47 protein-coding genes, 1 tRNA gene, 2 other RNA genes and 1 other annotated feature (1 of these 51 running past the window's edge) are annotated in these 57671 nt (G+C 32.1%); of the genes, 6 read left to right on the top strand and 44 right to left on the bottom strand.

Annotated features, from left to right (window positions below):
* The 19 genes from B5D16_RS11255 to B5D16_RS11165 form a co-directional block, all read right to left on the bottom strand.
* On the bottom strand, window positions 1–64 hold the start of the coding sequence (locus B5D16_RS11255) for a response regulator transcription factor (RefSeq protein ID WP_078767088.1). It extends 623 nt beyond the left edge of the window; the window shows 64 of its 687 coding nt (coding positions 1–64); the start codon lies at window positions 62–64; its stop codon lies beyond the left edge, outside the window.
* Window positions 65–157: 93 nt separating this feature from the next.
* Window positions 158–3514 carry a glycoside hydrolase family 2 TIM barrel-domain containing protein gene (locus B5D16_RS11250; protein ID WP_078767087.1) on the bottom strand — a complete coding sequence of 1119 codons (3357 nt, stop codon included), beginning with the start codon at window positions 3512–3514 and terminating at the stop codon, window positions 158–160.
* Between the two features lie 433 nt (window positions 3515–3947).
* Window positions 3948–4832 (bottom strand): DegV family protein, encoded by an 885-nt coding sequence (locus tag B5D16_RS11245; protein ID WP_078767086.1) that lies wholly within the window; start codon window positions 4830–4832, stop codon window positions 3948–3950.
* Window positions 4833–4843: 11 nt separating this feature from the next.
* Window positions 4844–6256 (bottom strand): pyruvate kinase, encoded by a 1413-nt coding sequence (gene pyk, locus B5D16_RS11240; RefSeq protein WP_078767085.1) that lies wholly within the window; start codon window positions 6254–6256, stop codon window positions 4844–4846.
* Between the two features lie 64 nt (window positions 6257–6320).
* Window positions 6321–6664, bottom strand: a transfer-messenger RNA (tmRNA) gene (ssrA, locus tag B5D16_RS11235).
* Window positions 6665–6790: 126 nt separating this feature from the next.
* Entirely contained in the window at window positions 6791–7264 is a 474-nt protein-coding gene (gene smpB, locus B5D16_RS11230; RefSeq protein WP_078767084.1) for an SsrA-binding protein SmpB, read from the bottom strand.
* Window positions 7265–7329: 65 nt separating this feature from the next.
* Complete coding sequence (rnr, locus tag B5D16_RS11225) at window positions 7330–9552, bottom strand: ribonuclease R (RefSeq protein WP_078767083.1); 2223 nt, start codon at window positions 9550–9552, stop codon at window positions 7330–7332.
* A gap of 301 nt (window positions 9553–9853) precedes the next feature.
* Window positions 9854–10111, bottom strand: a complete 258-nt coding sequence (gene secG / locus B5D16_RS11220; protein WP_242943039.1) for a preprotein translocase subunit SecG — start codon at window positions 10109–10111, stop codon at window positions 9854–9856.
* Between the two features lie 167 nt (window positions 10112–10278).
* Window positions 10279–11820 (bottom strand): 2,3-bisphosphoglycerate-independent phosphoglycerate mutase, encoded by a 1542-nt coding sequence (gene gpmI / locus B5D16_RS11215; protein WP_078767082.1) that lies wholly within the window; start codon window positions 11818–11820, stop codon window positions 10279–10281.
* Window positions 11821–11897: 77 nt separating this feature from the next.
* Window positions 11898–12719, bottom strand: coding sequence for a Cof-type HAD-IIB family hydrolase (locus B5D16_RS11210; protein ID WP_078767081.1), 822 nt, complete (start codon window positions 12717–12719; stop codon window positions 11898–11900).
* Between the two features lie 97 nt (window positions 12720–12816).
* Window positions 12817–13896 (bottom strand): histidinol-phosphate transaminase, encoded by a 1080-nt coding sequence (hisC, locus tag B5D16_RS11205; RefSeq protein ID WP_078767080.1) that lies wholly within the window; start codon window positions 13894–13896, stop codon window positions 12817–12819.
* Between the two features lie 85 nt (window positions 13897–13981).
* Window positions 13982–15166: a pyridoxal phosphate-dependent aminotransferase gene (locus tag B5D16_RS11200; protein ID WP_078767079.1), complete on the bottom strand. Its 1185-nt coding sequence runs from the start codon at window positions 15164–15166 to the stop codon at window positions 13982–13984.
* A gap of 48 nt (window positions 15167–15214) precedes the next feature.
* On the bottom strand, window positions 15215–16561 hold the full coding sequence (glmM, locus tag B5D16_RS11195) for a phosphoglucosamine mutase (RefSeq protein ID WP_078767078.1): 1347 nt from the start codon (window positions 16559–16561) through the stop codon (window positions 15215–15217).
* 65 nt (window positions 16562–16626) lie between these two features.
* Entirely contained in the window at window positions 16627–17655 is a 1029-nt protein-coding gene (locus B5D16_RS11190) for a glycosyltransferase family 2 protein (protein WP_078767077.1), read from the bottom strand.
* 58 nt (window positions 17656–17713) lie between these two features.
* Window positions 17714–18790, bottom strand: a complete 1077-nt coding sequence (prfA, locus tag B5D16_RS11185) for a peptide chain release factor 1 (protein ID WP_078767076.1) — start codon at window positions 18788–18790, stop codon at window positions 17714–17716.
* A gap of 3 nt (window positions 18791–18793) precedes the next feature.
* Window positions 18794–19690, bottom strand: coding sequence for a peptide chain release factor N(5)-glutamine methyltransferase (gene prmC / locus B5D16_RS11180; RefSeq protein WP_143405119.1), 897 nt, complete (start codon window positions 19688–19690; stop codon window positions 18794–18796).
* Window positions 19683–20696 (bottom strand): DUF1385 domain-containing protein, encoded by a 1014-nt coding sequence (locus B5D16_RS11175; protein ID WP_242943038.1) that lies wholly within the window; start codon window positions 20694–20696, stop codon window positions 19683–19685. The genes prmC and B5D16_RS11175 overlap by 8 nt, the downstream gene beginning before the upstream one ends.
* Before the next feature lie 43 nt (window positions 20697–20739).
* Entirely contained in the window at window positions 20740–21957 is a 1218-nt protein-coding gene (locus B5D16_RS11170) for a sensor histidine kinase (RefSeq protein ID WP_159444376.1), read from the bottom strand.
* Window positions 21958–21985: 28 nt separating this feature from the next.
* Window positions 21986–22642, bottom strand: coding sequence for a response regulator transcription factor (locus tag B5D16_RS11165; RefSeq protein WP_078767073.1), 657 nt, complete (start codon window positions 22640–22642; stop codon window positions 21986–21988).
* Window positions 22643–22802: 160 nt separating this feature from the next.
* Between B5D16_RS11165 and B5D16_RS11160 the strand changes: the two genes are divergently transcribed.
* From B5D16_RS11160 to B5D16_RS11150, 3 genes are read left to right on the top strand one after another with little or no spacing between them, the layout of a single operon-like run.
* Window positions 22803–23405 carry a hypothetical protein gene (locus B5D16_RS11160; protein WP_078767072.1) on the top strand — a complete coding sequence of 201 codons (603 nt, stop codon included), beginning with the start codon at window positions 22803–22805 and terminating at the stop codon, window positions 23403–23405.
* A gap of 15 nt (window positions 23406–23420) precedes the next feature.
* Window positions 23421–24524, top strand: coding sequence for an ABC transporter ATP-binding protein (locus B5D16_RS11155; RefSeq protein ID WP_078767071.1), 1104 nt, complete (start codon window positions 23421–23423; stop codon window positions 24522–24524).
* Window positions 24517–26064, top strand: a complete 1548-nt coding sequence (locus B5D16_RS11150; RefSeq protein ID WP_078767070.1) for an ABC transporter permease — start codon at window positions 24517–24519, stop codon at window positions 26062–26064. The genes B5D16_RS11155 and B5D16_RS11150 overlap by 8 nt, the downstream gene beginning before the upstream one ends.
* A gap of 132 nt (window positions 26065–26196) precedes the next feature.
* On the opposite strand, the gene lepB is transcribed toward B5D16_RS11150, so the two are convergent.
* The 5 genes from lepB to B5D16_RS11125 form a co-directional block, all read right to left on the bottom strand.
* A complete protein-coding gene (gene lepB / locus B5D16_RS11145; RefSeq protein ID WP_078767069.1) occupies window positions 26197–26850 on the bottom strand; it encodes a signal peptidase I in 654 nt (217 codons plus the stop codon).
* Between the two features lie 208 nt (window positions 26851–27058).
* Window positions 27059–29482 carry a phenylalanine--tRNA ligase subunit beta gene (gene pheT / locus B5D16_RS11140; protein WP_078767068.1) on the bottom strand — a complete coding sequence of 808 codons (2424 nt, stop codon included), beginning with the start codon at window positions 29480–29482 and terminating at the stop codon, window positions 27059–27061.
* A 110-nt stretch (window positions 29483–29592) separates the two neighbouring features.
* Window positions 29593–30612, bottom strand: coding sequence for a phenylalanine--tRNA ligase subunit alpha (gene pheS / locus B5D16_RS11135; protein WP_078767067.1), 1020 nt, complete (start codon window positions 30610–30612; stop codon window positions 29593–29595).
* A gap of 127 nt (window positions 30613–30739) precedes the next feature.
* Window positions 30740–30971 (bottom strand) — a binding site (T-box leader).
* A 70-nt stretch (window positions 30972–31041) separates the two neighbouring features.
* Window positions 31042–31446, bottom strand: coding sequence for a GNAT family N-acetyltransferase (locus B5D16_RS11130; protein ID WP_078767066.1), 405 nt, complete (start codon window positions 31444–31446; stop codon window positions 31042–31044).
* Between the two features lie 22 nt (window positions 31447–31468).
* The gene (locus B5D16_RS11125) at window positions 31469–32848 is read right to left on the bottom strand and encodes a beta/alpha barrel domain-containing protein (protein ID WP_078767065.1); all 1380 of its coding nucleotides are present in this window, start codon (window positions 32846–32848) and stop codon (window positions 31469–31471) included.
* Between the two features lie 322 nt (window positions 32849–33170).
* Here B5D16_RS11125 and B5D16_RS11120 point away from each other — a divergent pair, with 322 nt between their 5' ends.
* On the top strand, window positions 33171–34019 hold the full coding sequence (locus B5D16_RS11120) for a LysR family transcriptional regulator (protein WP_078767064.1): 849 nt from the start codon (window positions 33171–33173) through the stop codon (window positions 34017–34019).
* Between the two features lie 84 nt (window positions 34020–34103).
* Here the strand turns inward: B5D16_RS11120 and B5D16_RS11115 are convergent, their stop codons facing one another.
* The 3 genes from B5D16_RS11115 to B5D16_RS11105 form a co-directional block, all read right to left on the bottom strand.
* A complete protein-coding gene (locus B5D16_RS11115; protein ID WP_078767063.1) occupies window positions 34104–34727 on the bottom strand; it encodes a DUF4230 domain-containing protein in 624 nt (207 codons plus the stop codon).
* A gap of 2 nt (window positions 34728–34729) precedes the next feature.
* A complete protein-coding gene (locus B5D16_RS11110) occupies window positions 34730–35383 on the bottom strand; it encodes a DUF4230 domain-containing protein (protein WP_078767062.1) in 654 nt (217 codons plus the stop codon).
* 73 nt (window positions 35384–35456) lie between these two features.
* Entirely contained in the window at window positions 35457–35825 is a 369-nt protein-coding gene (locus B5D16_RS11105; protein WP_078767061.1) for a desulfoferrodoxin family protein, read from the bottom strand.
* A gap of 223 nt (window positions 35826–36048) precedes the next feature.
* Here B5D16_RS11105 and B5D16_RS11100 point away from each other — a divergent pair, with 223 nt between their 5' ends.
* Complete coding sequence (locus B5D16_RS11100; RefSeq protein ID WP_078767060.1) at window positions 36049–37230, top strand: YihY/virulence factor BrkB family protein; 1182 nt, start codon at window positions 36049–36051, stop codon at window positions 37228–37230.
* A gap of 59 nt (window positions 37231–37289) precedes the next feature.
* Here the strand turns inward: B5D16_RS11100 and ssrS are convergent.
* From ssrS to B5D16_RS11020, 16 genes are all read right to left on the bottom strand, one after another.
* A non-coding RNA gene (gene ssrS / locus B5D16_RS11095) (6S RNA) lies at window positions 37290–37469 on the bottom strand.
* Between the two features lie 106 nt (window positions 37470–37575).
* A complete protein-coding gene (locus tag B5D16_RS11090) occupies window positions 37576–38238 on the bottom strand; it encodes an acyltransferase (protein ID WP_078767059.1) in 663 nt (220 codons plus the stop codon).
* Window positions 38239–38362: 124 nt separating this feature from the next.
* A complete protein-coding gene (glmS, locus tag B5D16_RS11085) occupies window positions 38363–40207 on the bottom strand; it encodes a glutamine--fructose-6-phosphate transaminase (isomerizing) (protein WP_078767058.1) in 1845 nt (614 codons plus the stop codon).
* 43 nt (window positions 40208–40250) lie between these two features.
* Window positions 40251–42257 (bottom strand): DNA topoisomerase, encoded by a 2007-nt coding sequence (locus B5D16_RS11080; protein ID WP_078767057.1) that lies wholly within the window; start codon window positions 42255–42257, stop codon window positions 40251–40253.
* Window positions 42258–42299: 42 nt separating this feature from the next.
* On the bottom strand, window positions 42300–42923 hold the full coding sequence (yfbR, locus tag B5D16_RS11075; RefSeq protein WP_200803994.1) for a 5'-deoxynucleotidase: 624 nt from the start codon (window positions 42921–42923) through the stop codon (window positions 42300–42302).
* Window positions 42924–43172: 249 nt separating this feature from the next.
* The gene (locus B5D16_RS11070; protein WP_078767055.1) at window positions 43173–44225 is read right to left on the bottom strand and encodes an aldose epimerase family protein; all 1053 of its coding nucleotides are present in this window, start codon (window positions 44223–44225) and stop codon (window positions 43173–43175) included.
* 71 nt (window positions 44226–44296) lie between these two features.
* Complete coding sequence (thrC, locus tag B5D16_RS11065) at window positions 44297–45784, bottom strand: threonine synthase (RefSeq protein WP_078767054.1); 1488 nt, start codon at window positions 45782–45784, stop codon at window positions 44297–44299.
* Window positions 45785–45806: 22 nt separating this feature from the next.
* Window positions 45807–46298 carry a 3-isopropylmalate dehydratase small subunit gene (gene leuD, locus B5D16_RS11060; protein ID WP_078767053.1) on the bottom strand — a complete coding sequence of 164 codons (492 nt, stop codon included), beginning with the start codon at window positions 46296–46298 and terminating at the stop codon, window positions 45807–45809.
* Window positions 46299–46382: 84 nt separating this feature from the next.
* Entirely contained in the window at window positions 46383–47648 is a 1266-nt protein-coding gene (gene leuC, locus B5D16_RS11055; RefSeq protein WP_078767052.1) for a 3-isopropylmalate dehydratase large subunit, read from the bottom strand.
* A gap of 450 nt (window positions 47649–48098) precedes the next feature.
* On the bottom strand, window positions 48099–49262 hold the full coding sequence (locus tag B5D16_RS11050; RefSeq protein ID WP_078767051.1) for a DHHW family protein: 1164 nt from the start codon (window positions 49260–49262) through the stop codon (window positions 48099–48101).
* 11 nt (window positions 49263–49273) lie between these two features.
* Window positions 49274–50659: an MBOAT family O-acyltransferase gene (locus B5D16_RS11045; protein WP_078767050.1), complete on the bottom strand. Its 1386-nt coding sequence runs from the start codon at window positions 50657–50659 to the stop codon at window positions 49274–49276.
* Window positions 50660–50673: 14 nt separating this feature from the next.
* Window positions 50674–51198 carry a DUF4358 domain-containing protein gene (locus B5D16_RS11040; RefSeq protein ID WP_078767049.1) on the bottom strand — a complete coding sequence of 175 codons (525 nt, stop codon included), beginning with the start codon at window positions 51196–51198 and terminating at the stop codon, window positions 50674–50676.
* A 24-nt stretch (window positions 51199–51222) separates the two neighbouring features.
* Window positions 51223–52326, bottom strand: a complete 1104-nt coding sequence (locus B5D16_RS11035; RefSeq protein WP_078767048.1) for a transglutaminase-like domain-containing protein — start codon at window positions 52324–52326, stop codon at window positions 51223–51225.
* Between the two features lie 23 nt (window positions 52327–52349).
* Window positions 52350–53417 carry a hypothetical protein gene (locus B5D16_RS11030; RefSeq protein WP_078767047.1) on the bottom strand — a complete coding sequence of 356 codons (1068 nt, stop codon included), beginning with the start codon at window positions 53415–53417 and terminating at the stop codon, window positions 52350–52352.
* Window positions 53418–53671: 254 nt separating this feature from the next.
* Complete coding sequence (locus tag B5D16_RS11025) at window positions 53672–56401, bottom strand: beta-propeller domain-containing protein (RefSeq protein WP_078767046.1); 2730 nt, start codon at window positions 56399–56401, stop codon at window positions 53672–53674.
* An 18-nt stretch (window positions 56402–56419) separates the two neighbouring features.
* Complete coding sequence (locus B5D16_RS11020) at window positions 56420–56938, bottom strand: RNA polymerase sigma factor (RefSeq protein ID WP_078767045.1); 519 nt, start codon at window positions 56936–56938, stop codon at window positions 56420–56422.
* Between the two features lie 276 nt (window positions 56939–57214).
* Here B5D16_RS11020 and B5D16_RS11015 point away from each other — a divergent pair.
* A tRNA-Ser gene (locus B5D16_RS11015) sits at window positions 57215–57298 on the top strand.
* 179 nt (window positions 57299–57477) lie between these two features.
* On the opposite strand, the gene B5D16_RS11010 is transcribed toward B5D16_RS11015, so the two are convergent.
* Window positions 57478–57671 (bottom strand): transposase (locus B5D16_RS11010; RefSeq protein WP_200803993.1); only part of this gene is annotated, 194 nt, incomplete at its 5' end.

Raw genomic sequence — 57671 nt, 5'->3', positions numbered from 1 at the left:
GAAAGTCCCTAACCAGCATTCTCATTCTACTTTCATCATCAACTACTAACACATTAAGATCCATAAACTTCTCCTTAACTTATAAAAACAGTTATCTCTATGTTCTTTAAATATTATATTAGTAAATTATGTTTTTTCTATGAATTAATGAAACATATTAGTAAATTCTAAAATTAAATTCAAGATTTTCACTTCCATCAATCAAGAATTCATCATGTACCGGTGCACCCCAAGAATCATCGCCACCAACACCCATTTGCTTAGCAAGAATCTTTAATGTATTGCAATCACTCTTTGGTAATTCATGAATATGAATTGCATTATCAATTTCATATGTTGAATTTGGTAAGAAACTAAACTCAAATGGAGTATCAATCATCTCAAATGTTAATGCAACCGACTCATCATTATGAATCTGAAGTTTTCTAACTCCCGTTCTATTTGCACACTCCTGTGGTCTTGCATACTGAGTTAAATTCGAATTTACATCCATATCATATAATCCTAATTTAACTCCATTACATCTATCAATATAGTTTTCCTCTGGACCATATCCATAATACCAAGCGTCCTTAATATCCTTAACAATAGGAATTTCTAATCCAAACTCAGGAAGACTTGGTCCATTTGGAAGGCCAAAATACTTCATATTAACATCTATTGTACCATCTGTGTAAACAGTATACGAAGCTGTACTTACACCATCCATAACTGCCCAGAATTTATATGTATAATTAATTGTTATACGGTCTTCCTTCGCCTCAACATCCATATCAATAGGGATCTGAGTCATAGATGCCAATTTATAAATTCCAGACTTATATTCAAGCCCATTACCCCTGTCATTATCTGTAATGGCTCTCCAATAAGTTGGCATAGGGAAAAGTCTTAAGAATTCTTTATCCTTCTTCTTAATGGAGCAAATGCTACCAGTCTGTTTAGAGAATAAATATGAAAATCCTTCACCCTTAACACCAATATTATAATCTCCATCAATAACCTTAAACTTCTTAGTTTTTATTTCTTTTGACTTATAATTTCCACATACATATTCACCAAAAGCCACTTCATATCCAGCTTCTGCCCACTTAGTATTATTCTTTAAATGAGCACTAACTCTAAATGTATATTCATATTTTTCCTTATCGATATCCACTTTCACTGGTGACTTATCTTCATTATCTGATTCTGGCTTTTCATATTCGTCATTAGAAAAATCAAAACACTCAACAATTTCTTCGTAATCAACTTCATAATCAATTACAGCATCATACTTAAAATACTGTTCTGACTGCGGCTTAACATTAATTCCTTCACCAACAGATTCAAGCATATATAAATTCTGTTCAATTCCATTCTTCAATATTTCAAGTGTAAAATAATAATCCGATAAATCAACAAAAAGATTATCATTCTTAATAAGCACACCATCTTCATCAGGTGTAATCTTTATATTCTGATATAACTTTTTAACCTCTACAACCTTAGGAGAACTACTTCTATCAGCAAATACTATTCCATCTCCACAGAAGTTATAATCGCATGGTCTATCATCAAAATCTCCACCGAATAAAACTTTACCGTCTTTAGAGATAATATTTTGATCTATAAAATCCCAAATAAATCCCCCCTGATATTTATCATACTTTTCAAGATCTGTATATAACTTCATACCACCAAGAGAATTACCCATGGCATGCATATATTCACAACTAATAAATGGTTTTTCAGGATTTTCATTTAAATATTTTTCAACATCCTGTGGCTTTGTATACATCTGACTTTCCATATCTGACGTAGCATTATAAGTTCTATCATGAAAGATTCCTTCATAATGAACTAAACGTTTTTTATCAACCTTTCTGAAATACTCAGACATATTAAAAATAACTTTACCACCATTTGATTCATTTCCACATGACCATATAAGAACACATGGCTGATTTTTATCTCTTTCATACAAACTCTTAGCTCTGTCTAATACCAAAGACATCCATGACATATCATCTCCTGGAATTCTTCGCTCAGTATTTATTGTTTGAGCCTGCATCCATGAACCATGAGTTTCTAAGTTAGCTTCATCAATAACATAAATACCATAATTATTACATAACGAATAAAAATATGGACTATTTGGATAATGTGATGTTCTAACAGCATTAATGTTATTCTTTTTCATAAACTTAACATCCCATTCCATATCTTCCTTAGTTATAGCTCTTCCACTATATCCGCTAAACTCATGCCTATCAACACCCTTAAACATAATACGCTTTCCATTAAGTTTCATAACGCCATCAACCATAGCAAAATCAGTTAGTCCGAATTCGCAACTAACTATATAATCAAATTCACCTTTAACCTTAATTATAAGTGCATAAACAAAAGGAGTCTCTGCACTCCATAACTTAGGATTCTCTATTTTAAAGTTAAATAAATCACCACTAGCTTTACCATATTCTTTTTGAGAACCATCATTTAAAATATATGCATATTCAAACTCATGAAACTTCTTTTCTTTCTTCTTATCAATAACAATCTTAGCTACATCCTTAATTGATTTTTGTAACTTAACTTCTTTGTCATCATCCTCTAATTCTGGCATGGTATAGCTACCTTCACCATCTTCAACCTCAGAAAGATCTGCAATGTCAACACTATCACTGTATACTTCCACATCAGTACCAACATTATACTCATCAAATCTTTCTACTACTACATCTTCATTCCATGTAAGTTTCACTTCGACATCAGCGTTTTTATAATCATCAGAAAGTGTATAATCTACCTTAACATCAAAAATATTAGCCTTAGGTAGCTTAATTAAATTTACATCTCTAAATATACCTGTAAATCTCCAAAAATCCTGATCCTCAAGATATGAAGCAGTTCCTCTCTTATAAATTCTAACTAAGATATTATTTTTAGGTCCAATAAATTTAGTAATATCAAATTTCGCTGGAGAAAATGAATTCTCTGTATACCCAACAAACTGATCATTGATATAGATAAAAGTTTGACCTTCCACACCTTCAAAATCAAGTATATACTGATAATCCTTGTTAAATCCTAATACAGCTCCTGGCTTTTTCATATCAACTTTTTCAGGGCATAAAAATTCTCTTGAAAGTTCATAATATGGATTGGCTGAAAAATTAAATTCACCCATTTTAACATCTTCATGTCCATCCCAAGGATACTGAGAATTTACATATTGCATATCCCCAAAACCTTCAAGTTCAAGATTACAAGGTACATTAACCTTCCCTTCCTTTTGAGGTGTTGTAACACTAACAACTTCTTCTGTAACATCAAGTATCTCTGTAGTATGCTCTTCCTTACCATCATAATACTTAACATTCCACTTTCCATTTAAACTTTTAACAAGTGATGAATCTTTCTTCTTAAATTCATCCATATTTTTATATACATTAAAATAACTGTTATATGGCAACTTATTTATCCCATACACATTCTTATCATAAACAACCTTTAACTCTTCCTGCTTATTCATAGCCTTCCTCCTATAAACTCTCTAATTCTGATAGTGTATGTTATCAGAAGATAATTAAATTACGTTGATGACTTTATAAGTTTATATATACATAAGAAAACAATTTGAGTTTTCCGTTAAAAATTCAAGAGAGGTTTGGTATATTTTTCAAACGCGCAGAACGTGTTTGAGCAGCTTTAGCTGCGAGTTTTCGGAGCGTTTAGAAAAATACCATGGACGAACGCAGAATTTAGGAAACACTCAACCGTTTTCGGTGTATATATAAACTTATAAAGTCATCTACACAATAATACATTCTGATACCATACACTATCACACGTTTATAATTTTACCACATTATGATTGTCAATCCAACAAAATTGAATTATATGAATAAAACAAGTATACAAGTTATATAAAAAATAACGAGATGATCTAATCATCTCGTTATTTTTTAGTCTTCTCTATTTCCAAAGAAGAATACCCCTATAAGGCCTGGGCCTGTATGGCTTCCTATTAAATTTCCAATCCAATTAAGTGTAATTTTATCTTTAACGTTAGGCATTCTTTCATTAAGTGCATCAATTACAGCATTTGCATCTTCAAGATTATCTGCATGGTTAATGAAAATTTCATCAGCGTAGTTTTCATGATCATATGCCTGTTCGATAACCTTATCTACAACTGCCTTAATAACTTTTTTCTTTCCTCGAATTTTATATCTTGTATCAAGTTTTCCTTCTCTGTCAAATGTAAGCATTGGACATATATTTAAAAGATTTCCAATAGTACCAGATGTTTTTGATACTCTACCGCCTCTAATTAAATATGTTAAATCACTTGTAAATATCCAAGCCTGAATATTTAATCTATTATCAAGCGCCCACTGATTACATTCTTCTATACTCTTACCTTCTGCTTTAAGTTTAGATAACTTCTTAACTAATAATCCGTATCCGCCTGTTGCTGTAAGTGAATCTACAATATAGATTTTTCTATCAGGATATTTTTCTTCTAAATCTGTTTTTGCTATCATAGCTGAATTATATGTACCTGAAATACCTGATGAAAGTGTTACATGAAGAATATCTTTACCTGCTTTTAAAAACTCTTCAAAATAACTGTAATATTCCTCCACATTTATCTGAGAAGTTTTAGTCATGGAACCATTCTTCATTGCATCAAAAAAATCTTTATATGGAACTGTTTTTCCTAAATCATCGTAATAATCTTTACCATCTAATTGGAAATGAAAAAATATATAACTAACGCCTAGTTCTTCTAATTGCTCCTTTGTAAGATCCGCCGGTGAAGAACAGCTTAATACGAAATCGCTCATTTAAATCCTCCTTATACGCTTTCAACCCTTATTGTATTTGTATTACCAGACTTACCACTTATCTTTCCGCCTGTTAAAACTACATTATCACCTTTTGATAATTTAAATACTGACTTAGCATTATGTAATGCATAATGAAACATAACATCAATTGATTCAAACTCTTCTGATAATACCGGTGTAACACCCCAACTCATGTTTAACTTTCTCCATGCACGTTTTGAAGTTGTCATTCCAACGATGTCTACTGGACATCTAAAACGACTTACCATTCTTGCTGTTTGTCCTGTAATTGATGCAACAACAATAGCCTTTGCCTTAACATCAATTGCCATGGCACACGTTGCATGACTAACAGCATCTATATTATTCTTTGTCTGATATTTGTTATGATAAAACCACTGTGTATAATCTATGTTTTTCTCAGTAAACTCAGCAATCTGAGCCATGTTAGTTACAGCTTCAACAGGATATTTACCTGCAGCTGATTCACCTGATAACATAATCGCACTTGTACCATCATATACAGCATTAGCAACATCACTAATTTCAGCTCTTGTTGGTCTTGGATTATTAATCATAGACTCAAGCATTTCTGTTGCCGTAATAACTCTCTTACCAAGGAGTCTACACTTTTCAATTAAATACTTCTGAACAGAAGGTACTTCAATAAATGGTATTTCAACACCAAGATCACCTCTGGCAATCATAATACCATCAGCGATTTCACATATTTCATCAATGTTATTAACACCTGATCTATTTTCAATCTTAGCTATAATATCAATGTTCTCTCCACCATTCTTATCGAGGAAAGCTCTAAGATCAGTCATATCTTTTTTATTTGAAACAAATGATGCAGCAACAAAATCTATTTCATTCTCAATACCAAATAAAAGGTCTGACTTATCCTGCTCACTAAGATAATCATTCTTCATAACTTTATTAGGGAAATTCATGCTCTTTCTATCTGATAAAACACCACCTGTTTCACAAATACAATTAACATCATCGCCCTTTACATCAGTAACCTTTAAGATTACCAAACCATTATTAACTAAAATCTTATCACCAACAGATATATCCTTAGGTAAATCCTTATATGTTACAGATACTTTCTCCTGATCACCTTCAATATCCTTTGTAGTGAATGTAAATTTATCACCTTCACTTAATGTGATTTTCTTATCCTTAAAAGTTTTAATTCTATATTCTGGTCCCTTTGTATCAAGCATAATTGGAATTGGTGCATCAATTTCATCTCTAACCTTCTTTATAAGGTCAATTTTCATCTGATGTTCCTCATGTGTGCCATGAGAGAAATTAAGTCTCGCAACATTCATGCCTGCCTTAATCATGGCTTTTAACGTTTTTTCGTTATCACTTGATGGACCTATAGTACAAATAATCTTCGTTTTTCTCATAATATATAATCCTCTCATCTCACAAAAAAATAATGGGGACACAAAAAACAATCCCCACTGTTACAAATGGACTAGATGGGAGTTGAACCCATGTCCGAAAATCAATTCACTGTACTTCTACGAGCGTAGTTTATTCTTTAACATTCCCTCCACTAACAAGGAACAAACAACCAATTAGTTTCAGTAGCTTCATAATACGCCCTGCATCTCAAAGCTTTGATACAGTCGTTTCCTACATAGATGAAGCCTTAATCCCTAAGTGTAGGTGCAAAGGGTAAGACTGCTGCGTTAATTAAGCAGCGTAAGCTAAATTTTCGTTAGCGTTTATATTTAAGTTTTAGAATGTAACGTATTCACTCCGGCTCGCTTCTCCACCTTCATGGTCCCCGTCGAAACCAGTACTAGCCCTCACTGGTATTTACACAACATAATTTTACTATTTTACCCTACTTATGTCAAGTTTATACCAACTATTACTATAAAGCGTTTATATATATTGTTTAAAACTATAAACCACTAGATTTTATCATAATTTTAGTATTTTCCTTTATTAGCAAATGCTCTTTCTATATCTCTCTGCTGATCCTTCTTTGCAAGAGTTTCTCTCTTATCATAAAGCTTCTTACCCTGTGCAAGACCAATCTCGACTTTAGCAAGACCACCTTTAAAATAGACCTTTAAAGGAACAATTGTAAATCCTTTTTGCTCAATTTCAGCCTTAAGCTTATTAATTTCATATTTATGAAGCAATAGTTTTCTTGGACGAAGTGGATCTTTATTAAAAATATTACCTTTTTCATATGGTGAAATATGCATTCCATAAACCATTACTTCACCCTTATTATCTATTCTTATAAAAGATTCCTTTAAAGAACACTTTCCCATTCTTAAGGATTTTACTTCTGTACCAAAAAGCTCAATTCCAGCTTCATAAGTATCTTTTATGAAATAATCATGATACGCTTTTTTATTGTTCGCTATAAGCTTCTCTCCATGTGATTTAGCCATATCCTACCATCCTTTATATTACAATCATTATCACTAATTCTAGTTAATTACTTTTCAATTAATAACTATTCATTATTATTTTCATTTACAAGTTTAAAATCAATAGTCTTCATAATTTTATCAGTATCATAAACCCAAATCTTTACTTTCTGTCCTAGCTTATATCTTTTATTTGTAAGATTACCGACAAGTTCAAAATGCTCCTCATCAAGTTCAAAGAAATCCCCTTCAATATCCGATATTCTAACCATGCCCTCAACAGTATTTGGCAATTCAACGTACATACCAAAACGTGTTACACCACTGACAACACCTTCATACTCCTCACCAATCTTATCTGACATGTAAATAACCTTCTTAAGTTTCTCTACTTCTCTTTCAGCCTCATCAGCTCTTCTTTCAAGTGTCGATGAATTCTTACATACATCTGGTAATATCTTTTTATAATGAGCAATGTATTTACCATCCATTTGCCCATGTAAATACTGTTTTATAATTCTGTGAATCTGTAAATCCGGATATCTTCTAATAGGTGATGTAAAATGACAATAGTACTTCGCTGCAAGGCCAAAATGACCTGTACAATCAGGTGAATACATGGCTCTCTTCATAGAACGAAGCGTAATTCTGCTAATCATGTTTTCTTCATCCGTACCTTCAATATTATCAAGTAATTTTTGAAGTTCCTTTGGATGAACATCATCACCACCAAAATGCATAACATATCCAAAGTTATTAATAAACGTAGATAACTGTTTCATCTTCTCATTATCAGGAGTTTCATGAGTTCTATAAGCAAATGGTACCTCAAGCCAGAAAAAATTCTCAGCCACAGTTTCATTAGCTATAAGCATAAAGTCCTCGATAATTTTAGTTGCTCTATTTCTATCATAAGCCTTAATGTCAACAACTTTGCCTTTTTCATCAAGAATAATCTTGCTTTCTGGAAAATCAAAGTCAATTGCACCACGCTTATATCTTTTTTCTCGAATAATCCTTGATAACTCGAGCATAACCTTAGTCATTTCTATAAGCCATTCAGGTGAATTATTTACAATCTCTAAATATTTTTCATCAACATTAGAACCTTCACCTTCTTCACATAATCCATCTTCATTATCAATAGAACCTTTTATAATCGCATAAATCTCATTATAACTGCATCTCTTACTAACTTTAATGACAGTTTCTGTTATATTATGATTAATAACTTTACCTGTCTTATCAATATCCATAATACAACTAAGAGCAAGTCTGTCAACTCCCTCATTAAGTGAGCATATGCCATTACTTAACTTTCTCGGTAACATAGGAATAACTCTATCTGCAAGATACACACTTGTACCTCGCTTAAGTGCTTCCTTATCAAGTGGATTTCCCTCTGTAACATACTGTGAAACATCTGCAATATGAACGCCTAATGTATAAACATCACCATTCCTACTAATAGTGATGGCATCATCTAAATCCTTTGCATCCTCACCATCAATAGTAATAGTATACTCACCTCTTAAATCAAATCTTCCTTCAATTGCTTTTTCTTCAACAACATCAGGAACATTTACAAGATAATTTTGTACTTCCTCAGGGAATTCTTCCGGTATGTCATACGCTCTAACAATTGATGTAATATCAGCACCAGGTTCTGTGGCATATCCAATAACCTCAATAATCTTTCCCTCTGGTTTTCTCTTAAATGAACCATATTCAGTAATTTCACAAACTACTTTCTGACCACTTTCGGCAACCTCTGATAACTTTGAAGGAATATAAATATCACTTGTTATCTTTCTATTATCAGGAATCACGAAACCAAAGTTCTTGCTCTTCTTATAATATCCAACAATCTTCTTAATTTCATGATCTAATATCTTTACTATCTTAGCTTCTGTTCTTCTAACTTTTCCACTTCTTCCAGCTGAACTTCCACCATCATGAATAACCTGAATCTGAACGGTATCATGATAAAAAGCATCCATAGTATACTTTTCAGGAATAAAGAAATCCTCTTCAAATCCTTCTACAGTAACAAAACCATATCCTCTTTCATTGCTTTCAAAAATACCTGTATAAATCTCATCTTTGGCAAGGGCATACTTTCCTCTTTTTGAAAGAGCAATCTTCCCCTCACTTATTAATTCATTTAATACTTCTTCAAGTTCTTCTCTATCCTCTTTTTTTACATTAAGAAGAATAGCAAGTTCCTTTATCTTCATCGGAACATAATGCTTATCTTCAAATATATCCATTAAAATCTTTTTTCTATTATTTTTCTTTCCTATATCCATACAAATCATCCTTTTTATTATCATATATATCCACTCCGTGCAAGCACAGATTTTTCACGTCGTGCAAACACTTCGAATCCGCTTCGCTTCTTCTCAGTGATTACACGGTCGCCAAATGAAAATCTCCGTGCAAGCACAGATTTTTCACGTCGTGCAAGCACTTCGAATCCGCTTCGCTTCTTCTCAGTGATTACACGGTCGCCAAATGAAAATCTCCGTGCAAGCACAGATTTTCACTTGGCTCGTCGTGGATAACAAAAAAGACTTAGGCCGTAACCTAAGTCTCTACATTGCAATAAAACTAAAATTTAAGGTTAAGAACAATTGCAATTACGAAGAAAAGGAAAATAAAAACCTTAGTTACTCTCTCTAACTTTCCTTCAATTGAACGTCCTCTATTTTTACCCATATATGTATCTGCAGCGCCATTAATTGCTCCAGTAAGACCTGCTGACTTACCTTCTTGCATAAGAACTACAGTTGTAAGTGCAATACAAAGTACTATAAATACAACGGCTAATATTTTTATTGGTAATGGTGAACTAATCATTCCTAGCATATTTACACCTCCTAATCTTTCTAAACAACTTTTACTAGTTTATCATACATCTTTATAATATGCAACTATTTTTTAGCATTTCAATATGTAGTATTAAAGGATATAAAAATATTCTCCTAAAACTAATAAAAACTGAGCAATAAAGCTCAGTTTTTATTATATTTTAATTATTTAATAATAAGTGATTTACCTGTCATTTCTGCTGGCTGTTCAAGACCCATAATATCAATGAGTGTTGGAACGATATCAGCAAGTACGCCATTTTCACGAAGCTTATATGAAGGATCAGCATTTACTAAGATAAATGGTACTGGGTTAGTTGTATGAGCTGTGAATGGATCACCTGATTCAGGATCAATAAGCATTTCAGCATTACCATGGTCAGCACAAATGAATAACTGTCCATCAACTTCCTTAATGAAGTTTACAATTTCACCTACACATTTATCAATAACTTCAATAGCTTCAACAACTGATGGAATAACACCAGTATGACCAACCATGTCTGGATTAGCGAAGTTACAAATAATTACATCATACTCACCACTTGTGATTGCCTTTGATAATTCATCACATACTGTATAAGCGCTCATTCTTGGCTTCTTATCGTATGTTGGAACATACTTAGGTGAATCAACTAAGATTCTTGTTTCACCTTCATTAGGTTCTTCAACACCGCCATTGAAGAAGAATGTTACGTGAGCATACTTCTCTGTTTCAGCGATTCTAGCCTGCTTAAGTCCCTGTTTTGCAAGGAACTCACCAAATGTATTTGTAATCTCAACCTTCTTAAAAGCGATAAGCTTATTAGGAATTGTAACATCATACTCTGTATAACATACAAATACAAGATCAAGTTTCTTTTCTCTATTAAATCCTGTAAAGTCATCACTACAGAATGCTCTTGTCATTTCTCTAGCTCTATCAGGTCTGAAATTACAGAATACAACTGAATCTCCATCCTTAACTGTTGCTACAGGAGCACCATTCTTTGTGATTACTGTAGGAATCATAAATTCATCAGTTACATCATTAGCATAACTTGTCTTAATTGCTTCAACTGGATTCTCTGCCTGTTCGCCCTCACCCTTCGTAATAGCAAGGTAAGCTTTTTCAACTCTATCCCAGTTGTTATCTCTATCCATTGCATAGTAACGACCTGAAACTGAAGCAACTTCACCAACACCAACTTCTGCCATCTTATCAACCATCTGCTGCATGTAATCAGCTGCTGATGATGGAGGTGTATCTCTACCATCTAAAAATGCATGTAAATAAACCTTTTCAATACCATATCTTTTAGCCATTTCAAGAATACCATACATATGTGTAATGTGGCTATGAACACCACCGTCTGATAAAAGGCCAAAGAAATGAACCGCTGAATCATTCTTCTTAGCATTCTCCATAGCTTCTACCAAAGCTTCATTTTCAAAGAATGTACCATCTTCAATTTCTTTTGTAATTCTTGTAAGTTCCTGGTATACAATTCTACCAGCACCCATATTAAGGTGTCCTACTTCTGAATTACCCATCTGTCCATCAGGAAGACCTACAGCCATACCTGAAGCATATCCTTTAACAAATGGATACTCTGCCATAAGTTTATCCATAACAGGTGTATTAGCAAGTGCAACACCGTTACCTTCTTTTGTGTCAGATAATCCATATCCGTCTAAAATCAATAATACTGTTGGTTTTTTACTCATTATTTTTCTCCTTAATTTTTATGTTTCTATTATATGTTCTTTAACTTATCATTAAGTGACATTACTATTAAATAAATCTAGGCAATGTTAAAAACGAACTTATCTATTACCTTTGCAATACCATCATCATTATTAGATAATGTAACATAATCAGCAACAGACTTAGCTTCATCAACGGCATTACCCATGGCAACACCAATTCCAGCTCCTTCAATCATTGAAATATCATTATAGCTATCTCCACAGCATATAACATCTCTATGTTCTACTCCAAGCTTCTTAGCAAGTTCTTCAACTGCACTATATTTATCAACGCCCTTTGCAACAACATCAATAAAGAAATCAGCAGAACGATATACTTCATAACGTCCTCTGCTCATCTTTTGGAATTTATTTTCAAATTCACCTGCAATCTTAGGATCACATGTGATAATGCACTTACTTACATCAAAATTAACATATTCAAAGAAATCATCAGGTTCCTTAACTGCTATGTCTGTAATCTTTGATTCAAGTGACATATACTCATCAACATCTGTTCCTGCTATGATATGATCCTTGTCATAAGTAACAAATCCCAAATCATATTCCTTAACTTTCTCTAAGATTTCAGGAATGAACTTATTTTCAAGAGATTTCTCATATAAAACCTCTTCACTCTTCCAGTCCACTACTCTAGCACCATTAAATGAAACAACATAACCACCTTTATTGTCAAAGTTAAGTTTTTTAGCAATCTTCTTAACTCCCTTAGTAGGTCTGCCCGTAGCGATTACAACATAATGACCTTCATCAATCATCATATGAAGCTTCTCTAAAGTCTTCTTTGTAATCTCTTTTTCATCATTAACTAATGTGCCGTCGATATCGACAACAAGCATTTTCTTTCTTTTACTCATTGCATAAGCACCTTTCTATACAAACAAAGTTAGCAAATGCCCCCAAACATACAATAATTTACAACATAAATACCATTTCTGTCAATGCTGTTATTGACTATTTTTTATCAATGTATTCTTCTAACGCTTTAAATAAAGCATCCATCTGTTCGTCCGTTCCAATTGTAACTCTTAAATAATTAGCAATTGTTGCAGGCTTTCTAAAATATCTAACAAATATATTCTTAGTCTTTAAATACTCAAAAATCTCTACAGCTGGAATACTTTCATGTGTAACGAACAAGAAATTTGTCTTTGAATCAGGACAGTTAAAACCTAACTCCTTAAATTTCTCTTTAGCTCTATCCCTTGTAGATATGATTTTTTCAACACTTTTCTTAAAATAATCTTCATCTCTTAATGAAGCAACACCCATTGCAATCTGAAGATTTGAAAGTGTATAAGAATTAATGGAAAACTTAACATCTTCCATAGCCTTTATAAGTCTATATCCACCTAAGGCATAACCAATTCTTGCACCAGCCATTGATCTTGATTTTGAATAAGTCTGTACTACTACAAGATTTTCATGTTTTTCTAGAAGTTTAATTGCAGATTCACCACCGAAATCAACATAAGCTTCATCAACAATTACAACAACTTCACTATTATCATCTAAAATCTTTTCAATTGCATCAAGACCTAATGCAACAGTAGTTGGTGCGTTAGGATTAGCAATTACAACACCACCACAATCCCTGTTATAATCCTCTGGATCAATTAAAAATCCTTCACGCAAAGGCACAACATCATAATCTATTTTATAAAGATCTGCCCACACATCATAGAATGAATAAGTTACATCAGGAAAAAGTATCGCCTTACCACTATTAAAGAATGTCTGAAATGCAACTGATAAAACATCATCAGATCCAACACCAACAAATACATTCTCTTTAGTAAGATTAGTATTATATTTTCCATTAAAATATATTGCAAGTTCATCAGATAACTTTTTAATATCTGGATCTGGATATAATTTTAAATTATCTGTATTATATCTTTCCTTTACATCTAATACTGCACTAGATGGCGGATAAGGATTTTCATTAGTATTAAGTTTAATTACGTCCTTATTCTGTGGCTGTTCTCCAGGAACATAAGGATCTATCTTTCTTAAATTATCGTATAAACCCATCGTCGCCTCCTATAAAACATATCAGCAAATATCATAAGTAATTATTTTTACAATTAATCAATTTACCAAACTACTAGTTACCCAATCAAATCAAATTATAAGCTTTAGCTAGTTTTTCAAATGCAGGCATTGAATTTTTAACTGTATCAAATGATACACAGTATGCAAGTCTAACATAACCACTCTTACCAAATGAACTACCTGGTACAAGTAATAAGTTAAACTCTTTTGCCTTGCTTACAAATTCTTTTTCATCTTCAACAGGTGATTTTAAGAATAAGTAAAATGCACCTTGTGGCTTAACAGCAGAAAAACCGAATTTAACAAGATTATCATAAAGATACTCACCATTCTTACGATACTTTTCTACTTCACACTTTTCATCAACACACTTAGCAATAACTTTCTGCATAAGTGATGGTGCATTAACATATCCAAGAATTCTATTTGCTGTATTAGCAGCAGATAAAACATCTTCGAAAGAATCAATTTCACTTGGAATTACAAGATAACCAATTCTCTCACCTGGAAGTGATAATGACTTACTATATGAATAACCTACAATTGTATTCTTATAATACTTTGTAAGATATGGAACATCTACGCCATAAGCTAGTTCTCTATATGGTTCATCTGAAATTAAATAAATTGATGTACCATATTCTTTTTCCTTAGCTACTAAAACTTCAGCCATAGCCTTAATAACTTCTTCGCTATATATAACACCTGTTGGATTGTTAGGGTTATTAACGATAACAGCCTTTGTCTTAGGTGTAACTGCTGCTTCAAGTTTCTTTGCATCAATCATAAACTGATCATCTGTTTCAACTTCTACAATCTTACCATCGAAATTTGCAACGTATGATCTGTATTCACCAAAATATGGTACAAATACAATAACTTCATCACCTGGATTTAAAAATGTCTTAAGAATAACATTAAGTCCACCAGCTGCACCAACTGTCATAATAATATTCTTCATTGAGAAATTAGTACCCTGTTTTTTATTAATAGACTCTGCTATTGTTTCTCTAACATCTTCATAACCTGAATTATTCATATATCCATGAACTACTAATGAGTTCTCTTCATTAAGTACTTCAATAATAGCTTCTTTTACTCTTTCTGGAGCAGGGATTGATGGATTACCAAGTGAATAATCATATACATTCTCAGCACCATATTTCTCTGCCATTTTCTTTCCTTCTTCAAACATTGCTCTAATTGCTGAACTTCCAGCAACATAAGCTTTCATCTTTTCTGAAATCATCTTTATATCTCCTTATACTTAGTAGCATATTACTACTAACTTTTATTATTACTCTACTGCATGACCTTTTTTCTTAATTACATCAATTACATAATCAACGTATTCTTCACAAATTTCATTAGTCTTAGCTTCAACCATAACTCTGATTAATGGTTCTGTACCACTTTCACGAACAAGAATTCTTCCATCATCTCCAAGTTTTTCAGCGATTTCCTTAACTGCCTTCTTAACATCAGCATCATCTCTTGCTTCTTCCTTATCAGCAACTCTGATATTTTTAAGAACCTGTGGATAAATTGTAACAGGACTAGCAAGTTCTGAAAGTGTCTTCTTCTTAGCAAGCATAACTTCCATCATCTTTATAGAAGTTAAAATACCATCACCAGTTGTTGCATACTTTTGGAATATGATATGACCACTCTGCTCACCACCGATTCTATGTCCATTAGTTCTCATGTTTTCATAAACATATTTATCACCAACAGCTGTCTTCTCATATTCAATACCTGCTTTATCAAATGCTTTGTATAAACCAAAGTTTGACATAATAGTTGTAACAACTGTATTATTAGCAAGTTTTCCTCTTTCCTTCATATATGTACCATAAATATAAAGAATCAAGTCTCCATCTATGATATTGCCCTTTTCATCAACACATAAACATCTATCAGCATCACCATCATATGCAAATCCAACATCTAAATTATTATCCTTAACAAACTGCTGTAATTTTTCCATATGTGTAGATCCACACTCTGTATTAATGTTAGTACCATCCGGTGTATTGTTAATAACATATGTTGATGCTCCAAGTGCATCAAATACACCCTTTGCAATATTTGAAGCCGAACCATTTGCACAATCAAGACCAACCTTAACGCCTTTATATGATCTAGTTGCAAGAGAAATAAGATAACCCATATATCTATTTCTACCAGCTACATAGTCAATTGTTCTACCTATGTTTTCACCAGTAGCAAATGGTATCTCTTCCATATTTCCATCAAGGTAATTTTCAATTTTTTCTATGACAGATTCCTGCATCTTTTCACCCTGGCCATTAATAACCTTAATACCATTATCATAAAATGGATTATGGCTGGCTGAGATCATAATACCACAATCAAAATCCTCTGTTCTAACAACATATGATACAGACGGAGTTGTTGTAACATGTAAAAGATGTACATCTGCGCCTGAAGCAGTGAATCCTGCTGCAAGTGAATACTCAAACATATAACTACTTCTTCTTGTGTCCTTACCAATTACAACATTACATTTATGATCCTGGCCATAATACCAACCTAAGAATCTACCAACCTTATATGCATGTTCTACGTTAAGAACAACATTAGCTTCACCTCTGAATCCATCAGTTCCAAAATACTTACCCATAGTTAATCTCCTATCTTAAAATATGGACTACCCTTATAGATAGTCCATTAATTATCTTAAAAAATCTACTTTTTGCCTAACATTGAAAGGCCTCTTATATATGTACTAAGCTGCATTTCACTATGTGACTTGGCAATTCTAATTTCCATCTTCTGTCTTGGATTTACTTCTCCAAAATCAAAATCCTTAAACTTCTCATGGAATTTATAATTTTCTATTAAGTTTTTAACTGCCTTATGCTTATCCTTTGTAGAAGCTTCATTTCTCTTATCCCAGATATTAGCGGCATACTTAATTATGATTTCAACATATTTAAGTTTTAATCCTTTTTCATAAAGCTTTGGATCAACACTGTAAAGTTCCATGTTATTTTCAAAAGAACCTAATAAATACTCAGCATCCATTGCTCTGCTTTCAGTATAAACTCTGTATTTATGCTTAATTGAAGCTGGAGCCTGATTGAAATGATAAAGCGGATGATTAATAACAGCCACTTCCTCAACCTGTGGAATATATAATGAATAGAATATCCATTCTTCATATCTCTTTAAATTCTGATCGAATTTAATCATATTATCAACAATAATCTGTCTATCAAAAAGTCCCTGTGATATACCAGCACCTTTTCCGTTATAGCTAAAGAAAATATTATCAAATACTTCTTCAACTTTATGCTTACCAGTCTTTAATGGTAAAATTGAAATCTGTCCTCTTCCACCAGTTTCAAGTGACAAACTACAATATGCAAATTTAGTATCATGGATTTCAGCCGCGTCAACTAATCTGTCAATATAATCTCTTTCAACCCAGTCATCACTATCAACAAATGCGACCCATTTACCAGTAGCATTTTCAAGGCCTTTATTTCTTGCTGCAGATACCCCCATATTCTCCTGGTGAATAACTTTGGCCCTACTTTCATTTTTAGCGAAATCATCAAGAATTACACCACTTCCATCAGTTGAACCATCATCAACCAAAATGATTTCAATATTATTGTACATCTGTCTCTTAAGACTATTTAAACACTGCGATAAATAATTCTCCACGTTATAAACCGGAACAATAATACTAACTAAATCCTGATTTCTCATAAAATATACCCTCCGTTATTATTACTCTTCTTTATTACTCTTAAATACCTAATAATTTTTATTCATCATCAGACATCTTAGCAAGTTTAGCTGCCTGATCTGCAGCAATACAACTGTCAATTATCTCAAATAAATCTCCATCTAAAATGTTTTCAAGTCTATGAGATGTAAGTTTAATTCTATGATCTGTAACACGTCCCTGTGGGAAGTTATAAGTTCTAATCTTTTCAGATCTATCACCTGTACCAATCTGATTTCTTCTATATTCAGCCTCAGCATCCTGCTTCTTCTGCATTTCAAGTTCGAAAAGTCTTGCTCTTAATACTTTAAGGGCTTTATCCTTATTCTTAAGCTGACTCTTTTCATCCTGACATGAAATAACAATACCTGTTGGAATATGTGTAAGTCTAACAGCTGAGTCAGTTGTATTTACACACTGTCCACCGTTACCTGATGCTCTAAACACATCAAATTTACAATCATTCATATCAATTTCAACATCAACATCTTCAGCTTCTGGCATAATAGCAACAGTTGCCGTTGAAGTATGAATACGTCCACCAGATTCAGTTACTGGAATTCTCTGTACTCTATGAACACCACTTTCGTATTTAAGTTTTGAATATGCACCCTGACCATAAATCATGAATACAACTTCCTTAAATCCACCAAGTCCATTTTCATTAAGAGAAATAATTTCTGTCTTCCATCTATTTCTTTCAGCAAATCTACAATACATTCTATAAAGTTCTGCAGCAAATAATGCGGCTTCATCACCACCTGCACCGCCTCTTATTTCTACAACAACGTTCTTTTCATCAAGTTCATCTTTAGGAAGAAGTAATACTTTAAGTTCCTGCTCTAAAGTTTCGATATTTGCCTTAGCTTCGTTAAGCTCTTCTTTTGCAAGTTCTCTCATCTCTTCATCGCTTTCTTCTTCTAAGATAGCAAGACTATCTTCAACTGTCTGCTTAGCTTCCTTATATTTCTTATAACTTTCAACAATAGGTGCAAGGTCGCTCTGTTCCTTCATGAGCTTCCTAAAATTGTCCTGATCATTTACGACACTAGGATCATTAATCTGTTCCATAATCTCATCGTATCTTTTCAGAATATCATCTAACTTGTCAAACATGTTTTAACTCCTTCCAACCACGACTCTGTCAAGTCCTGCTAAATCCTTAATAATCTCTATTTCCTTAAAATCACTCTTTAACATGATTTCTTTAACATCTCTACCCTGATCAAAGCCTATCTCATATAATAGGAATCCATCATCTATCATATGTTCTTTAGCTTTATCAGTAATATTTTCATAAAACTTAAGTCCATCTTCACTACCATCTAAGGCTAAAAGTGGATCATGTTTTTTCACTTCTATTTCTAAATCTTTTATATCACTTGTTCTAATATAAGGTGGATTCGATACAATTATATCATATTTATTATGATTTACATATTCGAATAAATCACTCAAAATAAAGTTGATTTTTGCATTATTCTTGTTAGCATTGCTAGTAGCAACCTCTAAAGCATCCTTCGATATGTCTACTGCATCAACTTCTGCCTTACATCCCATCTTTTCTAATTCCTTATATAAGGATATTGCTATACAGCCACTTCCTGTACACATATCAAGAATTTTAATCGATTCATTTTTATGTAAACCATCATTCTTCTTATGCATTTTTGAAACCACTTCCAATGTTTTTTCAACCAAAACCTCTGTATCCATTCTTGGAATTAAAACATTTTCGTTAACCTCAAACTCATACCCGTAAAAATCACAAGTTCCAAATATATGCTGAAGTGGAATTCTCTGTTTTCGCTTATCAATAATCTGAAGATATTCATCAATCTCTTTTTCCTTATCAATAAGTTTATCATTCATATGTAAAAACAGGTAGGCTCTATCAATATTAAAAACACGCAAAATACTAAGCAATGCATCATTTTCAAATTCAGAAACTCCCGCATCCCTTAGTATGTTTTCCCCGTATTTCTTCAAATCGGAATATGAAGATAAGTTATTCATAGTAACCATCTTCCTCATCTAATACATATTTATCATTAACAGGTTCTGGAACGTAAATACCATTACCTCTAAGATACTCTCTCCAGTCAAAAACAGCTTCAACTGCAGCAATACCTACTTCAATCATGTCATCTGTAGGTTCTTTAGTTGTAATCTTCTGTATAAACTTACCAGGTGCTGAAATAATAGTAACGATGATATTATCTCTTACACCAGCAAATCTAATACATTCATATGAAATTCCAGCAATAACTGGAATAAGTGCTATTCTAATAAGATAACGCATTGCAACATTATCCGTTCTAATAAATATAAAGAATATTATACTTATAAAAATAACAAAGAAAAGAAATGATGTACCACATCTCTTATGATATCTTGATGCGGCTCTTACATTATCAACTGTAAGCTCATTACCCGTTTCAAGACAATTAATACATTTATGTTCAGCTCCATGATACATAAATGTTCTTTTAATATCCTTCATCTGTGATATTAAAAGTAAATATACTAAAAATATAAATATCTTAGCTAATCCTTCAATTGCAGGAACCATGGTTTCAGTAACTCCACCAACATGTTTCTTTAATAAATCTGCAATTGCAAGTGGTAACATCATAAATAATGCTACTGAAATAACAACAGATATGGCAACAACCACACCCATTATAAAGTTTTCAGCTTTTTCACCGAATTTCTTCTCTAGAAATTCATCAAACTTACTAGGTTGTTCTTCATAATCTTCATCCTCAAAAAAGGATGCAGAATATGTCAAACTTTTTATTCCTAATACCATCGAATCAACAAATGCTATCACACCTCGAATTAAAGGTAAACTAGTAATACCCTTTCTTTTAGAAGTATTAAAACAATCATTGACCGCTACTTCTATTTTACCATCAGGCTTTCTAACTCCAACAGAATACTTATCAGCATTTTTCATCATAATGCCTTCTATTACTGCCTGACCGCCTATACCTGAATATGTCATATGTTTTCTTGACATGTATATAACCTCCAAAGTCAATGCCTATATTATAACATATTTTCTAGATTTTAAAATACTTAATGCTAAACTTTGTTCCCACGTCCATTCGATCAACAGAAATATTACCTTTGTCACTTTCAATTATTTTCTTTGCAAGCGCTAAGCCAATACCAAAACTATCACTCTTTGACGCTGATGATTTAAAAAATCTCTCAAATATGTGTGGAAGATCCTTTTCACTTATGCCTTCCCCATAATCCCTTATAATAATTTCTGCATATACATTGGATTCTTCATAACTTATATCTATCTTTGAATCATCAAATGAATGTTCAACACAATTCTTTACAATATTTGTAATTGCTTCAATCTGCCATTTTTTATCACATGTAATACTAACTTCTTCATCGCCTGTTATACAAAGTGAAATATTCTTTAAATCACAAAGCGATTCAACATTTCTAACTGCTTCATCAACAATGTTTTTAATCTTATATTCACCTTTAATAAACTTAATTGTATTACTATCAAATTTTGAAAGTTTTAGTAATACCTGTATAAGAAAATTAATATTATTGATATTTCTCTTAATATCCATAACAAAATCAAGTCTTACTTCAGGATCCATATCAGGATCATCAATGAGATTATCAAGCATTACTAATATCGATGTTAAAGGAGTTTTAATCTGATGCGAAATATCTTCTAATGATTTCTTTAGTTCAATTTTATCAGATATTGAATTCTCTGCATTCTCCTTAAGCATAATGGTTGTTTTATATATTTCATTTTTTAAAACAGATAATTCATCCTCTGATAAATCATCTATTTCTAACTTATAATTCTTTCTGTTAATCTCTTCAATGTAATTAATAATCTGTTTTATTTCCTTATCTCTGGATTTATTTCTAAGGAAAATCATCAACAATACTATTAATGCAAAAATAATTACAACTCCAAGATTAATAACTAAACATTTTATATAAAATGATCTATTAGAATCAACTATACTATCACTTTCTTTTAATATGCCATACTTTTCAAACAAATTTGTTTCAGGACTTGAATTATCATCTATTATATTTAATATTTCTTTATCCGTAACATCTGGATATTTATCTTTTACGCAATCTACAATCCTTACTATTGCATCATTATTATTATTAACATATTTATTATATTCATACCTTGTAATTGCAGCCATTATAAGTAATAAACATAAGCATGTAAATAAATATATCCTTAATAGTCTTTTATCTTTTACATTCTTCTTTTCCATCTTATCCCTAAGCATGTTTATTTATGCCTTATTCCTTATCTATTCTATAGCCCACGCCTTTAACCGTCTTTATAATATCTGTATCAAGCTTTTGTCTAATTCTTTTAAAATAAACCGTTACTGTATGATCATCAACATAGTTACCAGTCCATTCCCATATTTTATCCAAAATTATGTTTCTATTAACAACTTTATCGATATTAAAAAACATAAGTCCAACTATTTTTAATTCAAGACTTGTAAGTTCTACTTCTTTACCATTTTTAAGTACAACCATCTTATCAAAATCATAACTTATATCTCCAACCGTTATAATCTCTGTTTTCTTAGTCCTTCTTATAATTCGATTAATTCTTGCTATAAGTTCCTTGGTAGAAAATGGTTTTGTAATATAATCCCACGCTCCATAATCAAGTGCTCTTACTATGCTTTCTTCATCATCATTTGCTGTTAAAAATATAGTTGGAATATCCAAATCACAAATATACTCTTTAAATAAAGTTATGCCATCACCATCTGGAAGGCCTACATCTAATATAACAAACTCAAAATCTCTTTTTTCACCAATATAATCAATTGCACTATCAACTGTACTTTTATGAATAATTTCCATTCCATTTTTATTAAACATGTACACAAGACCTTTTACAATTGATTCATTATCTTCAACCATTAAAATATTCATTTTTGTTCCTCTAAACTTTTCAATCAATCATCTTTATATCAATTCAAAAAAATAATTTAGTTTATCAATTTTCCCATATATTCTACCAAAAATTGAATTATGTTTCAATGTATTGTATAATTACATGGTTAATAAAACAACATAAAAAAGGAGGGTAAACATGGAATTATTTATAAAAAAACATAATCTGGGTTTACTATTTGGATTAATTGTTTTTATCATTTGTTTACTATTTAGTTTCCAACAGACATTTTCAAACAAAAAGCTAACCAAAGAAGCTAAAAAAATTATGAATGATTACACTAAAGAACTTAACGATGCATGTCTATCTATTAATGGAAGTAATATCGACTCAAAGAAAAAAGAAATACTTTCTATAATTGATAAGTATTGGGAAGATGTTGACGATGACAGTTCATTTGCTAAAAAGGATGCAAATCATAAGACAAAGGATGATATAAAAAAAGAAATAGAATCTGTTTTTAATAAAGGTATGGTTGCAAATGTATCTTTCGCGCAAACAAATGTAACATGCGACATAGCATATAAATATAAATCTAACTGTTTTGATATTGATTGTTTTGATGAATCAACTTATCAATCTGGTAGTAATAATGATTCTAACGAATCTTCCTTCATTACCATATGGGGAACGATTCCCGAAGGTGATATTCATGATTCCATAACTAATGTCTCATTTAAAAAGATAAAAGGTTCTTGGAAGATTATAGGAATTCAGACAGATGATCGAAATAATTATTAAAGAAAGAGGAATAACATGGCTATAATTGAAATAAAGAATTTATATAAAAGTTATGGTAGACGACTAATATTAGATAATCTTTCTCTCGAGGCTAACACTGGCGAAGTTCTTGGACTTTTAGGTCCTAACGGTGCTGGTAAAACTACTTTAATAAAATCAATCGTAGGTCTTATATCCTATGATCAGGGTACTATTAAAATTAATGGTCACGATAGAGAAAAAGAATTTACACAGGCTATGCAAAATGTTAGTGCTATTGTTGAAAATCCTGAAATGTATACATATATGTCAGGTATGTCAAATCTTATGCAGTATGCCAGAATGCATGGGTTAAAAGATAAAGACAAGATTAATAATATTGTTGCATTAGTTGGATTAACAGATAGAATCAATGATAAGGTTAAACGATATTCTCTTGGTATGAAACAGAGACTTGGTATTGCTCTTGCTCTCTTAAACGAGCCTAAAGTTATGATTTTAGATGAGCCTACTAACGGTCTTGATCCAGCTGGTATCAGACAGCTTCGTAACATACTTAGAAATATCGCAAAACAAAATGATGTATGCATTATTGTTTCATCTCACCTTATGAGCGAAATGGAACTTATGTGTGATAAAGTTGCAATTGTAAATAATAAAACCATTCAAACTGTAGCTACTATTAATGAATTAAAAGCTCAGGTTTCAGGCAACTACTCATCATACATTTACAATGTTGAAAGAACTGATTCAATTGAAAGCATTGCTAAGGAAGTATTTGCTGAAGAATTAAGTAAGTTTAATGAAGGCTTGAAACCAAAGGTTGCTGATAATATTGTTGAATCAAATACAGGAGAATCTGTTGATTCAAATTCAACAAATGCAATTGATTCAAATACTGAAAATGTTTCTGAACCAAAGGTTGTTCCTAACAGTTACATACCTTATAAATTAATGATACTTGATCAGACTCATTTCCAGATTGATGTACTTAATGATATTGCTCTATTTAAAATTTCTGATTTAAATAAAGCTATTATTCTAAAGGATATCAGACTATTCTCTGCTTCCTATAAAGAAGACATTCGTCTTGAGGATGCATTCTTACAAATGACTTCAGGAGGTGGAAATAATGCTTAGACTTATAAAAAACGAATATATAAAATTATTAAGAAAAGGTGGTTTTATTGCATTAAGTTTAATCTTTTTAGCAGCCACCATACTTTTACCTATTTTAGGATATGTTCTTTCTGAAAATGAAGAAAAAATCAATAACAAGCTTAGTGGTTTTGTTAATGATTCTCTTATTCAATCTGAACAACAAAGTGGCAATATAGAATACGTAAAGATGTTAGAGTTTTTCAACGAAGAAAGAATCTCTCTTTATGATGAAAAAGATTGGAGATTATTTGCTGGTAATGTTGCTTTTTCTTCTACTAGAAAAGTTACTCTTACCGAGGAAAAATCTACTGATAATGAAACTAATTATGATATAGAAGGTATGGAAGATGACGAAATTGAAGATGAAAGATTTACTCCTGACTTCTTTGGAAGATTTGATATTGCTAGTTTATATACAGAGGTTGATTCTAAAGCCCTCTGCAAAGAAATAATAAATGAAATCAAAAATAAGGATTTAGTTGCATTTAAGAAAACATTTAATGATACTATTTATCCTGCTTATAAAAAATTAAAAAAACAATATGGTGAAGATATCTTAATCGATCCAATAGTTGATAAATATGAAACATATCACTATGCATTTGATATTTTGGATAAAAATAATATCGAACCTGTTTCAAAGGATTGGTCATTTGATCTTGCTATTGAATACGGCGATGCCAAAGTAGAAACTGAACATTTAAAAGCAAACTATTCAAAGCAAACCGGCATGACTGACGCTGAACTTGATAAAGTACTTATGGATACAGAAGCTGGTAAAAAAATCCAAATCAATGAGTATAGATTAGAGAATAATATTTCAGAAGCAATTTCTGAAACCCCAATGGGTGGTTATCATTCAGAAAGTGATTTCTTTATGAACTTTATGGAATATGACATGCTTATTACATTTGCTGGATTAATTCTTTTCATGGTTGGTATCGGAATTATCGCTAAAGAATTCAATCAAGGCACAATTAAATTCTTACTTGTTAATCCAGTTAAGCGTTCATCTATTTTTTATTCAAAAGTACTTACACTTATAAGTATGTTAACAATTGCATCTTTATGGATTGTTGTTACACAACTTTTATTTAATACAGCATTCTATGGATCATATCCTGGTGGAATAGCTCACATATATATGAAAAATGGAAGTCTTGTACACGAAAGTGGCGTGCTCCTTATAGCTAAATCATATTTAAATTCATATGTTGGAGCATTAATGCTTTGCCTTACAGCCATCTTTCTTTCATCATTAATTAGAAATAGTGCATTCGCTGCAGGTATTACTCTCTTTGCTTATTTAGGTGAGCAAATATTAAGATCATTCTTCACTTCAAAGGGATTTTACTTATTTCAGTTTTCACTATTTCCAAATGTTGATTTACTTAAAATATCAAAAGGAAGAACGGCTTATAGAATTCAAAATTTCACATTCTCTTCAATAGTGCTTATAGTCCATGCTATTATTTTCATATGGGCTGCAAGAGATGCATTTGTTAAAAAGGATGTTTAAATAAAAGGGGAACCGCAAGCGGTTCCCCTTTATTTTTATTTTATTTCACAATGTAGCACTCGCATTATAAATCGTCTTCGACGATAGGCTCGTGCAGATCCAAGGTTCCACCGCAAGCGGTTCCCCTTAGATCTATTTATAAATAACCTTAGCAAATACATCTTCAACATCTATTGGTCCTAAGACTCTTGAATCTGTTGAATCATCCCTGTTATCACCTAATACATAAATACATCCCTCTGGAATTTTCATAGGTTTTATGTATTGTTCATCGGTATGATTCTCCGTATATGAATCATCTATTTTTTTAGAATTAACATAAACATCTGTACCTTTAATTTCAACTACATCATTTTCAACTGCAATAACTCTTTTAACGATATCCTCTTCTAATTTATCACTATGCAGAAAAACAATGTCATTTCTCTTTATGTGTTTATTGGATTTAAAAATAATAACATTTTGACCATCCTTAAGTGTAGGCGACATAGAGCTTCCTTTTACGACACCTCTTCCAAAAAAATGAATCAAAAGAAACGAAATAACTAAGCCTACTACAATTGGTAATGCATAATCAAATATAAGAATTTCACCCTTACTTCTGCGTCTTCTCCGTCTTTTCTTAGGTTTAGGTTTCTCTTCTTCCTCTATGGGTTCAATATAATCATTAACTTCATCAAATCTTGAATTATAATCACCCACACCATAATCAACATTCTGACTATTAACTTTTTCATCTTCAGAATCTGAGTTTTCACCAAAAAACTCTTTATTATAATCCACCATTATAATTAAACCCTTCCACACTTCCTAAACCGCTACGCTTGTTTCTAAAGTGTATGCAGTCGTCAAACACATTCAAGCAAGCTTGATGTACTTGACTCGTTGCTAAACAAATCATAGTGACCACCAAAACTAGTGGTCACTATAATTATAAATCATATTTTATTATGTGTAAATCACATTAATGTCAATTTTTTAAGTTCCTAAATTATTATGATCTTAACTCAATGCCAAGGCCTTTAAGCTTAGCTAAAATGTTATCCATAATCTCTGAAACTTCTTTATCCTCTAAAGTTCTATCAGCTGCTCTAAATGAAATTGAGTATGCAACAGACTTCTTACCTTCTTCAATCTGTGAACCTTCATAAATATCGAATAATTCATAATTTTCAAGTAATGCGCCACCACACTCTTCAATAATCTTTTCAACTTCTCTAACAAGGATTTCTTTTGGCATAACCATTGAAATATCTCTTGTCATAGCTGGGAACTTAGCAAGACCAACATACTTCTTATCGAATGTTGTTTTTTCCATAATAGCTGGCATATCAATAACAGCAATAACTGTTCTTTCACCAATACCATAATTATCTAATACCTGTGGATGAACTTCACCAATATAACCGATAAGTTCTCCATCATAGTAAATATCTGCTTTTCTACCCTGATGTAAGAATGGTCTTTCTGCTTCTGGATTATATTCGGGTCTTTCATTAAGACCAATTGTCTCTAAGAATTCCTCAACAACGCCCTTCATTGTGAAGAAATCACCCTCACCATATGAACCTAAGATGAACTGCATTCTTTCATCTGGAAGTTCTGTAACAGGAACCTGTTTTGGTAAATAAACATTTGCTAATTCATATAATTTAACATTCTTATTTCTACGATTATAATTTGTAGCAAGTGATGTTAACATACCGTTAAGTGGTAGTGTTCTCATGATACTGAAGTCTTCACCAAGTGGGTTTGAAATAACAACTGTATCTCTAATTTCATCATTACTATCAAATAATAATTTATCAAATACCTTAGGACTTTCAAATGAATAAGTCATAGCCTGTGAGAATCCAGCGAATTTTGCAACTTCTCTTGCAATCTGCTCAATTCTTAACTTGTATGATAACTTACCTGCAGTTGCCTCACCACTTGGAAGAGTTGTAGGAATGTTATCATAACCATAGAATCTAGCAACTTCTTCAGCGATGTCTGCCATGCATTCAAGATCCTGTCTAAATGTAGGAACAGTAATCTTGTTTGTAAGTGGATTATATTCAAGTTCAATAGCCTTGAAGTATTCAAGCATTTCTTCCTTAGGAATGTCTGTACCTAAAAGTTTATTAACTGCTTCTTCATCGAACGAAATTGTAACTGGCTGCTTAGGCTGTGGATATACATCAACAATACCTGAAACAACTGTACCAGCGCCAAGTTCTTCAATAAGCTGACAAGCTCTGTTAATAGCTTCTTCTGCATTATTTGGATCAAGACCTTTTTCAAACTTACCTGATGCATCTGTACGTAGGCCAAGTCTTTTAGCTGAAAGTCTGATATTAGTTCCATCAAATGTAGCTGCTTCAAATAAAATATCTTTAACATTATCAGTAATCATTGAGTTTTCACCACCCATGATACCTGCGATTGCAATCTGTTCCTCATCATCACAAATCATTAAAATATCTTTATCTAAAGTTCTTTCCTGACCATCTAATGTTACGAATTTATCTCCATCATTTGCTCGTTTAACAACAATCTTTTGTCCTTTAATTGTTGATAAATCAAATGCATGCATAGGCTGACCATATTCTTCCATAACATAATTTGTAATATCAACTAAATTATTAATTGGTCTAATACCACAAGCTGCAAGTCTTCTCTGCATCCATTCAGGTGAAGGACCAATCTTAACATCCTTAACGACCTTAGCGCAATATCTCTTACAAAGTTCATCATCCTTAACTTCAACTGCAATGTAATCATTTACATTATCTACTGAACCAACCTCTTCAACAACAGGTGGAACAAATGGCTTTCTAAATGTTGCTGCTGCTTCTCTAGCAATACCTAAAACGCCAAAACAATCTACTCTGTTAGATGTAATTTCATATTCAAATACTGAATCATGAAGCCCTAATGCTTCAATTGCATCATCACCAGGTTTTACTCCACTGTTTTCATTGAAAATATATACTCCATATTCAGGAGCTTCTGGATAAAAATCTCTTGTTGAACCAAGTTCTTCAATTGAGCACATCATACCATATGATTCAACACCACGTAATTTACCATTTTTTATTTCAATTCCACCTGGAACCATCTTCCCATCATGTCCTCCAGCTACACGACCGCCATCAAGACAAATCGGAATCATGTCTCCTTCTGAAACGTTAGGTGCACCTGTTACAATCTGAAGTGTTTCACTTCCAACATTTACCTGACAAACAATAAGCTTATCAGCATCCAGGTGCTTTTCAATACTTTCAATTTTACCTACAACAATTTTATCTATATCAGCATCAAGTGCCTTAAATCCTTCTACTTTTGTACCGGATAATGTCATAGCATCTGTGTATTCCTGATCTGTACATTCAAGTTCAGGTACATATGCTTTTATCCACGATAATGGTGTATTCATAATTTACATCCTTTCTTCAATACGCAATTAATTGGTAGATTCACTTCCAGTGAATCTCTGACTCCGCTCAAAGCCGCGGAGGGCTCTTCTGATTAAAATCAGAAGTAGTACTAGAACTGTTTTAAGAATCTAATGTCATTGTCATATAAAAGTCTCATGTCATCGATTTCATACTTAAGAAGTGCGATACGTTCAAGACCTAAACCGAACGCAAACCCTGAGTATTCATCAGGATTAATTCCACTCATCTTAAGTACCTTAGGATGTACCATACCACAACCTAAAATTTCAATCCAACCAGAACCTTTACACATTCTACAGCCCTTACCGCCGCACTTGAAACATGTAACGTCTACTTCGGCACTTGGTTCTGTAAATGGGAAATGATGAGGTCTGAATTTAACCTTTGTCTCTGGACCAAACATTTCAACAGCCCACTGAGCAAGAGTTCCCTTAAGATCAGCAAATGTTACTCCCTTATCAATTACGAGACCTTCGATCTGATGGAAAGAAGGTGAATGTGTAGCATCTACTTCATCTGATCTAAATACACGTCCTGGAGCAATTACTCTAATTGGAAGTTTGCCCTGTTCCATAATTCTTACCTGTACAGGAGATGTCTGTGTTCTAAGAACGATTTTATCATTTACATAGAATGTATCCTGTTCATCTTTCGCTGGATGATTAGCAGGGATGTTTAAAGCTTCAAAGTTATAATAATCATACTCTACCTCTGGGCCTTCAACTACTTCATATCCCATACCAACGAATATTCTCTCGATTTCTTCAAGAGCAACTGTATTAGGATGGCTATGACCCATGTTGTTCTTCTTAGCTGGAAGAGTAACATCAATAACCTCTGCTTTCATCTTAGCTTCTCTTACCTTTAATGTAAGTTTAGCTCTAACGCTTTCAAGTTTGCTTTCAAGAGCATTTCTTGTATCATTAACTAATGCTCCAACCTTAGGACGATCTTCTTTAGAAACATCCTTCATACCTTTTAATACTTCCGTAAGTTCACCCTTCTTACCAAGATAAGCAACTCTGATCTCATTAAGTTTATCAAGAGTATCAGCCTGTTCCATCTTTTGAATCGCTTCCTTACGAATTGCATCCAACTTTTCTTTCATCGCTATCTCCTTTAAATAATTATTTTCAAAAAATCTTATTCCTTAATCAATGATATACGCAAAGTTTCGTGCTTCGCACTTTCACTTTGCTACAAAAATTCAGAATCATAAAAAAAACTCCGTCCCCAAAAGGGACGAAGTATAAATCGCGGTACCACCCAAATTCCCATATATACATATGGACACTCTATCATGTAACGTATGACCTACGTCATATCCTACTAACAACCACTATGCTTTAAGATATGCTGCTATAAGCGGGAATCTCAACATAAGACAGTGCTTAAAAGATCTTTCAGCCTTTGAATCTTTCTCTCTAAAAGTTAACTTATATCTACTAACGCCTTCATCGCATTTATCTCTATTAAATTAAATACAATAGAAATAATAGCACAAAGGAATTTAATTGTCAATTATACTTATTAATCTTTACGTCCAAAGTGATGTTACAAACATAGGTGATGCATCACCACCTTTTTCAAAACCACAATTTTCATAGAAATGTGCTTCGTTGTCATATGCGATTAGAGCTATACGCATATAATCCTTATAATGTTCTTTTACCATTTCAACAAGGGTTCTTCCAATTTTCTTATACTGATATTCTGGATTTACAAGGAGGTAGTGAACATATGCATTAATTACTCCATCATCCATTACACATATCATTCCAACTAATTTATCTTTATCCCAAGCTGAATAAACTGTCTTATAATTTTTCATTGCCACAACAAGTTTTTCAGGGTAATGACCTGATGACCAATCAACTGATAAGAATAAATTTTCAAGTGCATTTGCTGAAAAATCATGTGTATCTTTATAAATTATTTCCATGTAAAAATCCCCCTAAAAATTACTATCCTACTTTCTCTATTGCTTCCTTTGTTTTTGCCTTTAGTTCTTCCTCACTAATAACAGTAATTCTTCCTTCTTCATATTCCTTTGATACCCAATCAAATACATATTTAACAACTTTAGAATCTTTCTTATATTTATCCTTACCTGTAAGTCCAAGGTATGCATTAATCCAATATGCAACGCCTGCAACACCTGATGTATTGCTAACTGATACTCTAGGAGCTCTACCTAGGATTCTCTCTGTATCAAAGATGTTATAAATCTCAGGATCTTTCATAAGACCATCTGCATGAATTCCAGCCCTAGTTAAGTTAAAGCTATCACCAACATATGGAGTCATAGGAGGAATATCATAACCTGTTTCCTTACTAATATACTGAGCCATTTCAGTAATTGCCTTTGTATCCATACCATTAAGTGTTCCACGAAGTGAAGCATATTCAAATACCATGGCTTCCAGAGGAACATTACCTGTTCTTTCACCTATACCAAGTAGTGAGCAGTTAACTGCACTTGCACCATACATCCAAGCTGTTGTTGCATTAACAACGCCCTTGTAAAAGTCGTTATGGCCATGCCATTCAAGCATTTCTGATGGAACACCTGAATAATGCTGAAGACCATATATAATACCTGATACGCTTCTTGGTAGTGATGCTCCTGGATAAGGCACGCCATAACCCATTGTATCACAAGCACGAATCTTAACAGGTACGCCACTTTCTTCTGAAAGTTTCATAAGTTCATTAGCAAATGGTACAACAAATCCATAAAAGTCAGCTCTTGTTATATCTTCAAAATGACATCTTGGTCTTAAACCTGATTCAATACACTCTTTTACAATGCCAAGATACTTATCCATAGCCTGCGCTCTTGTAAGTCCCATCTTATGGAATATATGATAATCAGAACAACTTACCAAAACACCTGTTTCTTTAACACCAATTGACTTAACTAGATCAAAATCTTTTTTACTTGCACGAATCCATGTTGTAATCTCTGGAAATTCATATCCAAGTTCCATACACTTTTCAAGTGCTTCTCTATCCTTCTTTGAATATACAAAGAATTCTGTCTGACGAATCATGCCATTCTTTCCGCCAAGTTTATGTAATAGTTCATATATATGAACCATTTGCTCCGTAGTATATGGAGCACGTGACTGCTGACCATCTCTGAATGTTGTATCAGTAATAAAAATATCCTTTGGCATGTTTTCAGGTACTCTTCTGTAGTTAAAAGCAATCTTAGGTGTCTTCGTATAAGGAAACATTTCTCTAAAAAGTTCTGGTTCTTCTACATCCTGCAATTTGTAATTATACAAATCCTGCTCTAACTTATTTGTTTTCTTACTTAATCTAATTTCCTGTAACTGCATAATTATAACCCTCTATGTATGTTCTACTACTTACGACATTTCTCTATGACTAATACATACATTCCTTTCTTTTCGTTTATCTTGATTATATTTTTATCATATGTTACATTATATGTAAAATGAATAATTCGAATAATAATAATCGAATAATTCGATTATTAAGTAATCATTATACAAATAAAATATCAATTATGTAAAAACAATAACTTTCGAACTTAGTGTGGCTAGGGGTAGCCCGCACTGTGCGAGAGCAGTGTCTCAGATAGATAATATATATGTGTATATAATTTTTGTTTATATGACAATAAGAAAGGATTAAAATATGGATATAGAAAGTATTAAGACTTTTATAACACTTGCAGATAATAAAAATTTTACAAGAACTGCATCACAGTTGTTTATAGCACAATCGACTGTTACTAATAGAATTAATGAATTAGAAAAAGAACTTGGAAATCCACTATTTGTTAGAACTAACAGAAGTGTTGAACTTACAACAACTGGAGAACAATTCTATGAATACGCCGATAAGGTTTTACACCTTACTGATACATATTTATCCGAGATTAATTCACAAGTTAAATACGAGAACCACTTAAGAATTGCAAGTTCGGACTCAATATACGAAGGTCATCTTGCGCCTATCATTTTAAAGCATAAAAAAAAGAATCCTAATGATTCCCTTAAAATCACCATAGGTTTATCAAGTCATCTTATTGAGCAAATGCTTGATAACATCTATGATGTATTATTTACTTATATTCCAATTAACAAGCAGGCTTTTCACTGCGAAATATTTAGACAGGATAAGATGATTCTAGTTACAGACTATAATAATAAGAATTTCAAAAATGGAATTAAACTTGATGAACTAATTGAAGTAAATTATCTTATGTGTAATTTCGCACTTCAAAATGTAGGACAGTTCATAAGAAACCTATTCCCAAAGTATCACCAATTCTCTCTTGAAATTGATGACTGTTCAAAGATTATTCCGTTTATTCTTCTTGGTGAATGTTATACATTCCTACCACATGACATGGCAAAACCATACATAAAGGATAAAACTCTAAGGCAAGTTAAACTAATAGACCTTGAGCCACCTGTTATTAATAGTTATATCATTTGTAAAAAAAATAAATGGGATGTTTGTCAAAAGATATTTATGTAGTTTATATTAAAACATATTAAAAGAGATATTAGTAAAATGAGTTATTCTCAATACTAATATCTCTATAATTAATATTTGTAAAAATTATTTTGATTCTTCTTTATCAGGTTTTAGTTCTAAAAATGTAACCTCGTAGTTTTTACCAGAAATCTTATTCATCTGCTCAATGTAACTTTCTATAATGTCTTTAGCTCTTTTTCTTGCACTATTAATAAGAGTTTCATTATTTCTAACTTCCTTATCCATATTTTCCTGAGCTGCATCAATTGCTTTCTTTACATCTTCTGTTTTAATTCTATTCTTTTTAAATCCATTATCCTTATCGCTAACATAAGAATCATCTGTCCATGATTTTGGATCAATACTTGTATTAATCTGACATTCAGGAAGTGTAATCTTTACATTATTTTTTTCAATTTCCATCTTAACGTCATTTAAATTATAGGAAATTTCAACCACACCTACGTAATCAACCCAGAATTCTCTATTCTCTTTTAATAAAGAATTAATACCTGAGCCATCAGTCTTTTTAGCTTTTGCAACATTATTAAATTTACATTTAAGAGTTGCTAATTCGCATAGATTTCTAATACTTTCAATTGTAGGCTCCTTATCTCCAATGGAAATCTCTTTCTTCTTTTTACCACATCCTGATAACATACTAACTGTAAGAAGTGACACCATCATAAATACTAATACTCTCTTCATGATTATTTCACCTCCCCATAGCCATTTACGGTAAGCTTAATATCACTACCATCTGCATCAATCCAAGCCTGAACCATAGCTCTGACTATATCCTTAGCCGATTCTGTTGCTGTAGATTCAATGTCACCTTTTTCTTCTATTTTCTTCTTTAAATCATTAACTGCAGCCTCATGGCCAACAGTATATGCAAAATGATTATTATATGAATCATCATAGAATAAAAATTCAAGTGTGGATTCATTCACTGTAGGTTCTTCAATATCTACTTTAGGAAGGTTTACTATTACTTCCTTACCATCCTTTGTAACCTTTACATCTATTTTATTTACGTCTATTCCAGCCTTTACTTTTCCCTCATAACATACGTAATAAACTATGTCCCCGCCTGCATCTCTATCAACCACAGGACAATATCCATTATATGGATACTCCACAGTATATAACTGACTTCTCTTTATCACATCAGTAAGTGTCGCAGTTGTTTCTTCAACATTAACAACTCCATCTTTTCCAACAATATTATCGAGAAATCCAAATAGATGTTTTCCGTGGATTTTTTTATTAATAAAACTTCCACCCACGCATATTACAGCTATTAAAAATATTGTTATTATACTCTTAGCTGAAAAAAATACTATTCTCGTTTTCTTTTCCATATCTTCCTCCTTTTTTCTTTTTTATTATTCCATACCTTTATATAATTCCTTATAAACCAAATTCTAATTTTTATTATTTTTTCCAAAAACCATGTAAGTTACAATATTCATACGCTGCAATAACCTCATCATCTTTTGCAATATAAAATGTTGCAACTGGTTCTTCTCCAGGTTTAAATGTCTTTCTCTGTCTTCCATTTTTAGTTTCTATAGCTATCCATTCTATAAAGTGTTCTTCCATCATAGGATGTGCAACTTCTCCAACCTTTACTGTCACTTTACATCCATCAACTTCAACAACAGGTACATGCTTTTCTCCTGCACCATCAGAAGTATTAGGTTCTATTTCAACCATAGTCTCTCCACAACACACAACATCACAAGCTGCCTTTTCTAAATATGTAATCATATTCTTACACTTTGTACATTTAAAAATCTTCATGTTAAAACCTCCATACCTATTATTTTTCTTTATAAACGTATGTATTCACTATAAAAAACTCACAAATACACATTAATACGTTTCCAATTTAAATATACCATAAAAAGTATTATTTTCATATAAAAACATCTACAAATTTTTATACTAAATAGTACATTTTTAACCCTAAAAATGATATAATGTTATGTGAACCTAAACGTTTTTATTTGTTGGAGAATATTGTATGAATAATATGATAAAAAGGATATTACGAATCCCTGGTAATATAAGCAATCGATTCACCAAGGATCACGTGGGCACATATGCATCGCAGGCTTCACTTTTTATGCTACTATCTTTATTTCCGCTTGCCATGCTTGTACTTACCCTTGTAAAATATACATCTGTAACTCAAGCAGAATTACAAGATCTTCTTTTACAAATAGTACCTAATTACTTTAAACCCACATTAATTCATCTTATAAAAGAAGTATATAAAACCGCTAATAGTGCCGTTATTTCTATAACAGCCATAGGTACAGTTTGGGCTGCATCTAAAGGTATTATGGCCATATTAGTTGGACTTAACGAAATATACCATCATAATCAAAATAAGAATTGGTTCTTTCTAAGATTTATGTCCATAATATATACTGTACTCTTTGTTTTTATATTTGTGCTAGTACTTGTTGTTTTGGTATTTGGAACAACCATCGCAACAACTGTGATTGATAATTTCCCAAAGTTTGGTTATTTTGTTGTTAATGTATTATCAACAACATCAATTATAAGTTTTTTCATTCTTACTATATTTTTCATATTAGTATATGCCATTGTAAGAAGTAAGGTGTTCGGTTTTTTGGATAATGTACCTGGAGCTCTATTTGCAAGCGCTGGTTGGATATTCTTCTCATATTTCTTTTCAATTTATATTGAAAAATTTGCTGGTTTTTCAGCTATATATGGAAGTATGACTACAATCATTCTTGTAATGCTTTGGGTATACGCACTTATGTATATATTATTTATAGGTGCTGAAATAAATGTTTATTGTAAAAAGATTTTACTTCTTTCTAGCATCAAACGTGCCAGAAAGAAAAAACAAAAAGCAAAAGAAAAACAAATTGTCGATCACTTATCTACAATGAAGGATGAACAGAGAGTTGATGAAATTGAAGAAGCTAACAGGCGATTAAAATCAATTCTAAAAGACGGCACTGAAGTTGTTGATATAAGTTCATTAACTAACGAAGATAATATATTTAAAGAAATAGAATCTAATACTAATATTGATTTTAATACTGATTCTAATAGTATTACTGAAACTAATACTAATACTGATATAAATACTGATAAAAATACTAATATTAATACCAATATTAATACCAATATCAATACCGATATTAATACAAAAATAAATAGTTAGTATCAAAATAATACTAACTATCTACACAAAAAACAAGCAACTACCGTTGCTTGTTTTTTATATGCCCCGAAATGCCGTTCCTGCTTTTGAGTCCTAGCAAGGCTAGGTGGGTTTCCGCAAATAACATCTCTGCCTACCAGAAACACTCTATAAGGCTTGACATCAAAGTATCAATATAGGAATCCCTTATGTAAAAATGTAGGTTCAAATTAACAGGTTCGCGTACATCCCAGGATTTCTGTTAACATAATTATAATACAAAAGAGCATTTTTTTCAAGTCAAAAAATGCTCTTTAATCATAAGCGTTCTTACCCAAAACGCGTTTCTTAAACTATGTTGTTTTCTTAATTTTCTTTTCTAACAATGTCATCTGCTTTCTTGTAAATGCTATCAGAAGGAACAACTCCTCTAACCATTGAAAGCGGATAAATATTACTATTAGAACCTACAACTGTTCCTGGATTAAGTACACTATTACATCCTACTTCAACGTGATCACCTAACATAGCACCGAACTTTTTAAGTCCAGTTTCTATCTTTTCGTCACCACATTTTACTGTTACAAGTGTTTTATCACTTTTAACATTAGATGTAATTGAACCAGCACCCATATGTGATTTGAAACCAAGGACTGAATCTCCAACATAATTATAATGTGGAACCTGAACGTTATTAAATAAAACAACATTCTTAAGTTCAGTTGAGTTTCCAACCACACAATTCTTTCCTACTATTGCATTGCCTCTAATAAATGCACACTGTCTAACTTCTGCCTCATGATCAATAATACATGGACCATTAATATAAGCTGAATCAAACACTTTAGCATCTTTTGCAATCCAAACATTATCACCTCTTTTATCATATTCATCTGGTGATAACTTTTCGCCTAAACTAACAATAAACTCTCCAATACTTTTAAGCACTTCCCACGGATAATCCTTATCCTTAAAAAGATCTGCTGCGATTGTCTCATCTAGTGAGTACATGTCTTTAATTTTAATCATACTATTCTCCCATTCTTTTTTACCTTATTAAAATTTATACCACATGTTACAAATTTCTCTTCCCCATAATAAAATTTTTCAATGTGCAAAAAAGTTTCGATAAATTATCGAAAGTAATTATATTTTACTCCACAGTTACAGATTTTGCAAGGTTTCTTGGCTTATCAACATCAAATCCCTTGCTAACTGTTGTATAATATGCCAAAAGCTGTAATGGTACAATAGTAACCATTGGCATAATAATATCTTCAAGATTAGGAACAGTAATCAAATCATCGATAAGTTTTGTATTCTTATCCTTATCTTCCTTATCTTCGATTCCTGAACCTTCTTTTCCAACTACTATTGTATATGCTCCTCTAGCCTTAACTTCAGATACATTACTAATTGTTTTTTCTAATAATTCACTCTGTGTAGCAACACAAATTACTGGTACGCCTTCCTCAATAAGAGAAATTGTACCATGCTTAAGTTCGCCTGCTGCATAACTTTCTGAATGAATATATGATATTTCCTTAAGTTTAAGTGAACCTTCCATACTAAGCGCATAATCAAGGCCTCTACCAATATATAAGAGACTTGGTGAAATAACAAGTTTTGAACCAATGAATTTACACTTTTCATCACATGCCATAGCTTTTTCAATTTCATTAGGAATTGATGCTAAAACTCCTGTTAATCTCTTACATTCAGTTTCATCAATTGTTCCTCTAACATAAGCAAGCTTAAATGCTAAAAGATACATTACTGACATCTGCACAGCAAATGCCTTAGTTGAAGCAACTGAAATTTCAGGACCTGCATGTGTATATAAAACCATGTCAGATTCTCTTGCAATTGATGACCCCTTAACATTAACAATTCCTAAAACCTTAGCGCCTCTATCTTTCGCTAAATGAAGTGCTGCCTTTGTATCAGCTGTTTCACCAGACTGTGAAATAACAATTACAAGGTCATCTTTTCCAATAATGGGATCTCTATATCTAAATTCTGATGCAATATCAACTGTAACTTCAATTCTTGCAAGTTTTTCAATAACATACTTACCAACTAAACCTGCATGCATCGCTGTACCACATGCTACAATAAAAATCTTTCTGAATGATTTTAACATATCATCAGTAAGACCACACTCTGATAAATCAGGCATACCATTAACAATTCTAGGTGTAATTGTAGTCTTAACTGCTTCTGGCTGTTCATGAATTTCTTTAAGCATGAAGTGCTCATATCCACCCTTTTCAGCAGCCTCTAAATCAAATTCAGATGTTAATACTTCTTTTACAATACTTTGTTTATGAGTATCGCAAAATTCTACTCTGTCTGATTTAATTGTAGCAATTTCATTCTCCTCTAATAAATAATACTTATTTGTATATTTTAAAATTGCTGGAACATCAGATGCAATGAAGTTTTCACCATCACCTGTACCAATAATTAATGGGCTATCTTTTCTTACTGCATAAATAGTTTCTGGATAATCCTTAAAAATAATACCAAGTGCATATGCACCTCTAACATCAGCTAATGTTTTAATAATAGCATCAACAGGATCGCCATTATAATGATAATCAATTAACTTTGCTACTGTTTCAGTATCTGTTTCACTAACAAATGTATAACCCTTGCTAATTAAAAACTTCTTAATCTCCTTATAATTTTCAATAATACCATTATGTACAATTGAAACTCTCTTACTTCCATGTGGATGTGAATTAATATCTGATGGTTCTCCATGAGTAGCCCATCTTGTATGTCCAATACCACAATGTCCATCTATTTTTTCTCTTTCATTGAGTTTATCCCTTAAATTACTTAACTTACCTTGTGTTTTTTCAACAACAATTTTACCTTTTTCAAATACAGCAATACCTGCAGAATCATATCCTCTATATTCTAACTTTGAAAGTGAATCAAGTAAAACTTCTACACACTCTCTATCACCTGCATATCCTACTATACCGCACATATTATGTCCTCCTTATTCTTGGTAAATTTTCACTCAAAAGCGACTATTTATAATTAGCCGCTGCTCTCTGATAATATGCTCTAAGCTTTGACTGATTGTTAACTCCCTTAACATAATTAGTTCTTCTCTCAACAAATCCTTCTAACTTTTGCATATACTCTTCCGCACTTATCTCTCCTTGTGCAACCATTGTAAGGCCTTTTTCCCAACTGGCTGTAAGTTCTGGATTAAGTAACTGATTAATCGATGCTGATACTACATCATAAATCATCTCACCCATTAATTTGGGTGAAATAATCTGAGTCTTTTTATTAAGTGAGATATACTTATTTCTAATAAGCTTATCTATTATTTCAGCCCTTGTCGCGCTTGTTCCAATACCACTACCCTTAATCTGCTCACGAAGTTCTTCATCTTCAATAAGTTGACCTGCATTCTCCATGGCAAGTATAAGCGAACCTGAATTATATCTTTTAGGTGGAGAAGTTTCTCCCATCTTTTCATATATATCAGCAATATTTATTTTATCATTTTTTCGTATACCATTCAATAAGGAAAACATATCCTGTCCACCTTCTTTATCATCATTTGGCATACCAGCTATTTCCAAATATCCAGGCGATTCTAAAACCTTTACAGAAGTGCTAAATACTTCACTACTCATATTGTCTGGTGTTTCACCATCCTTTAATAAACTTCTATCGCACTCCATGCACCCAGTTATATTAATTTTCTTATATACTGCTGCAGGATAAAAAATACTAAGAAATCTTTTAACAATTAGGTTATACACACCTTCTTGTAAACTACCAGGTGTAAGACTATTTGAATTAACACCTGTTGGAATAATAGCATAATGATCTGTTATCTGTTTATCATTAACATACTTAGTCTTTTCAAGACCTTTATATGCGCCACTCCCTAGTATTTTACTCGCATATCCTCCATATGCCTTGTTATTCTTAAGACCATTTAAATTTTTAGTAATTTCCTTAGCAACTGCCGTAGATAAAACTCTGGCATCAGTTCTTGGATAGGTTACTAATTTTTTCTCATATAATTCCTGAATAACCTTAAGAGTATCATTTGGTGCAATTTTAAATATCTTAGAACAGTCATTCTGCGCTTCTGCTAAGTTATATAAGAGCGGTGGATTCTTCTTTTCAGTCTTTTTTGAAATTTCACTAACTGTCATTTCAAGCGGATCATTTTTCTTTAAAGCTTCAATAAATCGTTTAGCCTCCGCTTCTTCTAAGAATCCATTATCCTTATATAAAACTGGAAGTCCTGCATAGAAAGATTTTTCATTAACTTTCCATTCCATCTCAAAACCATCTTCACTTCCACACTTAGCAATTATTCGATAAAATGGAGTCTTAACAAATTCTCTTATTTCTCGTTCTCTTTTAACAATCATTCCAAGAACACAGGTCATAACTCTTCCCACAGAAACAACTGCATACTTTTCATTAAGGAAGTTTGCAATACTATTACCATACTTAAGTGATAATACTCTTGAAAAATTTATGCCCATAAGATAATCTTCTTTGGCACGTAAATATGCACTATCTGAAAGTTTATCATACTCTTTCCAATCCTTAGCTTCCTTAATTCCTCTAATGATTTCTTCCTCTGTCTGTGAATCAATCCAAACTCTTTTTCTTTGTTTATCAGCACCAACTTTAGCTTCCTGATCAACAAGTCTATAAATATATTCTCCTTCACGTCCTGAGTCAGTACAAATATATATAGTATCGACATCATCCCTAGTAAGAAGTCCCTTAACAATGTTAAACTGCTTCTTAACCCCATCTATAACCTCATACTTATATTCCTTAGGCATAAATGGAATAGTATCAAGTGACCACCTCTTTAGGCTTTCATTATAAACTTCAGGATAACTAAGTCTTACAAGATGACCAACACACCAGGTTACTATCGCTTCATCCGATTCTAAATATCCATCATGTTTTTTTGTATTTAATTTTAATGCCTTAGCAAATTCATTCGCCACACTAGGCTTTTCTGCTATAAATACTTTCTTTCCCATGCTAGAATAATTCCTTTTTCTAATCTCTACATGTAAACAATCCTATAATTTTGATTGTTCATCAAGTGTTTTATTATAAGCTGGAAGAAAATGCTCCATAAAGAAATCAACTTCTTCCATCTCCATCTTTTTAATAGTATTTTCAAGTGTTTCCTTAGCACTATCAAAGTCATGGTTACCCATGCTTATCTCTTCCATACACTTAACCAAAGCTGAAATCTTATCAGCAGCCTTAACTATTCTACGTTCCTCATAACTATTATTTTCAACATGCAAAATGTTTTTATAATAATCTCTCATCTCCTCTGGAAGCTCAGATAAGAGTTTTTCAATTGCAACATTTTCTACATCTTTATATGCCTTCTTTATATCAGGCGCATAATACTTAATTGGTGTAGGTAAATCTCCCGTAATAATCTCTGATGTATCATGATACATTGCAAGCATTGTTACATGTTCAATATCTATATTACCATTAAAATACACATTACTAATTACACTAAGTGCATGCGCAATAAATGCAACATCCAAACTATGTTCAGCGATATTCTCATTAATGGTATTTCTCATAAGTCCCCATCTATTTATATATCTCATTCTAGATAACATACCTAAAAAATCGAAGTTATCAGCATCACTATATTTAATCTCTGTCATATTTTTCATAATTCCATGCATTTAAGTGGATATATACATAGTCTATCCCGGACTCTGCTCTCGCACATCAAGGGTGCCCCTAGCCACACTAAGTTCGCATTCGATAAATATCGATGCTCACTAAGTGTAGAGACCCTTTATGGTCCGTGCTAGAATATGTATATACTCACTTTATGCATGGAATTTTTACCTTTCTCACATAGTTTAAAATACACGCAGGGATTAACCTGCGTGTATTTATATATTTATTATAAGAATTTACTTTGCGCTAAACTTATAAATTGTAGTTGAATTATATTCCTCACCAGCTTTATAAAATGGCTGTGGGAACTGTGGAAGGTTAACTGCATTAGGTGCATACTGACTTTCAAATGCAAGTCCATCATTGCCCTTGTAAATATAACCATCCTTTGATACTTCGTTAAGTCCAATGAAGTTTCCAGCATAGAACTGAAGTCCTGGAAGTGTAGTGAAAATTTCCATTACCCTACCTGACTTATCACCTTCAATTCTAGCGATAGGCTTATCAAGTGTTGGATTATTAAGTACGAAGTTTCTATCATAACCGCTAGCAGATGCAATCTGCATATCTGTTGACTTATTGCCTTCTCTAGCACTCTTTGGAGTTCTAAAATCAAATACTGTTCCTGTTACATCTCTTTCTTCACCATGTGGAATAGCATGTTCATCAGCAACAGTAAATTTATCAGCATCAACCCAAATGATGTGATCAAGTGCACATCCACTGTTATGACCATTTAAGTTAAAGTATGAATGATTTGTTGGATTAATGATTGTATCCTTATCAGATACAGCCTTATAGTTAATAACTACTTCATTATCCTCTGTAAACTTATATGTTACATCAAATGTAAGATTACCTGGAAGATTCTGGTCTCCATCTGGGCTTAAAAGTCTAAATGTAACGAAACCTTCAGCTTCATTTACAGCAACTTCATCATATAATCTATAGAAGTATGAGTTTGATCCACTATGTAAGTTGTTATCATTGTCATTAACTTCCATTTTTATAACTTCACCATTAAGTACAAACTGTGCTTTTTCAATACGGTTAGCATTTCTACCTACTACTGCACCATGTGCACTTGGATTTTCAAAATAATCCTCAAGCTTATCATAGCCAAGTAATACATCTGCAAAATTACCATCCTTATCAGGTACAATAATGTTAACCATAATTGCGCCATAGTTTGTAACTGTTAATTTAGCGTTTTTGCTATTTGTAATTTCATATAGGTAAGCTACTTTTCCATCCTTAGTCTTACCGAATTCTGATTTAGTAATTTTCATCTTGCTCCTCCAATTTCCACGGTTTCCCGTTATATAGTTTTATATTATCCTGACTAAGCAGGAATCCCCTCTTAAATACCTAAAAACTTTTTAACGATATCCTTCATGCCATCAACATCACAGTTGTTATTATGACGAACATCTGCATTTCTGATTTCCTCAATTGCATTAGGAACTGCTACGTTACCAATACGACTAAGTTCATCAACTAATTCAAAATCACCCTTTTCATCATACTTTGGATCAATTGCGTTCATAACTGATCTTGTAAACTTAAATGGGCTTGCTGTTGATGCAATAACTGTTGTCTTGTTATCACCTGTAGCCTTCTTATATTTATCATATACTGTAGCAGCAACTGCAGTATGTGTATCCATAATATAACCACAGCTTTCATATGTATCCTTAATTGTCTTTGAAAGTTCTGCTTCTGAAGCATAGTTACCATAGAAGTCCTTAAGTTCAGCCTTCATCTCAGGTGTGATTTCATATTTACCCTTTGTCTTTAAATCTTCCATTAATGCAGCATTCTTTTCATAACTATTACCAGCGATTCTATAGATAAGTCTTTCTAAGTTACTTGAAATAAGAATGTCCATTGATGGAGAAATTGTAAGCATGAATTCTCTATTCTTATCATAAACACCTGTTTCAAAGAAATCATATAATACTTTATTATCGTTAGATGCACAGATTAATTTATCAATTGGAAGTCCCATGTTCTTAGCATAGAATGCTGCTAAGATATTACCAAAGTTACCAGTTGGAACTACAACATTAATCTTTTCATCTTTAGCTACTTTTCCTTCTGCGAAAAGCTTAGCATATGCATATACATAGTATGCAATCTGAGGAACTAATCTACCAATGTTGATTGAATTAGCTGATGAGAACTGGAATCCCTTATCAGCCATTTCCTTAGCAAGTTCCTTATCACCAAATATAGCTTTTACACCACTTTGTGCTTCATCGAAGTTACCATTAATTGAAACAACATATGTGTTATCACCCTTCTGTGTAACCATCTGTTTTTCCTGAATTGAACTAACACCACCAGCTGGGTAAAATACAATAATTCTTGTACCAGGAACATCAGCAAATCCTGCCATTGCAGCCTTACCAGTATCACCTGATGTAGCTGTTAAAATAACAATTTCATTATTGATGTTGTTCTTTTTAGCTGATGTTGTAAGAAGATGTGGAAGTATTGATAAAGCCATATCCTTAAAAGCAATTGTGCTTCCATGGAATAACTCAAGGTAGTATGCGCCTTCAACTTCTACCAAAGGTGCAATCTCCTCTGTATCAAACTTACTATCATATGCTTTATTGATACAATCCTTTAATTCTTCTTCTGTAAAATCTGAAAGGAAGTTCTTCATAACATTATATGCTACTTCCTTGTAATCCATCTTTGATAATTCTTCAATACTAACATCTAATGCAGGTATTGATGTAGGCACAAATAAGCCACCATCATCTGCAAGACCTTTTAAAATTGCTTCACTAGCTGTGAAAGTTTTACTATCACTTCTTGTACTTTTATAAAGTGTACTCATAAACGACTCCTTAACTTATAAATTAATTTTTCTTGTTATTAATGTAATTTACCAAACCACCTGCTGAAATGATATTCTGCATAAATGGTGGGAATGGCTGTCCCTTAAATGATGTGCCCTTTGTCTTATTAGTTATTACTCCGCTATCAAAATCAACTTCTACTTCATCGCCAGCTTCAATACCCTTTGAAGCTTCTGCACATTCAATAATTGGAAGTCCAATGTTAATAGCATTTCTATAGAAAATTCTAGCAAATGTTTCAGCAATAACACAACTTACACCAGCTGCCTTAATAGCGATTGGCGCATGCTCTCTTGATGAACCACAACCAAAATTCTTATCGGCAACAATAATGTCGCCTTTATTAACTTTATTTACAAAATCCTTATCGATATCTTCCATACAATGTTTTGCAAGTTCTTCTGCATCAGGAACATTAAGATATCTTGCAGGAATGATAACGTCTGTATCTACATTATCGCCATATTTAAATACTTTGCCTTCTGCTTTCATATCTATCCTTTCTAAATGAATAATAAACAAATCAATGCATTTGCTAATATTCATCATAAACAATTTTATGTTAACTGGTTCGTTTTATAAACCTAGTTCCTCTGGGCTAGAAATCTTACCTGTAACTGCTGATGCTGCTGCAACTGCTGGAGATGCAAGATAGATTTCTGATGTAACATGTCCCATACGACCAACGAAGTTTCTGTTAGTTGTTGAAACAGCTTTTTCACCATCTGCTAAAATACCCATGTGTCCACCTAAACATGGTCCACAAGTTGGAACTGAGAATACTGCTCCAGCCTTAATGAATGTTGAAGTTAATCCTTCTTCAACGCACTTAAGGTAAATATCCTGAGTTGCTGGAATAACAATAACTCTTACTCCCTTTGCAACCTTTCTTCCTTCTAAGATTTTAGCTGCAATTCTCATATCCTCAATACGACCATTTGTACAAGAACCGATTACAACCTGATCAATCTTGATTTCTGGAACCTCATCGATAGTCTTTGTATTCTCTGGGAGATGTGGGAATGCAACTGTTGGCTTTAATGTGGATAAGTCAATTGTATATGTTTCATCATATACTGCATCCTCATCAGGTTCATAAACCTTAAACTCTCTAACTGAATGTTCCTTCATGTATTCAATAGTTTTTTCATCAACTGGGAAAATACCGTTCTTTCCACCTGCTTCAATAGCCATGTTAGCCATTGAAAATCTGTCATCCATTGAAAGGTATTTAATACCATCACCAACGAATTCCATTGATTTATATAAAGCTCCGTCTACACCAATCATGCCGATGATATGTAGAATAATATCTTTACCGCTAACCCACTTAGCTGGCTTTCCAGTAAGTTCGAACTTAATTGCTGATGGAACCTTAAACCAAGCCTGGCCTGTTGCCATGCCTGCTGCCATATCTGTACTACCTACGCCTGTTGAAAAAGCACCAAGTGCACCGTAAGTACATGTATGTGAGTCTGCCCCAATTACAACATCACCTGCAACAACAATACCTTTTTCAGGCAAAAGTGCATGTTCAATACCTACTTCACCAATTTCAAAATAATTAGTGATATCATTCTCATTAGCAAATTCTCTCACGCATTTACAAAGCTGTGCTGACTTAATGTCCTTATTAGGTGTGAAATGGTCAGGAACAAGTGCGATTTTGTCTTTATCAAACACTCCATCCACATTCATACCTTCAAGTACACCAATTGCAACAGGAGCTGTAACGTCGTTACCTAATACAAGGTCTAAATTAGCTTCAATTAATTGTCCTGCTTCAACACTAGGAAGTCCTGCATGCGCTGCAAGAATCTTCTGAGTCATCGTCATTCCCATAGACTTTTCCTCCATTCTTCTACTTAACTTCTTTTAAGTACTATTTAAAAATTCTGAAAATCGTACTCGAATATCATACCACAAAATAGGTGAATTGTAAATTTATAATATAACTTATTTAAACACCCCACCCCCCGAAGGTATATCGTCTATCTTGGACACTGCTCTCGCACATCAAGGGTGCCCTAGCCACACTAAGTTCGTAAAAGATGCTTGTATTGTTATATCTACAATTAAGCCGCAGAATACAAGTATTCTAATATAAAACAGAGGAGATGATTATAAGCATAAATGCTCAATCATCTCCTCTGTTTTATATTATAACGCTTCGCGTTATTGCGTCTTAATCGTATTTATAAACAAACATCTCTTACTTACTAAGTGTAGAGACCCCTTATGGTCCCAGCTAGAAGATATAACCTCCTTGGGAGATGGGGTGTTTAAATAACTTTAATAAATTCCACTAACACCTGTGTCTGTGTCAACTGTATTCATGTTATATAATACTAAAATGTCTGTTACTCCGTAGTCTTCTACTAGTTCTTCGCCACCGTTCATATAATATCTTGTATCTAATACAATGATTGTTTCATATTCATCTACTAAAAATGGAATAAAGCAGTTAGCGTAACTATCCTTATATACTAATAAGCTTTTTCCCTTTCTATCTTCCTTAATCTTTTTATTTTTAATTACAATCTTATCATTAATGTTGTTAAGGAAAAATGAATACTTATCTCTTCTTTTTAAATAACCTTCATTGTATAAAACATGTCCAGTTGCATTTTGATAATTAATGTCTAAAGTATTCTTCTTTGTAAAACTTACCATTTTATCTGGTTTTAAGTCTTTATCATTAACTTTAGAACTAATTGTTCCATAAAAGTCCTTACTAACCTCTGTTAATGTATATTCATCAATTGGATGTTCAGCAAGTCCTAAATCTGAACAATACTTTTTAAATGCATCGTATGCACCAAGTGTAGTCCAGTGATGATCTGTCTTATAAAATACCGTGCCTTCTTCTGCTCCCTTTTTTAGAGTTTCACTTACATCAATAAAATTGACTTTAGAATCTAACTTCTCTTTTACTTTCTCTATCTCTTCTAACTGACAGCCACCATCTGCATTCTTTGGCAACTTATCTTTATATATCGTTATTGCCGTTGGTACAAGCATTAAATTTACATTGCAATTTTCGTACGTACTTGCTAAGCCATTTACATGTCTTACAAATTTATCCATGTTTTCATAAGGCTTTGGTTTCTCGATATAATAGTTATCCTTACAAACGTATACACCATTTATCTCTTCTTTGCCTTCTAACTTTTGCACCTTGGCATACAACTTCATAAAATCATCTCTTAACGGAAAATGATCACATAAATAATCTTCAAGTCCTTTAGTAAACTTTCCATTCTTAAGAGTTTCAAAACTAAATTCAGGGAATTGCGCTAAGTATCTGTTTTCGCTTTCCGAATATTTTTCTTTACTAAGTCCCATTTCAAGAGCAGATGCCAAAACAATAAGTATGACTACAATATAAACTGTAAATCTCTTAGCAAATTCAGACACATATTTAATTGCTTGTAATATCCTCTTCTTTTTTGTCATCTTTAACCTCTTTAAAATCTAAAATATAAAAATGGATTATATGTATTTCTTACCATAAAACTTATTGTTACGATGAATAATGTTATAAAAACTAATCCTTTTACAATTCTAAGTCCTTTAACTTTATCTCTAAATAATCTGTACATTGGTGTTGATAAAATCATTCCAATTATAATTACTGTCATATAATTTCTTATGTTATATTTAAAGAAATTATCTGTTAATCCATATGCCGGATTAAACATATGCTTAAAGTATGTAATCATCTTATCAAAATCTTCTACAGCAAATAATACCCATGAGATTAAAATTAAGATTATTGTAATAAAGTGCATAAATATCTTTGGAATCTTTTTGATAACATTTGCTAATACATACTTTTCTAAAACAAGAAGCACCGCAAAATAGAATCCCCAAAGCATAAAGTTCCAAGATGCACCATGCCAAAATCCAGTTAGTGTCCATACAACCATAAGGTTAAATATGGCTCTTGCCTTGCCGCATCTATTACCACCGAGTGGGATGTAAACATAAAGCTTAAACCACTCTGATAAAGTCATGTGCCATCTTCTCCAGAAATCCGTAATTGAAGATGCAATGTATGGATAATTAAAGTTTTCTGGATACTTAAATCCAATCATAAGTCCCATACCAATTGCCATATCACTATATCCTGAAAAATCAAAATAAATCTGAAGAGCAAATGCTACAATACCAAGCCATGCACCAAGCATACTTAAATCTGATACTCTTGCAAGACTATCATCCCAAAGCATACCAATTTGATTTGCTATTAATACTTTTTTAAACAACCCCATTCCAAATCTGATAAAACCTGAAACGAATTTATCTCTTGTAACCTTTCTACTCTTTAATTCAATTGAAACCTGTGCATATCTAACTATTGGACCTGCTATAAGTTGTGGAAACATAGATACATAAGTCATGTAATTTAAGAAATTATGTTCTGTATTAATATTTCCAAGATAAACATCAATACTATAACTCATAGTTTGGAATGTAAAGAAACTAATTCCAATTGGAAGTGCTAAATTAGTTAATGCAACTTCACTTCCTGTTATATTATTAAATGTTCCAATAAATAAATCTGCATATTTAAATATTGCTAGTAGCGATACATTCATCACTACTGACACAACCAAAAATATCCTCTGTTTACTTCTTTTTCCCTTAAACTTCTCAATCATCAAGCCATTAATAAAGTCAATGACTGATGATATGATTAATAATGATATATAAACAGGTTCTCCCCATCCATAGAATATCAAACTAAAGATGAGAAGAACCGCATTCTTACATTTTTTAGGAACTATGAAATATATCATAAGGAATAATGGTAAAAAATAAAATAAAAACGGAATACTACTGAATACCATTATTAACTCCTTTATTATTCACCTAAGAATTTATTAAATTCGTATTTGCCATTTGAAGCCTGGTCGCTAACTATTAACATAATGTAATTTCCTTTCACATCAATAACAGCCTTATCTAACTTTGGAACCTGTTCTGGATCATAAGTGTTAAACACACCCTTTCTCTGATCAATTCTATCTTCTAATGACTTCTTAGCTATAGCCATATCACTTTTAGATTTCATTCTTAAGATACATATTTCATCCGCAATTTTAGTATTTTCTTTTGCATTAGTAAATGCAAAGTCTTCAACCTTATCTAATTCTAAATCGCAAATCTGTTCAAACTTGTTTTCAGCATTAGTATCACCTGATTTAATAGTTACCATTTCTGGTAAATCCGCAATTCCACCAAGAACCTGTTCTAAAACCTCAGTAGAAGTATACTTACCCTTATCTTCTGACACTTCTTCTTTTTTCTTACCACATGAACATACTGACAAAACAGTAGTTAATGCTAATGCTATAACTAAACCTTTTTTTACAATACTCTTTTTCATTATCTTTCCTTTCAACAATCAAAATCAACCAACTGCTCCATCATAAGAATCTGTATCATCGTAAGACTCTACCTTACCAAAATTCTTATCTAAGATTTTATCATATTTTTCTGCATCAAAAGTAGTATCCGTTTGATTTCCATCCATTCCTTCATCATATGGCTTTTTCTTTGCGAAAATAAAATAAGTACTATCTCCAAATTTAAATGATGATATTTCTGCACTTTCATATCCCATACGACTTTGAATACCTGTTAATATATAATTTGTTTTATATGTATTTTTTTTATCGTTCTGCTTTACTACATAAGAGAGATAAAAAATATTATCCTCTTTATTGTTTTCCTTAGCTATTTTTTTTGATATCTTTAACGCATCATCTACATTTTTCGCATTCATAATAGCATATGAATACTTTGTACCCTCTGCTTTTGGAAATAATCTTGAATCCCAATCATGTCCTTCTCTTGCCTGTCTATCTGTCATATTAAAAGATGCATATGGTGCACCTTCTGCATCCATATAACAATCTGTAATATACCAATCGTCTTCTAATTTACACAAATCCCAAGAATGTCCAAGCCCTGTATCATGCATAACCTTACATTCAATTCCAACCATGTTTGCTAGTAATCTAAATGTTGTTGCATATCCTACACAAACTGCTTTTTTCCCTTTCATTACACCAAGTGGTGTCGCAACTTCTTCTGCTGTTCCTGAACCATGTGGAACATTATTAATAATCCATTTATAAATTTCTTTTTCTTTATCAAAATCTGACATATCATCCTTGATAATATCTTTTAAAATATCAGATGCTAATTTAAGTGTTTCTTTCTCATTATCATCTAAACCTTCGTCATTTCCATTTTTATATGCATCTGAGATTTTTGTAGTATCCTTAATTTGATACTCATTAGCAATTAGTACATTCTCTTGATCTTCATTGTCATCTTTTTTCTTATCATTTTCTAGAGACTTCTCTATTTCTGCAATCTTCTTTTCATATTTATCAACACTATCTGTAACCTTCTTTGCATAATTACTATTAACAATGCCTGTTTCTATAATAATGCCGCATACAGCAATGGCAAATATTGCAGCACCAATTTTCAAAATTTTATTCATGCCTTTCCTCCTAATGATTATTCCTAATACTGTTCACTTAAACCAAATCTATCATCTAGATCTTTATCAATCTTATCTAAATCAATCTTTAACTTACTAACATCAAATTCTTGATTCTGATAAAATGCTATTCTAAAGTATATATAATCATCTTTAGAAAACTCTTTTGTTGGTGTATATAAATCCATGCTATCATTTGTAATTCTATAAGATACACCTTCATTAATATATCTAGCTAGATCAACATTCTTTTGATTATCACTTTTTACAGCAAATGTATAATCAAAATTTTTCTTTGAATCAACTGATTCTTTTAATTTCTTGATCATATCATCCGGATTATCTATTTTAATAGAATTAATGATTGAATAAACATATTTTGAACCGTTTATTTCTGGAAAATCTTTAGTTGCAATCATTCCATAATCATTCTCTTCCTTACCAGTATTGAAATTCCAATATTTACTAGATTCTAAATCTGAAAAGATGTTAACACTATACCAACATTTATCATCCAACTTACAAATATTCCATACTGAAGTATTATCATCATCATGTGCAACCATACACTCTAAATCTGCCATGTTAGCTAAAAGTCTAAACATCATTGCAGAATTTTTTTCATTAAGAATTTTACTCTTAAATGCACCTAGAAGAGTATCCGTATCTTCTTCTGTTTCTGGTACATTACTACCATCAATCTTAAATGTATTATCATACATCCAATCATATATTGCTTTTTCTCTATCATAATCTGACATATCCGATTTAATAATTGCATCATAAATCTTTTTAGCTTCTTCTAATATTTGTTTTTCATCATCTTTTAAATCTTTATCATCATTAGATTTATATGCATCCACAATATTCTTTGTTGAAACAATTACTAAAGCATCATTCACTTCAACGTTTTCAAAGTCCTGTTCTTTTTCTAATTCCTTTTGAGCTTTGTCTTCTTCATTGGCAACAAATGCTTTTACTCTATCATATGACTTAATTGTTTTTTTGTTACCATAAACGCCTGCTCCAACAGCAACTACTCCTAAAGCTGTAATGACCACTATTCCTGTCACCTTTAGAAACTTTTTCATGTCTCCATTCCTCCATATATCAATCTTTCCAATAAACTAAGACTTTCCAAAAGTCCATATTGATTATAGCAATTCTTTTTTTAAAGTCAATAAAAAACAATTTAATTTTTTCTGTATTTACTGTATTATTACTTAATTATGACACTTTTGTTACAATAAACCTTATTAAATTAATTTTTGTTTAAAATTTAACAAAAAAATACTATTTATATCAAAAAAACACCGACCCAAAAAACTTGGGTCGATGTTTATAATTATTCACTAATTTCCACTGTTGGTCCTATTAAATCTTCTAATGAAGTTTCACTTTGACGTCTTGATCTTTTTCTCTTTGATTTCTTCTTTTTAGTTTCTGTCTCAGTCTCTGATTCTGTCTCAGTTTCTGTTTCAGTTTCAGCTTCCTTAATCGATTCTAACTCTTCATCAGTCAAATACTCAGTTGATATCTGTGCTAGTTTTTCAAATGAATTTAAACTATATACCTCTACCTTACTATTTGGAACAATAACATAAGCATTACTTCCTATATACATTCCTCTAACATTATTAAAATCATTAATACGCTCATTATCAATAACATCACCTACATATGTTTCATAAGTCGAATTATTAGTTTCTAAACTTCTATCAACATTAGGATCATATGTAAAATCATTATCCATTAAAAGTGTAAATCCATCTACATCATCATATTTATAAAAACTATAAACATGTGAATAAGTATATCTAGTATTATAATTTTGTCTTCTTGAAGCAACACCAATAATGTTCTTTTCTTTATCTAATAATAATGATTTATAAGCTGTATTATATTGTGACCAATCACAATTTGGAATAACATACTTATGCACTTCTTCCATATGAAGTGGATCTGAAACATCAAACATAGAGATTTTTCCTCTGGAGTAACCGAACTCATCAATATCTACACCTATACCAATAAGATGTTTTTTATCCCAGGAATATAAATAATCTGAGTAACCTGGTACTTCTAATGCTCCTAATAATTTAGGATGTTTCTTATCTGATAAATCAAAAGCAAATAATGGATCAGTATTTCTAAATGTTACAACATAAGCTATCTTACCTAAAAATCTAACTGACTTAACTTGTTCATCTGGTGCAATACCTGCATACTTTCCTAGCTGATTTAATTTTTCATCAAGAATAATTAATACATTATCTCTTTCACGCTTAGTAAAATTATATGTATCGCTACCAATTCTCTTATGACTAATAATATCATCATATGAAAGAACAACTCTTAAACTTCCATCATATTCATCAATACTATCTGAATTTTTAACGCTACCCTTATATGCTTTTTCAGCAACTACTTTAATCTTACCTTTGTTATAATTTACTTTAGTAATATGTGTATTCTTAAATCCAACTGTTTTATTAGCTGCATCATCTTCTTCATATGAATCTTCTAAAATATAAATATTATTTTTACTTACATAAAAGTCTGCATAATCAGCTAAAAGTGCAATTGATTTTTTAATCTTTTCAGGCTTATTTGTATCAATAGATGATACAACAACATAAGATGTACTATCAACATATTCTGAAATGTATACATTCTGTGGCTGAACATAATTATCATTTACTCTAGGAACACATCTTTCCTCTGTGAAATCATAAAGTGTTTTATAAGTAAATGAATAAATATATCCACCAACTAATCTTGAAGTCATGTATGAACCTTCCTGATTAACTTCACTATCAAGTTCTACATCTTCAACATCACTTATATCAAATGTATAAATATATGTTTTATTATAAAAATGTAAGAAATCATAAAATTCATCATTTGAGCTAACCTTAGTATCTTCAAAAGTAACATCACATACTAAATATAACTTATCATCATCAACATACATTTCTTTAAATACATAATTATAAGCTTTATCTGGTACAACCTTTGAAACATTAACTTCTGAAATAACCTTTGTGTTTTCACCATCAGCTTTAATGATTTTTATATAATCTGCACTATCATCATGAACCTCTTTTTCCTTAGGTTCTTCTGGCTCTGTTTCTGACTCAGTTTCAGTCTGAGATTCCGTTTCTGTCTGGCTTTCTGTTTCAGTCTGGCTTTCTGTTTCAGTCTGACTTTCTGTCTCAGTCTGAGACTCAGTTTCTGTCTGAGATTCTGTTTCTGTCTGAGATTCTGTTTCTGTCTGACTTTCTGTTTCTGTCTGACTTTCTGTTTCTGTCTGACTCTCCGTTTCTGTAACTGGTCTAACAGTTCCTTTCTTAAGTTCTGCTTCAGCTTCAGCTTCAACTTCAGGTCTTGACGTTAAGTCATCTGAAATAGCCCCATTCATTCTATATTTATATTTAGAAGTATTTTTTAAAACATGATTAACTTCCAAACAGTAAATATAATTTCCGTCAGTTTTTACCAAATCTCCTTCATCAACATCTTCTGTTCTAACATTTGTCTTAGAATAATCTTCTGCTGCTCCAGTATTCTCTGACTCACTATAAGCAACATCTAAGTCCCCCTCTGTTGGAGATTTAGCAGCCGCACTTGCACTATTTGATTGTGCAACCGATCTATATTTATAAGAACCACCTATGTTAAAGAAATCTGACCAAAATCCTCCTTCAACATAGTTTCTATCATAATATGTCTCTTTGATATCACAAAGTTTATTATAAATTTGACGATAATTATCCGCTCTTTCACCTTCAACCGGCTCTGAAACCTGTTTAACCTGATTTTGATTAATTGCAACCGCACAGAACATAAAGCAGGCTGCCAAAGAAACTGCCTTAAATACATTCTTATGAAATCTCTTAATCTGCTTCTTTCCAATATCAATGTATCTATCAGCGATGGCTCCTTCATCAATACTAGCATCTGTTTTCTTGGCTTTTTCAATTCTAGCCATCATATTTTCTTTATTTAATTCTTCAGGTATTTGTATTTTTTCACTATCTTGTAATATATCTTTTTCAAATTTCGATTTACTCATTTTAAACACCCTTTCTGCTTAACTATTGCCTTCAAGTATTTTTGAAAGTTTCTTAGTTGCTCGTCTATATCTAGATCTTACTGTGGAACCACCAAGTCCAAATATATGACCAATTTCCGAACTTTTATATCCAGAAAAAACAGTTAGAAGAACTATCATCTTTGTTTCGTAATCAAGTGTAGCTAATGCACTCAAAAGGTCAACACTTAACTCTAAATCTCTAGAAATCGCTTCAACCTCTGGAATGTTTTCAAGAGTAACTGTATTATTATATGCATATTCTCTTATTTTCGATTTACACTTATTAGAAAGAATCTTCATAATCCAAGTTCCAAATCTCTCTGGATCTCTTAGACTTTTAATTCCAAGAAAAGCAGCTATGGCTGTTTCACTAACAGCATCCTTTGCATCTTCTACATTAGCAAGTGTATAACATGCTATTCTGTATAAATCCTTATTAACTTCCTCATATAAATTAGCAAATGCTTCCTTATTCCCTTGCTTTGCTAAAATAACATTATCTACGCTAAACTTCATTATATACTCCTTGTTACGTAACTTTTTATGTCCTTCTATATATAAGTGTGTTTTTTTCGTTAAACTGTTGCAACAAAAATAATTTTTTTACGTTTACTATTTTTCATGTCTTATATTATATAAACTCTTAACCTTTATTTTCGTTACAAAACAAATCAAATAGATTATATCATATTAAATAAAAATATTATAGTAGTTGTCAGTTTTAAGAAAACTTGGTATAATTGTTTTTCGAAGGTGGCAAAAACCTTGTAATCGCCCCCTTTTCATTCATTCGGAGATGTATCGAAGTGGTCATAACGAGCGCGACTCGAAATCGTGTTGCCGTCAGGCACGTGGGTTCGAATCCCACCGTCTCCGCTTATTATTTAACATCAAAAAGGGACTGTAAAAAAAGTTTCTAAATAGCAGAACTGCATTGGCAATGGCCAATGCAGTTCTGTTTCTCTATGTATAATTATTATAATTGTTGATTTTAGAGGCACTTTAATAAGCCCTATGTTAATAAGAGCTTTTTTAATCTATTCAGTTACCTGATATCATGCAATCATCTTCAATCTATTTCGTTTATTGTGATATTTATAAAGGTTAAAAGCACAAGCAATCAGGGTTAACTCTAAATTTACGTTTTCTAAGCCTCTTCTGAACAGCCTTTTATAAGATCTGTCCCACTTGATAACACCAAATGTTCCCTCAGATTGTATGCTTCTGTTCATGCGAAGCAAAGCTCCAT

It is taken from the genome of Eubacterium uniforme (assembly GCF_900167115.1).
Classification (GTDB): Bacteria; Bacillota; Clostridia; order Lachnospirales; family Lachnospiraceae; genus Eubacterium_S; species Eubacterium_S uniforme.
This window is presented reverse-complemented; position numbering and strand designations above follow the sequence as displayed.

What these genes read in the sequence shown, in the direction of transcription:
- B5D16_RS11245 (WP_078767086.1), bottom strand. Translation starts at nt 4,832, where the DNA reads ATGAGCGATTTCGTATTAAGCTGTTCTTCACCGGCGGATCTTACAAAG.
- B5D16_RS11150 (WP_078767070.1), top strand. Translation starts at nt 24,517, where the DNA reads ATGCTTAGACTTATAAAAAACGAATATATAAAATTATTAAGAAAAGGT.
- B5D16_RS11045 (WP_078767050.1), bottom strand. Translation starts at nt 50,659, where the DNA reads ATGGTATTCAGTAGTATTCCGTTTTTATTTTATTTTTTACCATTATTC.
- smpB (WP_078767084.1), bottom strand. Translation starts at nt 7,264, where the DNA reads ATGGCTAAATCACATGGAGAGAAGCTTATAGCGAACAATAAAAAAGCG.
- B5D16_RS11125 (WP_078767065.1), bottom strand. Translation starts at nt 32,848, where the DNA reads ATGCAGTTACAGGAAATTAGATTAAGTAAGAAAACAAATAAGTTAGAG.
- B5D16_RS11115 (WP_078767063.1), bottom strand. Translation starts at nt 34,727, where the DNA reads ATGAAGAGAGTATTAGTATTTATGATGGTGTCACTTCTTACAGTTAGT.
- B5D16_RS11050 (WP_078767051.1), bottom strand. Translation starts at nt 49,262, where the DNA reads ATGACAAAAAAGAAGAGGATATTACAAGCAATTAAATATGTGTCTGAA.
- B5D16_RS11160 (WP_078767072.1), top strand. Translation starts at nt 22,803, where the DNA reads ATGGAATTATTTATAAAAAAACATAATCTGGGTTTACTATTTGGATTA.
- B5D16_RS11105 (WP_078767061.1), bottom strand. Translation starts at nt 35,825, where the DNA reads ATGAAGATTTTTAAATGTACAAAGTGTAAGAATATGATTACATATTTA.
- prfA (WP_078767076.1), bottom strand. Translation starts at nt 18,790, where the DNA reads ATGTTTGACAAGTTAGATGATATTCTGAAAAGATACGATGAGATTATG.
- B5D16_RS11175 (WP_242943038.1), bottom strand. Translation starts at nt 20,696, where the DNA reads ATGTCAAGAAAACATATGACATATTCAGGTATAGGCGGTCAGGCAGTA.
- B5D16_RS11040 (WP_078767049.1), bottom strand. Translation starts at nt 51,198, where the DNA reads ATGAAAAAGAGTATTGTAAAAAAAGGTTTAGTTATAGCATTAGCATTA.
- glmM (WP_078767078.1), bottom strand. Translation starts at nt 16,561, where the DNA reads ATGGGTAAGTATTTTGGAACTGATGGATTCAGAGGTGAAGCTAATGTT.
- B5D16_RS11025 (WP_078767046.1), bottom strand. Translation starts at nt 56,401, where the DNA reads ATGAGTAAATCGAAATTTGAAAAAGATATATTACAAGATAGTGAAAAA.
- B5D16_RS11120 (WP_078767064.1), top strand. Translation starts at nt 33,171, where the DNA reads ATGGATATAGAAAGTATTAAGACTTTTATAACACTTGCAGATAATAAA.
- hisC (WP_078767080.1), bottom strand. Translation starts at nt 13,896, where the DNA reads ATGGGTTTATACGATAATTTAAGAAAGATAGATCCTTATGTTCCTGGA.
- gpmI (WP_078767082.1), bottom strand. Translation starts at nt 11,820, where the DNA reads ATGAGTAAAAAACCAACAGTATTATTGATTTTAGACGGATATGGATTA.
- B5D16_RS11165 (WP_078767073.1), bottom strand. Translation starts at nt 22,642, where the DNA reads ATGAATATTTTAATGGTTGAAGATAATGAATCAATTGTAAAAGGTCTT.
- B5D16_RS11110 (WP_078767062.1), bottom strand. Translation starts at nt 35,383, where the DNA reads ATGGAAAAGAAAACGAGAATAGTATTTTTTTCAGCTAAGAGTATAATA.
- prmC (WP_143405119.1), bottom strand. Translation starts at nt 19,690, where the DNA reads ATGAATAACTTATCTTCATATTCCGATTTGAAGAAATACGGGGAAAAC.
- B5D16_RS11020 (WP_078767045.1), bottom strand. Translation starts at nt 56,938, where the DNA reads ATGAAGTTTAGCGTAGATAATGTTATTTTAGCAAAGCAAGGGAATAAG.
- B5D16_RS11170 (WP_159444376.1), bottom strand. Translation starts at nt 21,957, where the DNA reads ATGGAAAAGAAGAATGTAAAAGATAAAAGACTATTAAGGATATATTTA.
- B5D16_RS11250 (WP_078767087.1), bottom strand. Translation starts at nt 3,514, where the DNA reads ATGAATAAGCAGGAAGAGTTAAAGGTTGTTTATGATAAGAATGTGTAT.
- B5D16_RS11130 (WP_078767066.1), bottom strand. Translation starts at nt 31,446, where the DNA reads ATGGAAATAATTTATAAAGATACACATGATTTTTCAGCAAATGCACTT.
- B5D16_RS11030 (WP_078767047.1), bottom strand. Translation starts at nt 53,417, where the DNA reads ATGAAAAAGTTTCTAAAGGTGACAGGAATAGTGGTCATTACAGCTTTA.
- pheS (WP_078767067.1), bottom strand. Translation starts at nt 30,612, where the DNA reads ATGAAAGAAAAGTTGGATGCAATTCGTAAGGAAGCGATTCAAAAGATG.
- secG (WP_242943039.1), bottom strand. Translation starts at nt 10,111, where the DNA reads ATGCTAGGAATGATTAGTTCACCATTACCAATAAAAATATTAGCCGTT.
- B5D16_RS11155 (WP_078767071.1), top strand. Translation starts at nt 23,421, where the DNA reads ATGGCTATAATTGAAATAAAGAATTTATATAAAAGTTATGGTAGACGA.
- pheT (WP_078767068.1), bottom strand. Translation starts at nt 29,482, where the DNA reads ATGAATACACCATTATCGTGGATAAAAGCATATGTACCTGAACTTGAA.
- B5D16_RS11190 (WP_078767077.1), bottom strand. Translation starts at nt 17,655, where the DNA reads ATGAGAAATCAGGATTTAGTTAGTATTATTGTTCCGGTTTATAACGTG.
- yfbR (WP_200803994.1), bottom strand. Translation starts at nt 42,923, where the DNA reads ATGAAAAATATGACAGAGATTAAATATAGTGATGCTGATAACTTCGAT.
- B5D16_RS11210 (WP_078767081.1), bottom strand. Translation starts at nt 12,719, where the DNA reads ATGAGTAAAAGAAAGAAAATGCTTGTTGTCGATATCGACGGCACATTA.
- glmS (WP_078767058.1), bottom strand. Translation starts at nt 40,207, where the DNA reads ATGTGCGGTATAGTAGGATATGCAGGTGATAGAGAGTGTGTAGAAGTT.
- thrC (WP_078767054.1), bottom strand. Translation starts at nt 45,784, where the DNA reads ATGAGTACACTTTATAAAAGTACAAGAAGTGATAGTAAAACTTTCACA.
- B5D16_RS11200 (WP_078767079.1), bottom strand. Translation starts at nt 15,166, where the DNA reads ATGATTTCAGAAAAGATGAAAGCTTATGTTGCTGGAAGTTCAGCAATT.
- B5D16_RS11070 (WP_078767055.1), bottom strand. Translation starts at nt 44,225, where the DNA reads ATGAAAATTACTAAATCAGAATTCGGTAAGACTAAGGATGGAAAAGTA.
- B5D16_RS11035 (WP_078767048.1), bottom strand. Translation starts at nt 52,326, where the DNA reads ATGAATAAAATTTTGAAAATTGGTGCTGCAATATTTGCCATTGCTGTA.
- B5D16_RS11080 (WP_078767057.1), bottom strand. Translation starts at nt 42,257, where the DNA reads ATGGGAAAGAAAGTATTTATAGCAGAAAAGCCTAGTGTGGCGAATGAA.
- leuD (WP_078767053.1), bottom strand. Translation starts at nt 46,298, where the DNA reads ATGAAAGCAGAAGGCAAAGTATTTAAATATGGCGATAATGTAGATACA.
- pyk (WP_078767085.1), bottom strand. Translation starts at nt 6,256, where the DNA reads ATGAGAAAAACGAAGATTATTTGTACTATAGGTCCATCAAGTGATAAC.
- rnr (WP_078767083.1), bottom strand. Translation starts at nt 9,552, where the DNA reads ATGGATATAGGAAAGAAAAATAATAGAAAAAAGATTTTAATGGATATA.
- B5D16_RS11100 (WP_078767060.1), top strand. Translation starts at nt 36,049, where the DNA reads ATGAATAATATGATAAAAAGGATATTACGAATCCCTGGTAATATAAGC.
- lepB (WP_078767069.1), bottom strand. Translation starts at nt 26,850, where the DNA reads ATGGTGGATTATAATAAAGAGTTTTTTGGTGAAAACTCAGATTCTGAA.
- B5D16_RS11090 (WP_078767059.1), bottom strand. Translation starts at nt 38,238, where the DNA reads ATGATTAAAATTAAAGACATGTACTCACTAGATGAGACAATCGCAGCA.
- leuC (WP_078767052.1), bottom strand. Translation starts at nt 47,648, where the DNA reads ATGGGAATGACGATGACTCAGAAGATTCTTGCAGCGCATGCAGGACTT.